This window comes from Cedecea sp. VD22, from assembly GCF_037150195.1.
In the GTDB taxonomy this organism is placed as follows: Bacteria; Pseudomonadota; Gammaproteobacteria; order Enterobacterales; family Enterobacteriaceae; genus Cedecea.
Map to the genome: position 1 here is coordinate 1 of NZ_JBBCPX010000019.1, position 57671 is coordinate 57671.

Here is a 57671-nt window from a genome sequence, read left to right on the forward strand (position 1 = left end):
AATTAAAACTGTTTATAAAATCAGTAGTCACTCTTCAAGACTTGATATTTGTTTGCATCCTAAGATGCTGAGATATCAATCCTGCGAGTGCCCACACAGATTGTCTGATAAATTGTTAAAGAGCAGTGAGTTAGGCGCTTTCGCTTGCTAACTCGAGGTGGCGTATAATACGCTTTCCTCTTTCAGAGTCAAGCGTTTATTTTTGCTTTCGTCTGACTGACTACTGGGTTGTGAAGCCGCTTTCGAAGCCGCTTCGCCGTGTCAGTGGAGGCGCATTATAGGGAGTTCTCAGAGCCTGACAACCCCTAATTTGAAAAAATTTTCTGACCGCTCACTTTCCAGGCAAAAAGGATAAAGCCCAGCCAGCAATGGCTGTTTTACAAACAAAAACGAGCCCAAATGGGCTCGTTTTTTACGTTGAGTGACTTACTGCACAGCCACAATGCGGTCGTCGTTGACTTCCAGCTTGATTGTTTTTCCAGGAATCAGCTCACCGGAAAGGATTTGCTGAGCCAATGGGTTTTCAATTTGCTGCTGAATAGCCCGTTTCAACGGACGAGCACCGTAGACCGGGTCGTAACCGTTCTCGCTGATGAGCTTCAATGCGTCGTCAGAGATACTTACGCCATAGCCACGCTCTTCCAGCCGGTTGTACAGACGCTGCAGCTGAATCTGAGCAATAGAAGCAATGTGGCGCTCCCCAAGAGGATGGAAGACAACAACCTCATCAATACGGTTAATGAACTCCGGACGGAAGCTTTGACTAACAACGCCCAGCACCAGATCCTTCATATGGCCGTAATCCAGTTCACCGAAACGCTCCTGAATTAAGTCTGAACCAAGGTTAGAGGTCATAATGACAACCGTATTACGGAAATCAACAGTACGGCCCTGCCCATCGGTAAGACGGCCGTCGTCCAGAACCTGCAACAGAATGTTAAACACATCCGGATGCGCTTTCTCTACCTCATCCAGCAGAATAACGGAATAAGGACGGCGACGAACGGCTTCCGTCAAATAGCCACCTTCTTCATAACCGACATAACCCGGAGGCGCACCCACTAGCCGCGATACGGAGTGTTTCTCCATAAACTCGGACATGTCGATACGCACCATCGCATCGTCACTGTCGAACATAAAGTTCGCTAACGCTTTGCACAACTCAGTCTTACCTACCCCGGTTGGCCCCAGGAACAGGAACGAACCTATTGGGCGATTAGGATCGGACAATCCAGCACGGCTACGACGAATCGCGTTAGAGACAGCTTCGACGGCTTCATCCTGGCCAATCACACGCTGATGAAGCTCTTTTTCCATACGTAATAGCTTGTCGCGCTCACCTTCCAGCATTCTGGCTACCGGGATCCCGGTCCAGCGAGCCAGGACTTCGGCGATTTCTGCATCCGTCACTTTATTACGCAGCAGACGCATGGTTTTCCCTTCGCTTTGGGTTGCCGCGGCCAGCTGTTTTTCCAGCTCTGGAATTTTGCCGTACTGCAATTCAGACATCCGCCCAAGGTCACCCACGCGGCGAGCCTGCTCGATTGCTATTTTCGCCTGTTCAAGCTCAGCCTTAATGGTCTGCGTACCTGACAGCGAGGCTTTCTCCGCCTTCCACTCTTCTTCGAGCTCCGAATACTGACGCTCTTTATCTTCCAGCTCTTCATTCAACATGCTGAGGCGTTTCTGACTGGCTTCATCAGATTCTTTCTTCAACGCCTGTTGTTCCAGCTTGAGCTGAATAATACGGCGGTCAAGACGATCAAGCTCTTCCGGCTTGGAGTCTATCTGCATACGAATGCTGGATGCGGCCTCGTCGATGAGGTCGATGGCTTTATCCGGCAGCTGACGATCGGCAATATAGCGGTGGGACAGCGTAGCTGCCGCGACAATCGCCGGGTCAGTAATTTGTACATGGTGATGAAGCTCATAGCGTTCTTTCAGCCCACGCAGAATCGCAATGGTGTCTTCTACAGAAGGCTCTGCTACAAACACTTTTTGGAAACGACGCTCAAGCGCGGCATCTTTCTCTATATATTGACGGTATTCGTCGAGCGTGGTTGCGCCAACGCAGTGCAATTCACCTCGAGCCAGGGCTGGCTTAAGCATATTCCCGGCATCCATTGCGCCGTCGGCTTTACCTGCGCCAACCATGGTATGTAGCTCATCAATAAACAGAATGACGTTGCCTTCCTGCTTAGCGAGATCGCTGAGCACACCTTTCAGACGCTCTTCAAACTCACCGCGATATTTGGCACCGGCCACCAGCGCGCCCATATCCAGCGCAAGCACGCGTCGGCCTTTCAAACCTTCAGGTACTTCGCCATTAATGATCCGTTGTGCAAGCCCTTCGACGATGGCTGTTTTACCCACGCCCGGCTCACCAATCAGTACCGGGTTATTTTTGGTACGGCGCTGCAATACCTGGATAGTACGCCGAATTTCTTCATCACGGCCGATTACCGGGTCCAGCTTGCCTTGTTCAGCTCGCTCAGTTAAATCAACGGTGTATTTCTTCAATGCCTGACGTTGATCCTCGGCACCTTGATCGTTCACGTTCTCCCCTCCACGCATTTGCTCAATCGCGGCGGTTACGTTGGCTGGCGTTGCGCCTGCCGCTTTCAGCAGGTCGGTCAGAGTGCCGCGTGAGTCAAGTACCGCCAGAACAAACAGTTCTGACGAAATAAAGTTGTCGTTTCTTTTTTGTGCAAGTTTGTCGCACAGGTTCAGTACACGCACTAAATCCTGAGAAGGCTGGACGTCACCGCCGGTGCCTTCTACCTGTGGCAGGCGGCTTAATGCCTGCTCGATGTCGGTACGTAATTTGCCCGCGTTGACTCCCGCAGAGGTCAGTAACGGACGCACAGAGCCCCCTTCCTGATTGAGCAGAGCGCTCATCAGATGCAGAGGTTCGATGAATTGATTGTCGTGCCCAAGAGCAAGAGATTGGGCATCGGCGAGAGCAAGCTGGAATTTATTGGTAAGACGATCCAGACGCATAACTCCTCCCATAAACAGGTCAAATTTGCTACTGGAGATTAAATGAGGTCATCCCTCAATTATTCAAGGTTAATGACCTGAAATATATGAAGCACGAGCGACACGCACTGGATCGTCTTGATTCGATAGGTTATATCAGCCAGATGAAACTTGCCATACGACCCGTTGTTCTGTCGCGACGGTATGAGAAGAAATCGCCACTTTCGGTCCAGGTACAGCGGTCACCGCCGTACACCTGCGTAACACCCACGTTCGCCAGCCGCTGCCTTGCAAGCTGGTAGATATCAGCATAGTACTTTTCGCCCGCTGCGCTAAAAGCGTTTGCCGCTTTTTCGTCCTTCGCCATAAAGGCTTCGCGAACTTCCGGCCCCACTTCGAACGCCTGCGGACCAATAGCCGGCCCTAGCCAGGCGCGAATATTCTGTGGACGATCCTGGAAACAGGCTACCGTCTCTTCGAGCACGCCTTCACATAAACCGCGCCAGCCAGCATGCGCTGCCGCAACTTCAGTTCCGGCCTCATTACAAAACAGCACCGGCAGACAATCCGCCGTCATCACCGCGCAAACCGTCCCCGGCGTATTGCTATAAGAAGCATCTGCTCGCTTTGAGGCATATGGCTCGCCCGTTAGCTTCAACACAGTTTTCCCGTGAACCTGCTCAAGCCAGACCGGCTTCGAAGGCAAGCCTGCGGCTGCATAAAATAGCCGACGATTCTCTTCAACATCAGCCAGATCGTCGCCGCAATGGGCACCCAGATTCATCGAGTCATACGGTGCGACGCTAACGCCACCCACGCGGGTTGAGCTACAGGCAGCAACGCCTTCAGGAAGAGGCCAGTGCGGGACGATCGTTTTGGTCATAGCCAGTCCAGTTGGTCTTTATGGGTTTCGGTATCAGCGCGTAAAGCTTCGATCAGTTCAACCATATCCTGTGGGATTGGCGCGCTCCACTCCATCAGAATACCACTGATAGGATGGTACAGGCGCAGCATGGTTGCGTGTAAGGCCTGGCGATCAAACTTGCGCAGTACGCTGACGAACTCTTCCGATGCGCCTTTCGGCGGACGAGGACGCCCACCGTAAAGCTGATCGCCCACCAGCGGATGGCTGATATGCGCCATGTGCACGCGGATCTGGTGAGTACGGCCGGTTTCCAGACGCAAACGCAGGCGCGTATGCACGCGGAAGTGCTCCATAATGCGATAGTGAGTGACCGCCGGTTTGCCCATTGGATGCACTGACATATGGGTACGTTTAGTTGGATGGCGGCTGATTGGTTCTTCAACCGTACCACCGCCTGTCATATGACCAATTGCAACGGCTTCGTACTCACGGGTAATTTCTCGCAGTTGAAGGGCTTCAACCAGGCGAGTTTGCGCCGGGACAGTTTTTGCCACGACCATCAGGCCGGTGGTGTCTTTATCCAGACGATGAACAATGCCCGCGCGAGGCACATCCGCAATTGGCGGGTAATAGTGCAGCAACGCATTGAGCACAGTACCGTCCGGATTGCCTGCACCGGGGTGCACAACGAGGTCGCGTGGCTTGTTGATCACCAGAATATCTTCATCTTCGTAGACGATATTCAGCGGGATATCCTGAGCCTCCCAGCGGACCTCTTCTTCAATTTCAGCATTGATGGTTACGCTTTCGCCACCCAACACTTTCTCTTTCGGCTTGTCCCAGACAACGCCGTTGACCGTAACTCGCTGGTCAAGAATCCATTCTTTTATGCGCGAACGCGAATAATCCGGGAACAATTCGGCCAATGCCTGATCTAAGCGTTGACCCAGTTGTGAATCGGACACCGTTTCGGTGAGTTGTACTAGTTGTGCCATAGACAGCTTCTTTCGTTAACGTTGGGTTTTACGGCAATGCCGTTTAATATAATGTGCTATTGTAGCTGGTCTTTATCGGGAGCCGGAACACGAACTCTCCCGGAAATAACATTACTTAGGAAAGTCAAACGTCATGACGCGCATGAAATATCTGGTGGCAGCGGCCACGTTGAGCCTGGCTTTGGCTGGTTGCTCCAGTTCCAAGGATGAGGTTCCTGATAATCCGCCTTCTGAGATCTACGCGACTGCCCAGCAAAAGCTGCAGGACGGTAACTTTAAAGCGGCGATAACGCAACTGGAAGCGCTGGATAACCGCTATCCATTCGGCCCGTACTCTCAGCAAGTGCAGCTCGACCTGATCTACGCCTACTACAAAAATGCGGACTTACCGCTGGCTCAGGCGGCGATCGATCGCTTTATGCGCCTCAATCCTACGCATCCAAACATCGACTACGTACTTTACATGCGTGGCCTGACGGACATGGCGTTGGATGACAGTGCGCTGCAGGGTTTCTTCGGCGTTGACCGTTCCGACCGGGATCCACAGCACGCACGCGATGCCTTTAACGACTTCTCGAAGCTGGTGCGCGGCTACCCGAACAGCCAGTACGTTACCGATGCGACTAAACGTCTCGTGTTCCTGAAAGATCGCCTGGCGAAGTATGAGCTTTCCGTGGCGCAATATTACACGAAACGCGGCGCGTGGGTGGCAGTAGTTAATCGCGTAGAAGGTATGCTGCGTGATTATCCTGACACTCAGGCCACCCGCGATGGCCTGAAGCTGATGGAAAATGCCTACCGCGAGCTGCAGATGCCGGGTCAGGCAGAGAAAGTCGCGAAGATCATTGCCGCCAACAGCAGCAACACCTGATCGACAATATAACAAGAAAAACGGCAGCCTCGGCTGCCGTTTTTTTATCTGCCGACGCGAAAACTGAAACGGTTTAGCGTCAGGTCATCCCATCCAATATGGACGTGATTTCTGATAACCACAAGCCTTAAAAGCACATATCCTGTCCTGCCTCACAAAAAGGTCTCCTTGACAAAAAGTGACAAAATAACGTGATTTACATCACACATTTTGACATTAAGAACGGTATGCTGGAGTTACCAAGACGGCAAAGACAAGAGGTAAATTTATGACAATGAACATTACCAGCAAGCAAATGGAAATCACCCCAGCTATTCGCCAGCATGTCGCCGACCGTCTCAGCAAACTGGACAAGTGGCAAACTCATCTCATTAATCCACATATTATCTTGTCCAAAGAGCCTCAAGGTTTTGTGGCTGATGCCACGATTAACACACCGAATGGGCACCTCGTAGCCAGTGCCAGACATGAAGATATGTATACGGCTATCAACGATTTGATCAACAAACTGGAGCGGCAGTTAAATAAAGTGCAACACAAAGGTGAAGCACGTCGCGCAGCAGGTTCAGTGAAAGACGTGTCCTTCGCAGAAGCAGAAGCTGACGAAGAGTAATACATCACTCTCCTTCCACTCACCGCAACGCGCCTCCGGGCGCGTTTTTTATTGACAGAACGAAAACAGAGCAGGTACTTTACCTCTCAGATTCCTCAGGAAACCTGGCATGAAACTTTTCCCGTTCTTCTTCGCATTCTTTTTTACCTTCCCCTGACTGGGAGGCAATTCGTCGTGTGATAAAGAATGCGAAGACGAACAAACAAGCCTCCCAACCGGGAGGCTTTTTTTATGGACACCGAAAAGGTAGCGTTATGACCGAAATTAATCCGTTGCTGGCCCTGCGCGATAAAATCAGCGCGCTGGATGAAAAGCTGTTAGCCCTGCTGGCAGAGCGCCGCCTGCTAGCGGTTGAAGTTGGCAAAGCCAAACTCGCTTCTCACCGCCCGGTACGCGATATCGATCGTGAAAGAGATTTACTGGAACGCCTGATTACTCTCGGTAAAGATCACCATCTCGATGCCCACTACATCACGCGCCTGTTCCAGCTCATTATTGAAGATTCTGTTCTGACCCAGCAAACTCTGCTGCAGCAGCACCTGAACAAAACGAACCCTCACTCTGCCCGCGTCGCTTTCCTCGGCCCCAAAGGTTCTTATTCTCATCTTGCTGCGCGCCAGTATGCCGCGCGCCACTTTGAGCAGTTCATCGAAAGCGGCTGTGCCAAATTCCACGACATCTTCAATCAGGTGGAAACCGGCCAGGCCGATTACGCTGTCGTGCCAATCGAGAACACAAGTTCGGGGGCCATTAATGACGTCTACGATCTACTGCAGCACACCAGCCTGTCGATTGTTGCCGAAATGACCGTGCCGATTGACCACTGCGTACTGGTTTCCGGTTCCACCGATCTCGAGGAAATCCAAACGGTTTATAGTCATCCTCAACCTTTCCAGCAGTGCAGCCAGTTCATTAATCGTTATCCACACTGGAAAATTGAATACACCGAAAGTACCTCTGCCGCGATGGAAAAAGTCGCTCAGGCCAACTCTCCTCGCGTTGCCGCTTTGGGCAGCGAAGCCGGCGGCGCACTTTATGGCCTGCAGGTGCTGGAGCGTAACCTCGCGAACCAGACCCAGAACATCACTCGCTTCATCGTTCTGGCCCGTAAGGCCGTCGAAGTGTCCGATCAGGTACCAGCGAAAACTACATTGCTTATGGCGACTGGCCAGCAGGCCGGTGCCCTTGTAGAAGCACTTCTGGTATTACGCAACCACAGTCTGATCATGACTAAGCTGGAATCGCGCCCAATCAACGGCAACCCGTGGGAAGAGATGTTCTATCTGGATATTCAGGCAAACCTGAAAGATGAGAGTATGCGTAAGGCGCTGCGCGAGTTGGGGGAAATTACTCGCTCTCTGAAAGTGCTCGGCAGCTACCCAAGCGAAAACGTGGTACCGGTCGACCCGGCCTGATCACAATGCCAGCCCGGCTAAAACCGGGCTGCACAAATCACACTTCCCGAAACTTCAGTTTTTCCATTCCGGCCACCGCAACGCGGAGGGTGAAAAGCGCCCCGGAAAGCGGTAATCGGGCCACTTCATCTTCATCCATGTTTTCTCTGGTGGTGGTAATAAACAGCGTTTTCATATCCTCGCCGCCAAAACAGACCATTGTCGGGCAACGCACGGGCAAGCGATGCTCTTCCACAATCTCACCCTGAGGAGAAATGCGCACAATGCGGTAGCCATCAAACAACGCCGTCCAGTAATAGCCTTCGCAATCCATCGCCGCGCCATCAGGAATGCCCTCACCTTCGGCAAACCGCCTGAAGGCTTCACGTCGGCCTGGCTCGCCTTGCTCATCCAGCGGCGTGCGGTAAATCACGGCATTGGGCGTGTCAGAGGTATACATCCATTTGCCGTCCGGGCTAAATGCAAGCCCGTTTGCGCCATGAATATCATGCTGAACTACATGCGGCGTCAGATCGTTATCCACCCGGCAAAGTAGCGCGCCGTTGTAATCCCCTGGCCCCCAGAACGTGCCGGCATAAAAACGCCCCTGCCTGTCGGTGCCGCCATCGTTGAAACGCGCCAAATCCGGGTTGCTCGGGTTATCACAGACTTTGCCCACGATCAGCCCAGTATTATTGGTTAGCCAGATACCGCTTCTCATCGCCACGATAAATCCGCCGGACTCACGCAAGGCAAAACAGCCTACTTCTTCAGAAAACTGAATAACGTCATGTTTGCCGCTGGCCAGATGGTAGCGGTGGATTTCATTCTCCAGAATATCCGTCCAGTAGAGGCTGCCTTCTTCTGCACTCCACGTAGGGCATTCGGGTAAGTGACCGGTATAGTCGAACAGCAACTGCGGCTCAGCCATTTCAGGGATCCTTTTGACAAACAAAAAAGCCAGCGGGCAAACTCCCACTGGCTTTTGATTATAAGACCTTTTGGCACTTACTGACGGTTATCATTTGCCTGCCGTAACAGAACGCGGCTCTCATTCTGGAAACGCTGCGCGTAATCCCCGAACCAGTGCTCCACTTTCCGGAAGCTGTCGATAAACGCCTGCTTGTCGCCATGTTCCAGCAGGCCGATCGCCTCGCCGAACCGTTTATAATAACGTTTGATCAGCGCCAGGTTACTTTCCGACGACATGATGATGTCGGCATAGAGCTGTGGATCCTGGGCAAACAGTCGGCCCACCATCGCCAGCTCCAGGCGGTAAATCGGCGAAGACAGCGCCAGCAGCTGTTCAAGCTGCACATTTTCTTCCGCCAGATGCAGGCCATAGGCGAAGGTCGCGAAGTGGCGCAACGCCTGAATAAACGCCATGTTCTGGTCATGCTCAACCGCGCTGGAGCGGTGCAAGCGCGCACCCCAGACCTGAATCTGTTCCAACAGCCACTGATAGGCTTCAGGCTGACGACCATCACAGTAGACCACAACCTGTTTTGCCAGGCTGCCGCTATCCGGGCCAAACATCGGGTGCAGGCCAAGAACCGGGCCCGAATGTACGGCAAGCATCGCCTGCAGCGGGCCATTCTTCACCGACGCTAAATCCACCAGGATGCAGTCCGCCGGCAGCGGAGGCAGCTTAGCGATAACCTGCTCGGTGATATGAATCGGTACGCTGACAATCACCATGCCCGCATCGGCCAGCAGCGCCGGTGCTTTGTCCCAGTCTTCTTTTTCAAGAATACGAACCTGGTAGCCGGAAAGCGTCAGCATTTTTTCAAACAGACGGCCCATCTGGCCACCGCCGCCAACAATCACCACCGGACGCAAAGCAGGATGCAGGGTTTTAAAGCCCTTGTCGTTCTCGCTGGAGTACGACTCGCGCATCACGCGGCGCAGCACGTCCTCAATTAAATCCGGCGGAACGCCCAGAGCTTCAGCCTCTTTGCGGCGAGACGCCAGCATGGAGGTTTCTCGCTCCGGCACATAAATCGGCAAGCCGAAGCGGCTTTTTACTTCCCCCACTTCCGCTACCAGTTCCAGCCGCTTAGCCAGCAAATCCAGTAGTGCTTTATCTACTTCGTCGATTTGATCGCGCAGTGCGGTCAATTCAGCCACCATAGTAAACCTCTTATGCCTGACGAGCCGCCAGCACGCCGCTCAGATCTTTGTGGATCTCACGCAGCAGGCTGTCCGTAGTTTCCCAGTCGATGCATGCATCGGTAACGGACACGCCGTATTTCATTTCGCTACGCGGCTGCTCTGATGATTGATTCCCTTCATGGATATTACTTTCAATCATCAGGCCAATAATAGAGCGGTTACCATCTTTAATCTGGGCAATGGCGGATTCGGCCACGCCCGGCTGGCGACGGAAGTCTTTATTTGAGTTGCCGTGGCTGCAATCGATCATCAAGGACGGACGCAGGCCTGCTTTCTGCATTTCGACTTCACACTGGGCAACATCCGCCGGGCTGTAGTTAGGTGCTTTACCGCCGCGCAGAATCACGTGCCCATCTGGGTTACCCTGAGTCTGCAGCAGGCAAACCTGCCCTGCCTGGTTAATGCCCACGAAGCGGTGCGGCATTGCCGCGGCGCGCATCGCGTTAATCGCCGTGCCCAGACTGCCATCAGTCCCATTTTTAAAACCAACCGGCATAGAAAGACCGGAAGCCATTTCGCGGTGAGTCTGGGATTCAGTGGTACGGGCACCAATTGCAGACCAGCTAAACAGGTCACCCAGGTATTGCGGGCTATTGGGATCCAGCGCCTCGGTTGCCAGCGGCAGCCCCAGGCTTACCAACTCAACCAGCAGGCGACGCGCAATTTTCAGCCCTGCTTCCACATCAAACGAGCCATCCATGTGCGGGTCGTTGATAAGCCCTTTCCAACCCACGGTCGTACGAGGCTTTTCAAAATAGACGCGCATCACGAGGTACAGACTATCGCTAACTTGTTCAGACAGAGCTTTAAAACGACGAGCGTATTCAATCGCAGCTTCCGGATCGTGGATCGAGCAAGGTCCACAAACAACCAGCAGGCGCGGATCGCGGCCAGCAATAATATTGGAGATCGTCTGGCGGGACTGCTCAATTTGCGCTTCCTGAGCCGCAGTGAGTGGAAATTCCGCTTTAAGCTGATCCGGCGTGATGAGTATCTGTTCGTCAGAGATATGAACGTTGTTAAGCGCGTCTTTTTGCATGATGTCTGCCCTGTATTTAGCTCGTTTGCGATAGTCGTTTCCTCGTAGAGGAGGCCTTACTGTAACCGCCGACAGTAAAGATTGCAATCCATTATGCGTAAATTAATCGTTACACAACCAATTAAATGCCGCATACAATCGCCAAATTCGTAAATAAAAGATTACACAAAACATAAAAATGCACATTTTACGGTCAAACCTGCATGACTAAACAAAAGCGCGCGTAAAAATTCATTCCACCTTCTATGCTGATATTATCCCCCACGTGTGCGTTTTTCGTGGGGAAACCGATAACGATTTACAGCATCATTCCAGGGTTATTCTCGTTATTATTTTGGATAATCAGGAATATCATCACACCTGGGAATGAATGACGGAAATACGTGGGAGTGATATGCTCAAAGGCAACATCATAAATAATAAAGACTGGCTTCACCGGCCAGGATGCTTTTGGGCTGGTGGCACGTGAAAACCACGTCTCAACTCCGCGGGCTGACGTTATTTTTAACATTTATCGTCCTCGCGCTAACGATATTCAGGATGCAGGCTGCACAGGCAACAAGCCCCGTGCTGCCCGACAAAGTCCGTACTACAGTGGCCGGGATTGTCAGCTACACCCGCTGGCCTCAGCTACAGGGGCTTCCAAAGCTCTGCATATTTTCAACGGCAGCCTATGCCACGACGCTAAGCACAAAAAATAGCGATATTTCATATCAACCCCTCCTCGTTCAGTCATCAGACGAGGCATTGCGAGCGAACTGCGACGGGATATATTTTGGTAACGAGTCACCACAACAGCAGTTGCAATTAATAGAACGTTATCAATCCCGGCCTTTATTGTTAATTGCCGAGCAGAACCCACAATGCATAATTGGCAGTGCTTTCTGCCTGAATATTCATAATGACGCAGTTTCTTTTTCGGTAAACCTTGATGCCCTCAGCCGCAGCGGCGTCAGGGTTAGTCCGGATGTATTACTGCTGGCTCGGCCAGGGAATAATAGTCATGAATAAGGATTTGACTACGCCGTCACGTCCAACGTTTAAAGGAACGTTACGTAGAATCAGCATAATCAGCGTGGTTATTGCCATGCTGGCTGTCTGGCTGCTGCTTTCCGTCGCTTCGATGCTGACGCTAAAACAGTATGCGCAAAAAAACCTCGAATTGCTGGCGGTGACTGTAAGTCATAGCCTGGAAGCCGCCGTTGTTTTCCGTGATGGCACCGCGGCCAATGAAACCCTGGCCGTGCTGGGCAAGCAAGGGCAATTCACCGCCGCAAAGGTGGTAGATGTTAATGGTCAGGAGCTCACGCACTGGCAGGCAGATAAGCCGTCTCAGCATGACATGGTGAGTGGCCTGGTGACCCGATGGCTATATCCTCATCCGATCAGGCAGCCTATCTGGCATAACGGGAAAATCATCGGGGAAATGCGGCTGATAGGCACGGATGCTACCGTGACTTTGTTTGTCTGGCTCTCATTAGGCGTGCTGACGGCCTGTATTTTACTCGCGTCAGTTATCGCCTTAGGCATTTCACGCCATTTACATCGCGATATTGATGCCGCGCTGCAGAATATTACTGACGTTGTCCACGACGTTCGCAGCAACCGTAACTTTTCTCGCCGCGTATCACCGGAAAAAATTGAGGAGTTTCACCTCTTTGCCCAAGACTTCAACAGCCTGCTGGATGAGATGGAAGAATGGCAAAAACAGCTTCAGCTGAAAAATGCTTCGCTGCAGAAAACGGCCCTGCAGGACTCATTGACAGGCCTGGCAAACCGAGCAGCCTTCCGAACCGCGCTGGATAAACTGATTGCAGATCCCGAAATACTCCAGAACAGCGCCTTGCTGTTTATGGACGGCGACAACTTCAAATTTGTTAACGATACCTGGGGACATGCGGCCGGGGATGCTGTGCTTATTGAAGTCGCAAAACGGTTACAGGTGTATGCCAATACGCGCCACCTCGCCTTCCGTCTCGGCGGGGACGAATTTGCCATGCTGCTTCATTCTGTGAACAGCGAAGAACAAGCCGCTTCCGTGCTGGAACAGTTAAAAGAAATGGTCGAGCAGCCGATCCTTTTACCAGGCGAGCACTGGGTCACCATGACCCTAAGCATCGGCGTTGCGCTCGCGAAAGATATCACCTCAGCGGAAAGCCTGATGGAAACTGCTGATCGCAATATGTACATAGAAAAACACAAGCAACGTGAGTTGCTAATAAAACCGCCCCAAAGGGATACATTATGAAAGCTTCACGCTTATTTGCACCGGCAATCCTCTTCTCGTTTCTGTTAACTGGCTGTCAGGCACCGCCATCGACGTTCTCTCCTGAACAGGTTGCCGCGATGCGCTCGTACGGATTCTCTGAGTCAAACGACGGCTGGTCACTTGGACTGTCAGACAAGATCCTGTTTGGTAAAAACCAGTACAAGCTGCAGCCTGAAAGCTACCAGACCATCCAGAGTATGGCCGCTAAACTCTCTGCGACCGGCCTGAAACACGCCCGCATGGATGGTCACACGGATAACTACGGTGAAGACGGCTACAACGAACAGCTCTCCCTCAAGCGCGCTAATATCGTGGCAGATGCCTGGGCCGAAGGTGCTCACATCCCACGCAGCAACCTCACAACCCAAGGTTTGGGTAAGAAATACCCGGTGGCCAGCAACAACACCGGCGAAGGCCGAGCGGAAAACCGCCGCGTCGCGGTCGTCATCACCGCCCCATAATCAAGGCCGATTTAGAGCATAAAAAAGGGCTGCCAGATGGCAGCCCTTTCCGTCCGGTGACAAACAGCCGAAAAACGTGGTTTCCGACTGTTTGGGGCAAACAACAAAACACAATTCACATGTTTTTCAGCCAGAGTGATGACCTTTACAAGCGCACGATGCTTTCTTTTTCCCATAAAAAAGGGCTGCCAGATGGCAGCCCTTTTATTTGGATGTCGCCTAAGCGAATCTTAGTTAAGACGCTCTTTGATACGAGCAGACTTACCAGTACGCTCACGCAGGTAGTACAGTTTAGCTTTACGAACGGCACCACGACGTTTAACAGTAATGCTGTCGATTACTGGGGAGTGAGTCTGGAATACACGCTCAACACCTTCGCCGTTAGAAATTTTACGAACAGTGAATGCAGAGTGCAGACCGCGGTTACGGATAGCGATAACCACGCCCTCAAATGCCTGCAGACGTTTTTTAGAACCTTCAACGACCCATACTTTCACTTCCACGGAGTCGCCCGGACGGAAGGAAGGTACATCCTGTTTCATCTGTTCTTGTTCAAGTTGCTTAATAATATTGCTCATAATTTATCTCTTATCCTGGGTAAACTGATATTTCCCCGTCATATTTGAAGCTGCATCTGCGCTGGCTGCTCTCCTTCACCCAAATCACTTACTGAAGTAAGCTCATCGGGATTCACTCGCTTGCCATCTTGCTGCAACTCCAACTATTTTGGGGTTAAGGGGGCTTACGCCTGCCCATCATGTTTATGTTGCTGTTGCGTATGCTCTTTTTTGAACTCCGCCAGCAACCTTGCTTGCTCTTCAGTCAGAGCCAGGTTTTCCAAAAGTTCAGGTCTTCTAAGCCAGGTGCGGCCCAGCGACTGTTTCAGGCGCCAACGGCGAATCTCCGCATGGTTCCCCGACAATAACACTGCCGGTACTTCCATGCCATCCAACACTTCAGGACGGGTGTAGTGAGGGCAATCCAGCAACCCTTCAGCAAACGAATCTTCGGTTGCCGATGCTTCATGCCCCAGAACGCCCGGAATAAACCGGGATACTGAGTCAATCAGCGTCATCGCTGGTAGCTCACCGCCGCTGAGAACGTAATCGCCGATTGACCATTCTTCGTCAATTTCGGTTTGGATCACGCGCTCATCGATCCCTTCGTAACGGCCACAAACCAGAATTAACTTCTCATTTGCTGCCAGTTCACTGACGCCCGCTTGATCAAGCTTGCGCCCCTGAGGTGAAAGATAGATAACCTTAGCACCTTCCCCTGCCGCTGCTTTCGCTGCGTGGATAGCTTCCCGCAAAGGGTTAACCATCATCAACATTCCCGGTCCGCCACCGTAAGGACGATCGTCCACGGTACGGTGCCGGTCATAGGTGAAGTCGCGTGGACTCCAGCTTTGAATGCTCAGCAGGCCATTTTTTACTGCCCGGCCAGTTACCCCGTAATCGGTAATTGCGCGGAACATCTCAGGAAACAGGCTAACTACACCAATAAACACAAGCCAATCCCCACTATGCTAGCGACTACCGTATGATTTCGGAGTTTTAAAAACCAGGATCCCAGTCTACTTCAATGGTTTGAGTAGCGAGATCGACTTTCTTGATAACCTGCCCATCGAGGAACGGAACCAGCCGCTCCTTGATGCCAAATGCATCCTTCAGGTTTGCCTTGATGACGAGAACGTCATTCGAGCCGGTTTCCATCATGTCGATGACTTTACCGAGCTGGTAGCCCTGAGTGGTCACTACCTGGCAGCCCATAAGGTCTTTCCAGTAGTAGTCACCCGCTTCAAGAGCCGGCAGCTGCGTTGAATCCACGACAATTTCGCAATTGGTCAGAAGATTCGCGGCACCCCGATCGTCAACGCCTTGCAGCTTGATGATCAGATCCTGATTGTGGTGCTTCCAGCTTTCCAGCTGTACTTGCTGCCACTGACCGCCGCGCTGGATAAACCAGGGCTGGTAGTCAAAAATGCTTTCGGCGTCTTCGGTGGAGGAAAACACTCTGAGCCAACCACGAATACCGTAGGAGGAGCCCATCTTGCCCAACACAATTGGGTTAACAGGAACCTGTGCGGCGAGTTGCTTGCTCATCATGACCACCGTGACAGATTAAGCTGCTTTCTTAGCTTCTTTGATCAGCGCAGCAACGCGATCAGAAACGGTTGCGCCCTGGCCAACCCAATGTGCTACGCGATCCAGATCCAGGCGAACGCCTTCTTCTTTCTCATTAGCGATAGGGTTGAAGAAACCAACGCGCTCAATGAAGCGACCGTTACGTGCATTACGGCTATCAGTAACGACAACCTGGTAGAACGGACGCTTTTTAGCGCCGTGACGTGCTAAACGAATAGTTACCATAACATCCTCTTTAGTGAATAAAACGCCGGGCCCCATCGAGGGATGGAGCCCGGTGTCATATTAAAAGCCCGAAAATTTTACTCATTTCGGCGTAAAAAGCAATCGAAAAGAGCTTAGCGGCCAGGGAAACCTGGTGGCATCATCCCTTTCATACCGCGCATCATTTTGGCCATGCCACCTTTCTTCATTTTCTTCATCATGCGCTGCATGTCGTCAAACTGCTTCAGTAAGCGGTTAACGTCCTGCACCTGCATGCCGGAACCCTGCGCGATACGGCGCTTGCGGGAGCCTTTGATGATGTCCGGCTGCGCGCGTTCTTTCAGCGTCATCGAGCTGATAATCGCCTCCATACGCACCAGCACTTTGTCGTCCATCTGGGATTTAACGTTATCCGGCAACTGGCCCATGCCCGGCAGCTTGCTCATCATGCTCGCCATGCCGCCCATGTTCTTCATCTGCTTGAGTTGTTCAAGGAAGTCGGTCAGGTCAAAGCCATCGCCTTTTTTCAGCTTGCTGGCGAGCTTCTCAGCCTGCGCGCGGTCAACCTTGCTTTCGATATCTTCAATCAGCGACAGCACGTCGCCCATGCCGAGGATACGGGAGGCAATACGGTCCGGGTGGAACGGCTCCAGCGCTTCGGTTTTCTCCCCCACGCCGAGGAACTTGATTGGTTTGCCGGTAATATGGCGAATAGACAGTGCCGCACCGCCGCGGGCGTCGCCGTCCACTTTAGTCAGCACAACGCCGGTCAGCGGCAGCGCTTCGTTGAAGGCCTTCGCGGTATTCGCCGCATCCTGACCGGTCATGGCATCGACCACAAACAGCGTTTCTACCGGCTTAATCGCGGCATGAACCTGTTTGATTTCGTCCATCATTGCTTCGTCGACGTGCAGACGACCAGCGGTATCCACCAGCAGCACGTCGTAGAACTTCAGCTTCGCTTCTTTCAGCGCGGCATTAACGATATCGACAGGTTTTTGCTGCGCATCAGACGGGAAGAAGTCCACCTCAACCTGTTGGGCCAGAGTTTCCAGCTGTTTAATCGCCGCAGGGCGATAAACGTCCGCTGAAACCACCAACACTTTTTTCTTCTGCTTCTCGCGCAGGAATTTACCTAACTTACCGACGCTGGTGGTTTTACCTGCGCCCTGCAGGCCAGCCATCAGCACAACTGCCGGTGGCTGAGCCGCGAGGTTCAGGCTGCTGTTCTCTTCGCCCATCGCGGAAACCAGTTCAGCGCGAACGATTTTGACGAACTCCTGGCCCGGGGTCAGGCTTTTATTGACTTCATGCCCCACCGCTTTTTCTTTAACGCGGCTGATAAAATCACGCACTACCGGCAGCGCAACGTCCGCCTCCAGCAGCGCCATGCGCACTTCGCGCAGTGTCTCTTTAACGTTTTCTTCGGTTAGCCGCCCACGGCCGCTAATATTGCGCAGGGTACGCGACAGACGGTCTGTTAAATTATCAAACATGGTATTTTGCCTAACGTGGTAACTGGGGCCGCTGCTCGCGACACAAAACTGAATTTGGCGGATTATATCATGAAGCCGCCTCGGGTGTGATCCAACGGTTGGAGCAGGCGACAGGTAACGTTATACTGGCTTTTTTGTTCTCTGGCCAATTTGACCGACACATTAATATGCCCGTTTTCGCCATTCTTGCGCTTGTAGCCTACTCCGTCAGCCTGGCGCTGATCATTCCCGGTCTTCTGCGGAAGAACAGCGGATGGCGACGCTTTGCCATTTTGTCCGCCGCTATTGCCCTGGTCAGCCATGCGCTGGCGCTGGAAGCGCGCTTCTTTACCGTCGATGGCGGGCAAAACCTGAGCCTGCTGAACGTAGGGTCCCTCGTCAGCCTGATGATTTGTACGGTAATGACCATTGTCGCCTCTCGTAATCGGGGCTGGCTGCTGTTACCGATTGTTTACGCCTTTGCGCTGATAAATCTGGCGCTGGCGACCTTTATGCCCAACGAATTTATCACCCATCTCGAAGCCACACCGGGAATGATGGTGCATATCGGCCTGTCGCTCTTTGCCTATGCGACGCTGATCATTGCCGCGCTATACGCTTTGCAGCTGGCGTGGATTGACTACCAGTTAAAGAACAAAAAGCTGGCCTTCAGCGCAGAAATGCCGCCGCTGATGGTGATCGAGCGTAAAATGTTTCATATCACCCAGGTGGGCGTTGTCCTGCTGACGTTGACGCTGTGCACCGGCCTGTTTTACATGAAGAACCTGTTCAGCATGGAAAACGTCGATAAAGCCGTGCTGTCGATTTTCGCCTGGTTTGTCTACGTCGTTCTGCTGTGGGGGCACTATCATGAAGGATGGCGCGGCCGCCGCGTAGTCTGGTTCAACGTTGCCGGCGCGGGCATTTTAACCCTCGCTTATTTTGGCAGCCGTGTCCTGCAGCAGTTCGTTAGCTAATCTCTTAAAGGAAATCACTTTTGGAACACATCTCAACCACCACGCTGATCGTCACCCTGATCATCATGGTGGTGGTGTCCGCGTACTTCTCCGGGTCAGAAACCGGCATGATGACGCTAAACCGCTACCGCCTGCGCCACCGCGCCAAACAGGGCAACCGGGCAGCGAAGCGCGTTGAAAAACTCCTGCGCAAGCCAGACCGCCTGATCAGCCTGGTGTTAATCGGGAACAACCTGGTCAATATTCTGGCTTCTGCATTAGCGACTATCGTCGGCATCCGCCTTTACGGTAACGCAGGCGTGGCAATAGCAACCGGTGTTTTAACCTTTGTTGTGCTGGTGTTTGCCGAAGTCCTGCCTAAAACCATCGCCGCGCTGTATCCCGAAAAAGTCGCCTATCCAAGCAGCTGGCTGCTCGGCCCGCTGCAGTTCCTGATGATGCCGCTGGTCTGGCTGCTGAATACTATTACCCGTCTGCTGATGCGCATGGTTGGCATCAAGGTTGACAACATTATTAGCACCGCCCTCAGCAAAGACGAGCTGCGAACCATCGTGCATGAATCCCGCTCGCAAATTTCGCGGCGCAACCAGGATATGCTGCTGTCGGTCCTGGATCTGGAAAAGGTCAGCGTCGACGACATCATGGTGCCGCGGAACGAAATCGTCGGTATCAATATTAATGACGACTGGAAGTCCATCGTCCGCCAGTTAACACACTCCCCGCACGGCCGCATAGTGCTGTACCGCGACAGTCTGGATGATGCCATCGGCATGCTGCGCGTCCGCGAAGCCTACCGCCTGATGACTGAGAAAAAAGAGTTTACCAAAGAGGTGATGCTGCGCTCGGCCGATGAGATTTACTTTGTGCCGGAAGGCACCCCGCTCAGCGTGCAGCTGGTGAAATTCCAGCGCAATAAAAAGAAAGTTGGCCTGGTGGTAGATGAATACGGCGATATCCAGGGCCTGGTGACCGTAGAGGATATTCTGGAAGAGATCGTCGGTGACTTCACCACGTCCATGTCCCCTACGCTTGCGGAAGAAGTGACGCCGCAAAACGACGGCTCGGTCATTATCGAAGGCAGCGCCAACGTGCGAGAACTCAATAAAGCCTTTAACTGGACGCTGCCGGAAGACGACGCCCGCACGGTAAACGGGATGATTCTGGAAGAAATTCAGGAAATCCCGGCGGCTGGAACCCGCATCCGGCTCAGTCAGTACGACATCGATATTCTAGACGTACAGGACAACATGATTAAGCAGGTGCGCGTCACGCCGGTAAAGCCTTTGCGGCAAAGCGTTGAGCAATAGACGTAAAAAGCCAGCCTCCGGGCTGGCTTTTTACTTTCGGCAATAAATCAGGCTTTGGCTACGGAAACCATCGCGGCACGAATAGTACGGCCGTTCAGGGTGTAACCTTTCTGCATCACCATCAGCACGTTATTTGGTGCAACGTCGGCAGATTCAACCATCGCAATCGCCTGGTGCACGTCCGGGTTAAACGGCACGTTAGTTTCGCCCACCACTTCCACGCCGAACTTGCGAACCACATCCAGCATCGACTTCTGGGTCAGCTCAATGCCTTCGATCATTGGGGCTAAATCCGGGTTGGACTTGTCGGCCACTTCCAGCGCACGATCCAGGCTGTCGATAACCGGCAGCAGTTCGTTCACGAACTTTTCCAGGGCGAACTTGTGCGCTTTCTCGATATCCTGTTCGGTACGGCGACGCAGGTTAGCTAAATCAGCCTGGTGGCGCGGCTCAATTTCACGCTCGCGCTGCTTCATTTCTGCCAGTTGAGCCTGCAGATTTGCAATCTCTTCGTCGCGCGGATCCACGACATCGGCACCTTCTACGGCCTCGACTTCTTCGTGCTGATCCATGACGATATCTTCCGGGGCTTGCTCGTTAGGTGTTTTCTGTTCTTTACTACTCATGAAATTCTCCGCGTTTTTAGCATTCATCTCGCTGCTTCGCTTATTATGGGGATCAGTTTCAGGGTTTCAAGGGAACCTGTCATATTGTCGCAGGAACGTCTGCGAATAAGGACCACCAGGATAATGAACAAACATTTCAACTGCATCGGTATTGTCGGGCATCCGCGTCACCCCACCGCTCTGACCACGCATGAAATGCTCTATCGCTGGCTGTGCGCCAAAGGCTATGAAGTGATGGTGGAACAGCAAATCGCCCAGGAGCTAAACCTCAAGCAGGTGAAAACCGGCACGCTGGCGGAGATAGGCCAGCAGGCTGATTTGGCCGTGGTCGTCGGCGGGGATGGCAATATGCTGGGCGCCGCTCGGGTGCTTGCTCGCTATGACATAAAAGTCATTGGCATCAACCGTGGCAACCTGGGTTTCCTGACCGACCTTGACCCGGACAATGCCCAGCAGCAGTTGGCGGACGTTCTTGAAGGGCATTACATCACCGAAAGCCGCTTCCTGCTCGAAGCCCAGGTCTGTCAGCATGATACGCCTACGCGCCTCAGTACCGCGATAAACGAAGTGGTGCTTCACCCCGGTAAAGTCGCGCATATGATTGAGTTCGAAGTCTATATCGACGAAATCTTTGCGTTTTCACAGCGCTCTGACGGGCTGATTATCTCCACGCCGACCGGCTCGACCGCCTACTCGCTTTCCGCTGGTGGCCCGATTCTTACGCCTTCGCTGGATGCTATTACGCTGGTGCCGATGTTCCCGCATACGCTGTCTGCGCGCCCGCTGGTGATCAACAGCAGCAGCACCATTCGCCTGCGTTTTTCCCATATGCGAAGTGACCTTGAAATCAGCTGCGACAGCCAGATTGCTTTGCCTATTCAGGAAGGTGAAGATGTACTCATTCGCCGCTGCGACTACCACCTCAATCTGATTCACCCGAAAGACTACAGCTATTTCAACACATTAAGTTCGAAACTCGGCTGGTCAAAAAAATTGTTCTAAAAAACCACCTGGCCACTTTACTGTATATAAAACCAGTTTATACTGTATGAAAACACAGTTATGATTTTTCATACAGGAGAGTGGTCATGCTCGCTCAACTCACCATCAGCAATTTCGCTATCGTTCGTGAACTTGAAATAGACTTTCATCACGGGATGACGGCCATTACCGGGGAAACCGGTGCCGGTAAATCTATTGCCATAGATGCGCTGGGCCTGTGCCTGGGCGGTCGCGCGGAAGCGGACATGGTGCGTTCAGGTGCAAATCGCGCGGATCTCTGCGCCCGCTTTTCCCTGAAAGACACCCCGGCTGCGCTACGCTGGCTGGAAGAAAACCAGCTGGAAGACGGCAGAGAATGCCTGCTTCGCCGCGTGATCAGCAGCGATGGCCGCTCCCGGGGCTTTATCAACGGTACCTCCGTGCCCCTTTCCCAACTGCGCGATCTCGGTCAGTTGCTTATCCAGATTCATGGCCAGCACGCCCACCAGCTGTTGCTCAAGCCCGAGCATCAAAAAACGCTTCTGGACGGCTATGCCGGCGAGCAGGCGCTGATTCAACAAATGGCAGAACGCTACCGCGAATGGCACCAAAGCTGCCGTACTCTGGCGCAGCATCAGCAACTGGCTCAGGAGCGTTCAGCCAAAGCCGAACTGCTTCACTACCAGCTCAAAGAGCTGAATGAGTTTTCTCCCGTTGCCGGTGAATTCGAACTGATTGATGAAGAGTACAAGCGCCTCGCCAACAGCGGCCAGCTGCTCTCCACCAGCCAGCAGGCGCTGGACGTGCTGGCCGACGGGGAAGAAAGCAATCTACAAAGTCAGCTGTATACCGTGCGCCACCTCATGGGTGAACTGGTGGGCATGGATAACAAGCTCTCTGGCGTACTGGATATGCTGGAAGAAGCCGCCATTCAGATTTCCGAAGCCAGCGACGAACTACGCCATTACTGCGATCGTCTGGATTTGGATCCAAACCGTCTTTATGAACTGGAACAGCGTATTTCTCGTCAGATCTCTCTGGCACGTAAGCACCACATCACGCCTGAAGAGCTACCCGATTTCCACCAGAAGTTGCTGGATGAACAGCAGTTACTGGATGAGCAAACCGGGTCGCTGGAAGCGTTGCTGCAGGCCGTTGCCCAACATCATCAGCAGGCGCTTGCCGTGGCGCAGGCGCTTCACCAAAGCCGGGCCAAACATGCCAATGAACTGTGCCAGTTGATTACGGAAAGCATGCATTCGCTCTCCATGCCGCACGGAAAGCTCGCCATTGACGTCGAATTTAACGAAAACCACCTCACCGCCGAAGGCGCTGACCGCATTGATTTCCGCGTCAGCACCAACCCAGGGCAGCCGCTGCAGCCGCTGGCAAAAGTGGCCTCAGGCGGCGAGCTTTCTCGCATCGCGCTGGCGATTCAGGTGATCACCGCCCGAAAAATGGAAACACCGGCGCTGATCTTCGATGAAGTCGACGTGGGGATCAGCGGCCCGACCGCCGCGGTGGTGGGTAAACTGTTGCGTCAGCTAGGCGAATCTACTCAGGTGATGTGCGTCACTCACCTGCCGCAGGTTGCCGGCTGCGGTCACCACCACTTCTTCGTCAGCAAAGAAACCGACGGGGAAATGACCGAAACGCATATGCAGCCGCTGGACAAACGTTCTCGCCTACAGGAGCTTGCTCGTCTTCTCGGCGGCAGTGAAGTGACACGCAACACGCTGGCCAATGCCAAAGAGCTGCTGGCCGCCTGAGGCTTTACAATGCACGGTGTATCCAGCGCCGTGCATTGTGCAAAAAACACCCGCCCCACTCGCTAATCCGACTTTCTGCCACCTTTTCAACCAACTTTTTTATGCTCCCACTGTCAGAGTTGAGCGCCTTGAGGTTTTAAACTGCTTAAAGGTCTATTATCATCGGCATAATACGAATGAGCCACGCACTACTCCGGCCCGAAAAGGAATCAAATCACTATGCGTTGTAAAATGCTGACTGCTGCCGCAGCGGTTCTTCTGATGTTGACCGCAGGCTGTTCCACTCTGGAGCGAGTGGTTTACCGCCCAGACATCAACCAGGGTAACTATCTGGCACCTAATGATGTGTCCAAACTCCGCGTGGGCATGACCCAACAACAGGTGGCCTACACCCTAGGGACGCCAATGATGTCCGATCCGTTCGGCACCAATACCTGGTTCTATGTCTTCCGCCAGCAGCCGGGCCACGAGAACGTGACTCAGCAGACGCTGACCCTGACCTTTAACAGCAGCGGCGTACTAACTAACATCGACAACAAACCAGCCCTGACCAAAGCGGAATAAGGCTGGATCGATGCATAAAAAAAGGTGCCTGAGGCACCTTTTTTTTGTCACTGTCATACAGAGTTATTTCTGGGCAGAACGTTCAGCACGCTGGAGACGTAATTCTTTCGGGTCGGCAATCAGCGGCCGGTAAATCTCAACCCGATCGCCGTCATTCACTTTATCCCCCAGCTTTACCGGGCGGCTGTACACACCGACTTTGTTTTTCGTCAGATCGATATCGTCACGAAGTTCAAGGAGGCCAGAGGCGACAATCGCCTGCTCAACCGTGCTGCCTTCCTCAAGCTTCACCTGGCGCAGGTACTGTTTTTGCGGCAGAGCGTACACCACCTCAACCTGAATCTCACGCGGCACGGTAAACCTCTTTGGCGCGGGTAGTGAATGCCTGAACCATGCTGCCGGCAAGCTCTTTAAAGATACGGCCAAAGGCCAGCTCAATCAGCTTATTGGTAAATTCGAAATCAAGCTGGAACTCAATCCGGCAGGCATCTTCACTGAGCGGCGTGAACTTCCAGCCACCCATCAGCTTTTTGAAGGGGCCATCCACCAGATGCATCAGGATACTCTGATTGTCGGTCAGGGTATTTCGGGTAGTAAAGGTTTTGCTGATCCCGGCTTTTGAAACGTCGACCGCCGCCGTCATCTGATTAGCCGATGCGTCAATCACCCGGCTACCGGTGCAGCCAGGTAAAAATTCCGGGTACGAATTCACGTCGTTCACTAACTGGTACATCTGCTCGGCGCTGTAGGGCACCAAAGCAGTACGGCTAATCTGCGGCATAACAATTCCTGGGAGTCATAAATCGGACAAATAATAACATTTATCACCGCGCAAACAAAAACTCTCTGCCGCTCATGCTAAGATAAGCGCTTCCTCCTCGCGCAGGCCGCGGGGTGTCTTTGAACTCCTGGATTACATATACTGAGCAGCACTATGACTAAGAAAAAAGCACACAAACCAGGCTCAGCCACCATTGCGCTAAACAAGCGTGCCCGCCACGAATACTTTATCGAAGATGAGATTGAAGCGGGTCTCGCGCTGCAAGGCTGGGAAGTAAAATCATTACGTGCCGGGAAGGCAAACATCGGCGACAGCTACGTTATCTTTAAAGATGGCGAGGCTTATCTGTTTGGCGCCAACTTCACGCCGCTGACCGTCGCCTCCAGCCACGTCGTCTGCGATCCTACCCGTACCCGCAAACTGCTGCTTAACCAGCGCGAGCTGAACAACCTGTTCGGTAGCGTCAGCCGCGACGGTTATACCATCGTCGCCCTGTCCCTCTACTGGAAGAACGCCTGGTGCAAAGTGAAAATAGGCGTAGCGAAAGGTAAGAAGCAGCATGATAAGCGTTCCGATGCGAAAGATCGCGAATGGGCTGTAGATAAAGCCCGCATCATGAAAAACGCCGGCCGTTAAGGCAATTCTTTCAGCTCCGCACTCCACTGGCTCTTCTTCTGAAGAGCCAGTATAAAAAAACACACGCACTTTTAGTTATCAGCTATTATTGCGCAGTCAAATATTGGAGCATCTGAATGAGTTAAGCGACACTAAATAATATATACTATTTTCCTTCAAAATTATCTTCCCCACTGAAAACTACAAATTCATAGATATATAATATTTCCTGCCTCAGCGACCATCTTTATACGCTTCACAAAATAGATAACTTCTTCCATATTTTTCTTCTTTACAAAACAAAATACCCCACCAAAAAAGGCACTATATCCCTTTCAGACTCAGGGATTTTTATGCCTGAAGTCTCAATTCATCCGGGATAATACAAAAGCGCGGCTAAAACTTATCTTAAATCTTTCAATGCAATAAGCACAACGGCACCTGAGATACACCATGGGAACTAGCTTCAGCCATTTGAGTGTTCCCGCTACGTTCATTGGTACTTTAGAGTGACTTACATAGTGTTAAATATGGCTTAATTTGCGCTTTCATTTTTTCCTGTCTATATCATCAATAGTCTCTATTTAATAAACGACGAGCCTATGACCCTGAGAATTAACTAATTTCGATTCCGCACCGGAAACGCCCTGTTTATTAACAATCACTGTCATCAATTTTTTGATACAGGCCTTTTTTCGCCAATACATCGCGAAGGGCCTTTTACACCTAAAAATTTTGCTTTCGGTAATCAACACATTACGCCGGGCAACTGACTACCACCACGTTCATCGCGAATGGAGTGATAACAATGCGTTCAATTTTAATTATCTCTAAATTAACCGGCGTTAAAAACAACGTCGAAGCCTCTGAAATCACCTTAAAAGGCCCTTCAATTGTCGAGCTAAAAATTGAGCGTGAAGAGGTCGCCAGCTACACGCGTTCAGGCCAGGATCTGGTGATCAAACTCCATTCCGGCGAAACCATTACCATCAAAAACTATTACGCCTTTGCCGATCAGGGTGGCAACCAGCTAGTATTGGAAGGCCATGACGGCGTGCTTTGGTGGGTTCAGGATCCAGAAACCACAGCTCACTATGAGCAAATTGCCAATATTGACGCGATCATGACCGCCACCGGCGCACATGCCGAAGGCGGCGCCCTCTGGCCGTGGGTGCTGGGCGGGCTGGCCGTTGCCGCGGGTGGTGCCATTGCTGCAGCCTCAAGCGGTGGCGGCGGGCACTCTGACAGCGGAACCAACCCAGGCAATCCTGGCAGACCAGACGTTACTCCACCGCCGGCACCTACCGGCCTTGCCGTCTCCGCAGACGGCAGAACCGTTACAGGTAATGCCGAAGCGGGCTCCACGGTCACGGTAAAAGATGCCAGTGGCAACGTTATTGGCACCGGTACTGCTGGTACCGACGGCAGTTTCACCATCACCCTCACCTCGCCACAGATAACAGGCGAAACGCTGACCGTCACGGCAACAGATCCTTCTGGCAACACTGGTCCCGGCGCCACTATTACCTCACCGACTATTCCGCTGCCTGACGAACCTGGCATTACAGGTATCACGAACGATCATCCGAATGCGCCTAACGGCGGCAACGTAGGCAATAACTCACCAACCAATGACAACACGCCAACGCTGAACGGCACCGGTCAGGCCGGTACCACGGTGCATATTTACGACAACGGCGTGCAGATTGGCACCGTTGTGGTCGGCGCCAATGGGACCTGGAGCTTCACGCCAGGCACTGCTTTGGCTGACGGCACCCACTCTTTCACCGTCACGGCGACAAATGAAAGGGGCGAAAGCGCAACTTCTCCGGCCTATACCATCACCATTGACACCGTGCCACCTGCGGCTGCAACCGATCTGGCCGTTAGCCCAGACGGTGATACCCTGACCGGCCATGCTGAAGCAGGATCCACAGTTACGGTAAAAGATGCCAATGGCAACGTGATAGGCACTGGCACGGCGGGCACCGATGGCAGCTTCACTATTACTTTGACCACCCCGCAGATAACCGGCGAAATACTGACCGTCACGGCGACCGATCCCTCAGGTAATAGCAGTCCTGGTGCCACCATTACCGCACCGAATATCCCGCTGCCGGATGAGCCAGCTATCACCGGCGTAATTAACGATAACCCGGGGGCGCCTAACGGCGGCAACGTAGGCAATAACTCCCCAACCAACGACAATACTCCCACGCTGAACGGCACCGGCCAGGCTGGCACGACCATTCACATCTACGATAACGGGGTACAGATTGGGACGGTCGTGGTAGGCGCCGGCGGAACCTGGAGCTTTACCCCGGGTAGCGCGCTGGCCGACGGCTCCCATGTGTTTACTGCCACGGCGAGTAACGAAAGGGGCGAAACCGCCCCATCCCCGGCGTATACCGTCACCATTGACACCGCTCCTCCGGGGCCGGCAACCGGTCTCGCCGTTAGCCCGGATGGGGAAATCGTTACCGGTCATGCAGAAGCGGGCAGCACCATAACCATCAAAGACCCGAACGGCGTAGTCGTCGGGTCAGGTACTGCCGATAACAATGGCAACATCAGCATCACCCTGACCACGCCGCAGGTAGACGGTGAGACACTGACCGTGGTTGTCACCGATCCGGCGGGCAACAACAGTCCTCCGGCCAACGTGACCGCGCCGGACGTACTCCCGCCGGTATTGCCGGTGATTACCGGCGTTCTTGACGACGTCGCGCCAGTCACCGGTAACGTAGGGAACGGGCAGTCAACCAACGACAACACGCCAACCCTGCAGGGGAGTGGACAAGCCGGGGACACCATTCATATCTATGCCAACGGGAGTGAGATCGGTACCACTAAGGTCGGCCTGGACGGCACCTGGAGCTTTACGCCAACCACACCGCTGGTGGATAACGCCTACATTTTCACCGCTATGGCATCTAACGTTCGGGGAGACAGCGGCACGTCAGTCAGCTATACCGTGACTGTAGATACCGCCGCGCCTGCCGAACCGACCGGCCTGCTTGTCAGCGCTAATGGCGACATAGTGACGGGGATTGCCGAGGCAGGCAGCACCGTCACCATCAAAGATGCGAACGGGAACGTGATTGGTACCGGCACCGCTGCGCCTATTACTGGCGTATTCAGCATCACCCTGACCACGCCGCAGCTTGACGGCAGTCACCTCCAGGTCACGGCTACCGATGCAGCAGGCAACGTCAGCCCGCCGGGAGAAGCCACCGCGCCGTTCTTCCCGCTGCCGACCATCCCTGTGATTACCACCATCATTGATGACGTCCCGCCGATCGTTGGCACCGTACCCAACAATCAGCCAACCAACGATCAGACCCCAACCCTGCAGGGGACAGGCGTCGTCGGCGAGACGATTCATATCTTTGATAATGGCGTAGAGATCGGCACCACCATCGTGCTCGTGGGGGGGATCTGGACCTTTACCCCCGTCGCCAATCTGCCCGACGGCCCGCATAGCTTCACCGCCACGGCCTCGAATATTCGCGGCGATAGCGGAAGCTCCACGTCCTACACCGTCATTGTCGATACCGTAGTGAATCCGCCGGTACTCGATCAGATCCTCGACACGGTCGGCTCTATCACCGGTCCTATCGGCAACAACGGTATTACCGATGATAATAAACCTGCCTTCAGCGGCACCGGTGAAGCGGGCAGTACCCTGACTATCTTTGATAATGGCCTGCCCATTGGGCAGGTTACCGTGGGTAGCGACGGCAAATGGAGCTTTACGCCTTCTATCGCCCTGGCTGATGGCCCGCACGCGATTACGCTGCAGCAGACCGACCTCGCGGGCAACATCAGTAGCGTGACCGTCGGCCCAACCTTCACCGTGGACACCCTTCCACCGGTGGCGGTCACCATTGACACCGTGAGCCAGGACGGCACAACCGTTACCGGGACAGGTGAGGCCGGTGATACCGTGAAAGTTGTCGGTCCAAACGGCGTGGTACTGGGTACGGCACAAATTGACCAAACCGGGCACTTCACCCTGACCCTCACCCCGGCCCAAACGCATGGCGGCACGCTGACTGCCCAGGTGCAGGATGCGGCGGGTAACATGGGGCCGGATACCACCTTCCCGGCGTCAAACTCCGGCTTCCCGACCATTCCGGTTCTGGTTTCGGTCACTGACGATGTCGGCCCGATCCAGGGGCCGCTGACGAACGGTCAACCAACGGATGACAACCGCCCAACGCTGAGCGGCACCGCAGAGGTGGGCTCCACCGTTACTGTCTTTGATAACGGCCTGCCTATCGGCATCGCAACAACTGACTCCAGCGGCACGTGGACGTTTACACCGCTGCTCCCGCTGATTGATGGCCCGCACAACTTCACCTTTACTGCCACCAACGGCAGCGGCACCAGCGGAACATCCTCAGGCTTTAGCGTCGTCGTGGATACCACGCCTCCGATACTGCCCACCGGGCTGGCCGTCTCTAACGACGGGACAACGCTCACCGGGACAGCAGAAGCCAACAGCAAGGTCACCATCACAAACGCCAGCGGCACCGTGCTCGGTACGGCCACGGCGGACGGTACCGGCCACTTCAGCGTGACGCTGAACCCACCTCAGCTTAACGGAGAGATCTTAACCGCCAAAGCGACCGACGCGGCGGGTAATACCGGACCAGGTGCCGCTATTCCTGCCCCGGATCACACGCCACCGAATGCCCCAACCGGGCTGGCCGTGAGCGCTGATGGCCTGCATGTGACCGGTACCGCCGAACCGAACAGTACCGTCACCGTCTGGGACGGTAACGGCAATGTGATTGGCGTTGGTATCGCCAGCGGCACGGGCACATTTGATATTTCCCCGCTCACGCCACCGCAGCTAAACGGCCAGACGCTGATGGTCACTGCGACGGACGCCGCGAACAACGTCAGTACGCCTGCCGCCGTCATTGCCCAGGATCATACGCCGCCTGCGCTGCCGACCAACCTCACCTTCAATGAAGACGGCTCGGTACTGACCGGTAAAGCCGAGGCTGGCAGCACGGTGAAAGTGACCGACGCGCTGGGCAATCCGTTGGGCCAGGCCGTTGCCGGACCGGATGGCAGCTTTAGCATCACCCTGACAACCCCGCAGGCGAACGGCCAGCTGGTGGAAGTGAACGCCACGGATGCCGCCGGGAATATCGGCCCGAACGCCCCGGTCACCGCCCCGGATATCACCCCACCGAATATGCCGATCATCGGTTCCGTGGTCGACAATGTGCCTGAGCATACCGGTAACCTGAATAACGGCGACCTGACTAACGACGATAAACCGACGATCTCCGGCACGGCTGAAGCTAACTCAACCGTGAAGATCTACGACAACGGGACGCTGATCGGCACGGTCAGCGCCAACGGCAGCGGAGCCTGGACCTTTACGCCGACCACCTCTATTGGCCAGGGCCTGCATAGCCTGACGGTGACCGCCACCGATGCCGCAGGCAACGTCAGCCAGCCGAGCGCCGCCTTTAACATCAACGTAGACTCCATCGCCCCTACCGCCCCAACGATTACCCAGGTGTATGACGATGTGGGCACCGTGACCGGGCCGGTCAGCAATAACGGCGCCACCAACGACCCAACGCCAACCCTAAGCGGCAGCGGGGAACCGGGCTCCACCATCACGGTTTACGACGGACTGGACGTCCTGGGCACCACCACCGTTAATGGCAACGGCACCTGGACATTTACGCCAACCACGCCGCTGCTGGACGGGCCACATTCCTTTACGGTCACGGCTTCGGATGCCGCAGGTAACGTCACCGCACATTCCCCGGCGTGGGACATCAATCTGATTACTACGCTGCCAGCCACGCCGGTGATTGGCGAAATTCTGGATACCGTCGGGAGCGTCACCGGGCCAGTCCTGCCGGGCACCTCTACCGACGATACCAAACCGGTTATCAGCGGCACCGCCGGGGCTAACGCAGTCGTGAATATTTACGATGGCAACACGCTGATCGGCACCGTGACGGCAAACGGCAGCGGCGCATGGACGTTTACGCCAACCCAGCCGCTAAGCGAAGGTTCGCACACCATCAATGTGTACGTGACCGATGCCGCCGGGAATACCAGTAATGCCGCAACCCAGATTGTTATTATCGACACGACTCCGCCGGGAGCGCCTTCCATCGACGGGGCGCTGGGTAACGTCGCAAACACGCAGACTCCGCTGATTAACGGCGGCAGTACCCAAAGTACGGAACCCGTGTTCTCAGGCAAAGGCGAAATTGGGGCCACTATTACCCTGTACGTCGACGGGGGGACAACGCCAATTGGCACGGCCACCGTAGACGCGACCGGGAGCTGGACAATCACCCCAACCTCACCGCTGGGCAGCGGGACGCACGTGTTCACTACCGTGGCAACGGATCCGGCGGGCAACACGGGGATGCCTTCTTCTGGCTTCACGCTCTCGGTTTACGCGACGCCTCCGGCTCAGCCAGCGGCACCAGTCGTGACCGATAATGTGCCTCCGGTGGTCGGTCCCGTCGCTCCGGGCGGCAGTACCAATGACACCACGCCAACCTTTAGCGGGACCGGCATCGCGGGCTCAACCATCAACGTCTACAACAACGGGAACGACCTGATTGGCACCGCCACCGTGCGCTCCGACGGGACCTGGAGCGTGACCCCGTCAACGCCGTTTACCGAAACGACCTATAACATTACCGTCCAGGTGACCGATCCGGCGGGCAACATCAGCCTGCCGTCAGCCCCGATCGCGATCACCGTAGACACAACGCCGCCGGCGGCACCGACTATCGGTACCGTAGATGACGGCGTGGGTCCGGTGACCGGGCCAATTACCAACGGCATTACCGATGACACGAAGCCGGTGTTCCACGGCACGGGTGAAATCGGCGCGACCGTCACGCTTTACAACGGCAGCACGGCGATAGGCTCTGCGGTAGTGGATGGCTCGGGTAACTGGACTATTACGCCGAATACCGCGCTCAACAACGGCGTGAATACCATCACCGCCGAACAAACCGATAAAGCCGGGAACGTCAGCGGGCCATCCACCGATTATGTACTGACCGTCGATACCGTGCCGCTTACCGCGCCGGTCGTCGTGGAAATCATTGATAACGTTGGCCCGATCCAGACCCCGCTGGTCAACGGCAGCTTCACCGATGACACCACGCCAACCTTTACCGGTACCGGCAAAGTCGGCAGTACAATTACGCTGTACGACACCAATGGCACCACGATTCTGGGTACCGGTGTCGTGGCCGCCAATGGCACATGGAGTATCACCACTTCCGTGCTGCCGGAAGGTGCACACAGCATTACCATCAAAGCGGTGGATGACGTAGGCAACAGCGTGGGGCCTTCTGCGCCGATTGTGATTAACGTCGATACCACTCCGCCACCAAACCCTGTGGTGCTGCCGATCACCGACCCTACCGGTACGCTTGTAGCCGGTACCGCTGAACCGGGGGCAACGGTTATCATCAAAGACTCCAGCGGCAACGTGCTGGGCACCGGCGTGGCTGACCCGATTTTGGGTACCTGGACCGTTACGATGTCCCCGGCTCAAACCACCGGCGCAACCCTGACGGCTATTGCTCAGGATCCAGCGGGTAACCAAAGCGCGGGCATTAACTTCACCGCAACCAACTCCATCCTGCCGCATCCGCCAACCATCGATCTGGTAGACGATAACGTGGGCGCCATAACCGGTAACGTCGGCAACGGGAAATCGACCGATGATACTTTACCTACCCTGAGTGGTTCTGGTGCCTCCACGGGCGGGGTCGTGCATGTTTACATTGATGGCGTGCTGTTCACTTCTGTGCCCGTCGGCGCCGGCGGCACATGGACGTATCAGCTCACCACCCCGCTGACTCAAGGCCCGCATACCTTTGCCGTCAGCCAGACCGTCGGTCTTGAGACGAGCGGCCTGTCTCCGCTCTACACCATCATTGTCGACACCACGCCACCAGCCCAGCCGGTGATTGTCTCCGTGGTAGACGATGTAGTAGGCGGCGTAGTCGGGCCGTTGACCAATGGCCAGGCCACGAACGACCCAACGCCAACCCTGAGCGGCACGGCGGAAGCTGGCAGCACGGTGAACATTCTCGATAACGGCACCATCATCGGTACCGTCACCGCGAATGCCCTCGGCATCTGGACCTTTACGCCAGGCACTAACCTTGGCGAGGGTTCTCACACCCTGACCGTCACGGCGACAGACGCCGCCGGGAACGTCAGCCTGCCGTCTACCGGCTTTGTGGTGAACGTCGATACGCTGGCCCCGGCCGCCCCGCTGGTCGTCTCCGTCACCAACGACATCACTTCCCAGCCGATAACGTCCGGCCAGCCGACTAACGACAATACGCCAACCTTCAGCGGTACAGCCGAGGCCGGGACCACGCTGACCTTCAAGGACGGAAACGTGGTGATCGGCACCGTAACGGTACCGGTGGGTGGGAACTGGAGCTTTACCCCAACGGTTCCGCTACTGGATGGCAGCCATAACATCACCGTGACCGCCACGGATGCGGCAGGCAACGTCAGCGGCCCAAGCACAGGGTTCAACGTGGTGGTCGATACCGTGCCGCCTGTAGTGCCAGTCATTCTTTCGGTCATCGACGACCAGACTCAGCCGGGCACTAACCTGCCGCTGATCAACGGCCAGTTGACGAAGGACACTCAGCCAACCCTGAGCGGTACGGCGGAAGCCAACGCCACCATCACGGTGAAAGATGGCAATAATGTGCTGGGAACCACCCAGGCGGATGCGCTGGGCGTCTGGACATTCACCCCGTCCGCACCGCTGGGCCAGGGGACACATACCCTGAACGTTACGGCGACGGATGCCGCTGGCAACGTGAGTAATGCGGCTTCGTTTGGCGTGAATATTGACTCTGTCGCCCCGAATCCGCCGGTTATCGTCACCGTGCTGGACAACACCGCGCCGGTGCTGGGGCCAATCACCAACGGCCAGGCCACCAACGAAACCCGCCCTTCTCTGAGCGGGACGGCGGAAGCCGGTGCCACCATTAAGGTTTACAGCGACGGCAACCTGATCGGCACCACTATTGCCAACGGGTCTGGCGCGTGGACGCTGACCCCTGTGGCCGCGCTAGGCAACGGGGCGCATACCTTAACCGTGACCGCGACCGATGCGGCTGGCAACGTCAGTAATCCGTCGAACGGCTTCTCGTTGACCGTCGACACCATTGCGCCGAACGCGCCGGTTATCAGTAACGTGGCGGATGCCGTCGGCCCAATCGTCGGCAACTTGTCTAACGGCCAGGTCACCGACGACACCCGTCCGGTGCTGACCGGTACCGCTGAGGGCAATGCTACCGTCAGCGTGTACGACAACGGCGTTCTGCTTGGCACCGTCCAGGCTGATGCGGGCGGAGCCTGGACCTTCAGGCCATCCACGCCGTTGATTAACGGTGGCCATGCGCTGACCGTGACCGCGACAGACGCTGCGGGCAACGTCAGCCTGCCGTCAACACCGTTTAACGTGGTGGTGGATACCATTGCGCCGACTCAGCCGATTGTGGTTCAGGCCTTCGATGACGTTGGTCCGGTTCAGGGGCCATTGGTGAGCGGACAGACAACGGACGACACTCAGCCAGCCCTCAGCGGGACAGCGGAAGCTAACTCCACCATTAATATTTACGATAATGGCAACCTGATTGGCACCGTAACGACCAGTGCCCTGGGAGCATGGACCTTCACGCCTGGGACCGCGCTGCCTCTCGGCCAGCACGTATTCACCGTCACCGCGACCGATGCGGCAGGCAACACCAGCGTACCTTCGGCTGGCTTTACCCTGACCATCGCCAGCGGCGTGTCGAATACGCCGGTGCTGACCTCTGTGGTGGACGACGTCGCCGGTGGCACGGTCGGGCCATTAACCAGCGGCCAGGCCACTAACGATGCACGCCCAACCCTGAACGGAACGGCAGATGCCAACAGCACCATCAAGATTTACGATGGCGGCAACCTGATTGGCACCGTGTCGGCTAACGCCCTGGGCGTTTGGGTCTTTACCCCGCCGACCGCACTGGCAAACGGCTCGCATACCTTTACTATCACCGCGACCAACGGTGCGGGCGTAGTCAGTAGCCCAACGGCAGGCTTCACCATCGTGGTGGATACCGTGGCGCCTAACCAGCCTGCGATAACCTCTGTGGTAGATGATGTCGGCCCGATCACTGGCCCGGTAGGCAACAACCAGCCAACGGACGATACGCGCCCAACCCTGAACGGGACCGCCGAAGCCAACGCCACGGTCAATATCTTTGATAACGGCGTGCTGCTGGGTACCACAACGGCAAACGGCAGCGGCGTCTGGACGTTCACGCCAACGCTGCCTCTGCTTCAGGGCAACCACTCGTTCACCGTCACCGCAACGGATGCGGCGGGTAACGTCAGCGTTCCGTCCGTACCAGCCGGTATTATTGTCGATACCGTCCCGCCGCTGGCGCCAACAGGTCTGACGGTCAACGCCACTGGTACAGTTGTTACCGGCGTTGCGGAAGCCAACAGCAAAGTAACCGTTACCTCGGCGACGGGCACCGTTCTGGGTACGGCTCAGGCTGACGGCAACGGGAACTTCAGCATTACGCTCTCCCCTGCGCAAACCAGCGCCCAGCCGCTGCTGGCCTTCGCTCAGGATGCCGCCGGGAACATCGGCGTTTCCGCCAGCTTCACCGCACCGTTTACCGGTGTGCCAGGGCTGCCGGTGATCACCAGCATCGTGGACGATGTTCTGCCGAAAACCGGCGTGGTGGGCAACGGGCAGAGCACCAATGACACCCAGCCGACGATCAACGGCACCGCCGAAGCCAACGCCACCGTCAAGATATACGACAACGGGGCGCTGCTGGGGACGGTTACTGCCAACGCAAGCGGCATCTGGACGTTCACCCCAACCGGTGCGTTGGGGGATGGCGTACATGCCTTTACCGCCACGGCAACCAACGCCAACGGGACAGGCGGGGCCTCTCTGCCAACCTCGGTGATTGTCGATACCATCCCGCCATTGATCCCTACCGGGGTTATCAGCGCCGACGGGTCAACGATCACCGGCGTGGCGGAAGCGAACAGCACCGTGACAGTGACGCTGCCGGGCGGGATCACCGTCACCGGCACGGCGAATGCTTCCGGCGCGTTCAGCATCACCCTGCCAACTCGCCAGATTGAAGGGCAGTCGCTGTCAATATCTGCCGCGGATGCGGCCGGGAACGTCTCACCGTCGCTCTCGATCACCGCGCCGATTCTGCCACTTTCGGCCAGCAGCAACGTGGTCGATTTGGCACTCACCACCGATGCCACTATCACCACCGAGCACTACAGCGGCTACGGTAACCTGCTGATTGGCGCCTTGGGCAACGTGGCTTCGGTGTTGGGCAGCAATACCGCCCAGGTCGGCTTCACCATTGGCAGCGGGGCGACAGGGAATATCACCATTAACGCCGCCGCCACCGGGGTAGTACTGTCCCTGCTGAACACGCTGGAAATCGCGATCCAGAAATATAACCCAGGCACCAACTCGTGGACGACGGTTGTCGACTCATCCTTGCCGCAGTTCCTGAACCTGCTGACGTTGGGAGCCACGGGCGTGACGCTGAACCTCGAAGGTCTGGGTGAAGGGCAATACCGCGTCCTGGGCTATAACACCAGCCTGCTGGCAACGGGGGCGGCTACTAACCTCGCGGTCACCGTCGAGCAAACCAGCGCAGGCGTGGTCAGCGGTACCACCAGCTCTAGCGGGAACGTTATTACCGATCCAGGTCCTGGCGGGGCAGTCGATAACGCCCCTACCGGCACGGTGGTCACGGCGATCACCGACGGCCAGGGCGTGACGCACACCGTGGGCGCAGGCGGACTGGATGTTCAGGGCAAATACGGCACCCTGCATATCAACCAGGACGGCAGCTATACCTACACCTTAACCAACACCGCGGCTTCAGTACTGGGCAGCACGGAAAACTTCACCTACACCATTACTCAAAACGGCATCAGCGACTCTGCACAGCTGATTGTCACCCTGGGCAACGGCGCACCGGCCAGCACGGTCACCGCCACGGATAACACCGGTTCGCTGACCTTCGGCACCGATGTTGTCGCCGTTGACCACGGGGCTTCACAGCAAACGGGTCTGTCGGTGCTGAGCGTCGGTCTGGGGAATGTGGTCAACCTCAACCTGCTGGCTAACATGAGTAACCCGATCCTGTTTGATGTCGCGGACGGATCGACCCGCACCATGACGCTGCAGGCGAGCGTCGGCGGGGTAGCGCTGCTCTCCACCTTTGACCTGTACATCTACAAGTTCAACGCGGCGACTCAGCAGTACGAGCAGTTCCAGGTGCAGAAAACCTGGCTGACGGCTCCGCTGTTGGGCGGCACCTCGGGCCAGTTGACCGTGACGTTGGGCGGCGGGGACTACCTGTTCCTGCTGATGAACGCGAGTGGCGTATCGCTGCTGACCAGCTACACGCTGAATATCCTGCAGGATCACACCTACGCGGTCGACAGTCTGGCGGCATCAACCACCGGGAACGTGATGCAGGATGATATCGCCCCGGCAGGCAGTCTGCTGACGGCGGTGAACGGCGTGTCTGTCTCGGCGACCGGCACCACCACTATCGTCGGCAAGTTCGGGACGTTGACTATTGATGCCCACGGCAACTACACCTATACGCTGAACAGCGGCCAGGGTGCCGACAGCATCAATACGCCAGACAGCTTCGTGTACACCGTCACCGCGCCAAACGGTGATACCGGTACCGCGTCGCTGAACATCACCTCCACGCCGCATATCGTGGATGCCGTGAACGACGTCAGCTCGATTATGGCCATCACGTCGACGCAGAACACCGCGGCTTACGCGAGCGCTACGGTCGGTCAAACCTCCTGGAACACGGCGCTGCTGGCCTCTACCCACGGCAACGGCAGCGGTACCTTCACCATTGCGGATAACACCGTGCTTAGCGGGGCCAATATTGTGTTCAAAGTGGCTTCCGGTCTGGTATTGGGTGGACTGTCAGTCAGCTGGACGCTGAGCGACGGGCTGGGTCACACCTATACCGGCACCTTTAGCGGCAGCGCCCTGCTGGGCGGCACGGCAACCATTCCAGTCACCGATCTGCATTCAGGCACCTGGACGCTGAGCTACGTCGGGAACATGGGGCCACTGGGACTGGGTACCATCACCATCACGCCGAACATCACCGGGACCTCGAACCTGCTGGATAGCTTCACGGCGCAAAGTACCGTCGTACACGGCAACCTGTACGACGGCACCGACTCCGCCGGCGCGGCTGACCAGCTCGGCAGCGTGCATACGCTGATGACAATTACCGGCGCCAACGGCAGCTCGGCCACGCTGAACCCGATGGCCAACAGCGACGCGGTGGCAACGATTCAGGGCCAGTACGGCACCCTGACTATCGATGTCGGTGGGAACTACACCTACACCCTGAACGCGGGTGTAGCACCGGGCTCCATCACCAATAAAGAGGTCTTTACCTACATCCTGAACGATCAGAACGGGCATTCAGACTCCGCCACGTTGACCATCAACATGAACCCGCAGTTCGTCAGTACTGCCTACGGGGACATCATCAACGGTTCTTCGGCCTACGCCGATACGCTGGTGTACCACGTCCTTGCCGGTGGGGCGAACGACGGCACCGGCGGCAATGGATCGGACGTCTGGAACAACTTCTCGCTCGCGCAGGGGGACCAGATCAACATTCACGACCTGCTGGTCGGCTGGAACGGGCAGACCTCAACGTTGGGTAACTACCTGAGCGTGGCTACCGTCGGCAACAACACGGTCATCTCCATCGACCGTGACGGCACCGCCGGCGCATTCCACTCAACCACTCTTGTCACTTTGGAGAACGTGCACACCACACTCGATGAGCTGATCCAGAACAACCACATTGTTGCCTGATAGTTGTAGCGAAAAATCCCCGGGCGCACAGACGCCCGGGGAATAAGACAAAAACGCAGTGCCATTTATTAGGGAAAAAATATGGGAAAATTACAGCCTGTTGCGTTATGGCTGGCTTGCGGTCTGTTTTCACTCCAGGCCTCGGCCGACGACACGCCTGTTTCTATTACGACTCAGGGTCTGGCTCAACAACAAGAGCTGCCCTCACTCGACGGCCCAACCGCCCTCCCGCTCAATGCCCCTGCGCCCGGAATCTTAACGCTTAACGACGCGGTCAACCGCTCTGTGACCTGGCACCCCAGTATTCGTGAAGCTATAGGCAAACTTTACGGCCAGTCCGAACAGATCAACGTCGCCAAATCTAAGTACTACCCGCAGATCAGCGCCGGGATGAACAACGGCTACACCAATACTTACACCAACAGCGGCTACAGCCCGTCGCTGGTGCTTTCTCTGTCCCAGATGCTCTATGACTTCGGCAAAGTCGCAAGCCAGGTCCGTGCGGAAACCGCAGGGGAAGCCCAGGCCCAGGCCAACGTGCTGGTGAGCATTGACACCGTCGGGCACGACACCGCCTCGGCGATGGTGCAGGTGCAGCTCTGGCAGCAAATGGTCGACATCGCCAAAGAACAGCTGGACGCGCTGACCGCCATTGGCCGCCTGACTCAGGAGCGGAACGACCAGGGCGCAACCTCGATGTCCGACGTGGTACAAACCGACGCGCGTATCGAATCCGCCCGCTCGCAGCTGATCCAGTACGAATCCAACCTCGACAGCACCCAGGCGACGCTGATGAGTCAGCTTGGCTGGACCAGCCTCAACAAAGTCAGCCCTGATTTTCCGCAGAAGCTGAATAACAGCTGTAACGTGGCGAAGCCGGACGACCGCCTGGTGCCCGCTGTCCTTGCCGCCTGGGCGCAGGCCAACGTGGCGCAGGCTAACCTCGACTACGCCAACTCGCAGATGACGCCGACCATCTCGCTGGAGCCGTCCGTGCAGCACTACCTGAACAACAACTATTCCGGCAGCGAAGTACTGAACCGCACGCAATACTCGGCGTATATCCGCGTCGAAATGCCGATTTACCAGGGCGGTGGCCTGACGGCACGCCGCAACGCCGCCAGCCATGCGCTGGAAGCGGCGCAGTCCGGTATCGACCGGGTTCGCCTGGACGTGCGCCAGAAGCTGCTGGAATCCCGCAGCCAGGCCATTAGCCTCGCCACCGCGCTCCAGGTGCTGCAGCGTCAGGAACAGCTGAGCGCCCGCACCCGCGAGCTGTACCAACAGCAGTATCTCGACCTGGGCTCCCGCCCGCTGCTGGACGTGCTCAACGCCGAGCAGGAAGTCTTCCAGGCGCGCTTCGCCCAACAACAAACGCTGAGCCAGCTCCATCAACTGCAGCTTAACTGCCTGTATAACACCGGCAAATTACGCACCGCATTTGGTCTGGAACACCGCAACATCCAGTCCCTGGAGATTCAGCCATGAGCCAGACAGCCTCTCCCAATGAGGAGTTTTTAAGCGAACAGGCCCTGACCCAATGGGCCCACGCCATCAGTCACGTCGCCGGGCACTACCGCGTGGTTTGCTCCCCCGGCACCATTCAGGCCAACGCCCCGTGGTTCAAGGACAAAACTAAAGTCGCCGCGCTAACCCAGCTTTCGCGCCAGGCCGGGCTGTCCTTCCATATGCTCGGCAACACCGAAAAAGCGATATCCCAGTGGCGGCTGCCGGTGGTGGTGGACTTAGCCAACGGCCAGATCGCGGTGATCGAGCAGTTTGACGGCGAAGACACCGTGGATATTTGCTACTTCGACGACGAACGCCACACCAACCGCCAGTCGCTCAGCAAGCTGCTGCCGGAGATCCGCTTTGTGGCCGCCCTGCGCCCGCTCTCGGCGCTGAAAGACAGCCGAGTCGACGCCTATATCTCACGCTTCAGCCCGGACTGGATGAAAGAGCTGATCATGCTGGACATTCGCCCTTACGGCCCGGTAATGCTGGCGGCCTTCTGGGTGAACGTGCTGTCGCTGGCCGGGATCCTGTTCTCGATGCAGGTGTACGACCGGGTGATCCCGGCTCAGTCATACCCGACGCTCTACGTGCTGGCAACCGGGGTGCTGATCGCCGTGGTGTTCGGCTTCATTCTGAAAGTCACACGCAGCAACATCATGGACGTGCTGGGCAAGCGGGCCGATATGCGTATTTCGGATCGCGTCTTTAGCCACGCCCTGAGGCTGCGCAACAGCGCCGTGCCCCGCTCCACCGGCAGCTTTATTTCTCAGCTGCGCGAGCTGGAGCAAATCCGCGAGATGATCACTTCCTCGACCATCTCGACGATCGTCGATCTGCCGTTCTTTATCTTGTTTGTTGGGGTGCTGGCGATCATCGCCCCGCAGCTGGCGTGGATCGCCCCGGTCGCCGCCATCGTGATGGTGCTGCCCGGCCTGCTGCTGCAGAAAAAGCTCGCCACGCTGGCCAACCAGGCCGCCCACGAATCCACCCTGCGCAACGCCGTGCTGGTGGAAAGCGTGCAGGGGCTGGAGGACATCAAGCTGATGCAGGCGGAAAACCGCTTCCTCCAGCAGTGGAACAGCTACATCCGCATTACCGCCGAGTCCGGCCTGAAAACCCGTGAACTGACCCAGGGCTTAATCAGCTGGGGGATCACCATTCAGAGCCTGGTGTTTGTGGTGGTGGTGCTGTTCGGTGCCCCGCTGGTGATTGAAGGTGAAATGACCACCGGGGCGATGGTCGCCGCCTCCATGCTGGCCTCAAGGATGATTGCGCCCATGGCCAACCTGTGCGGCGTGCTCGCCCGCTGGCAGCAGGTCAAAGCCGCCAAACAGGGGCTGGACAGCATCATGCAGCTGCCGGTGGAAACCCAGCGCGATGAAAACCTCATTCACAAAGACATCCTCCACGGCCACTACCTGTTTGAAAGTGCCCAGTTCAAATACCACAGCGAAGATCCGCGCATTCCGCTGCGTATTGCCCGCCTGGAGATCCAGCGCGGCGAGCGCATTGCCGTGCTCGGGCGCAACGGCGCGGGGAAATCCACGCTGCTGCAGGCGCTTGCGGGCGGGGTCGATCTCGCCAGCGGCGAAGCCCGGCTCGACGATCTCGCGATGTCGCAAATCGACATGGCGGATCTGCGCCGCAACATCGGCTTCCTGAGCCAGAACGCGCGACTGTTCTACGGCACGCTGCGGGAAAACCTTACCCTCGGTGCGCCGCACGCCAGCGACGAAGCGATCTTCGAGGCGCTGGACGTGAGCGGCGCGAGCAACTTTGTGAAGCACCTGCCCAAAGGCCTGGATCACCCGATCATGGAAGGCGGTAGCGGGCTTTCTGGCGGGCAGCGTCAGTCGATCCTGCTGGCGCGGATGCTGTTGCGCTCGCCCAACATCGTGCTGCTCGATGAGCCCACCGCCTCACTGGACGACCATACCGAACGGGAATTTATTCAGCGGCTGAATCAGTGGCTCGGCCACCGCACGCTGGTCGTCGCCACCCACCGCGTGCCGGTGCTCGAACTGGTCGAACGCGTGCTGGTGCTGAAAGACGGCCAGCTGGTAATGGATGCACCGAAGGCGCAGGCGCTCGGCGCCGCAAGACCGGCACAGGCTCAGGCCCCGGCCGCCGCCCAGACACCACCGCGGGAGTGGAACAATGAAAACCAGTCAGCATGACGTCACCATGGATGACCCGGACATCCAGCGCGAAAGCGAGTTTTCCGGGGCGAGCCGCATTATCCTGCTCATCACGCTGCTGTTTGCTCTGTTCGGCGTCTGGGCGTGGTTCGGCACGCTGGACGAAGTCTCCACCGGCACCGGGAAAGTAGTGCCGAGTTCCCGCGAGCAGATTTTGCAGTCGCTGGACGGCGGGATAGTCACCGAGCTGCTGGTGCACGAGGGCGATAAAGTGCAGGCCGGGCAAATCGTCGCCCGCCTCGACCCGACCCGCTCCGAGTCTAACGTCGGCGAAAGCACGGCTCGTTACCGCGCCTCTCTGGCCTCCAGCGCAAGGCTTTACGCCGAAGTGAACGATCAGCCGCTGAAATTCCCGGACTCGCTCAAAGCCTTCCCGGACCTGATCGCCTCCGAAACCCGGCTGTATAAAACCCGCCGGGCGCAGCTGAACGACTCCGAAGCCGAGCTGCGGGACGCGCTGACGTCGGTCAACAAAGAGCTGGATATCACCCAGCGACTGGTGAAAAGTGGCGCGGCGAGCCATGTGGAAGTGCTGCGCCTGCAGCGGCAGAAAAGCGACCTGGGCCTGAGAATTACCGACCTGCGCTCGCAGTATTACGTGCAGGCGCGCGAGGCGTTATCGAAGGCCAATGCCGAAGTGGATATGCTGGACGCCATCATCAAAGGCCGTGAAGATTCGGTCACCCGCATGACTGTGCGCTCCCCGGTGCGCGGCATCGTGAAGAACATCCAGGTGACCACCATCGGCGGCGTTATTCCGCCGAACGGCGAAATGATGGAAATTGTGCCGGTGGACGATCACCTGCTGATTGAGGCGCGGCTCTCCCCGCGCGACATTGCCTTTATTCATCCAGGCCAGCGCGCGCTGGTGAAAATCACCGCCTACGATTACGCCATTTATGGCGGGCTGGAAGGCACCGTGGAAACCATCTCCCCGGACACCATTCAGGACAAAGTGAAGCCGGAAATCGTCTACTACCGGGTGTTTATCCGCACCAACCAGGACTACCTGGTGAACAAAGTGGGCCACCATTTCTCTATCTCACCGGGGATGGTGGCGACCGTGGATATTAAAACCGGGCAGAAAACCATTGTTGAGTACCTGATTAAGCCGTTCAACCGCGCCCGCGAGGCGCTGCGCGAACGTTAATTGACCGCCTATCCCGCTGGTGCTGAAGGAATTTTGTACGAATGGCACTCGGCGGGATTTCTCTTTAGACGGCTGGTCACGCACGTAATAAATCTGTTATACTCGCCGGTACACATTGGGGCTGATTCTGGATTCGACGGGATTTGCGAAACCCAAGGTGCATGCCGAGGGGCGGTTGGCCTCGTAAAAAGCCGCAAAAAAATAGTCGCAAACGACGAAAACTACGCTTTAGCAGCTTAATAACCTGCTCTGAGCCCTCTCTCCCTAGCTTCCGCTCTTAAGACGGGGATCAAAGAGAGGTCAAACCCAAAAGAGATCGTGTGGATGCCTTGCCTGGGGTTGAAGCATTAAAACTAATCAGGATAGTCTGGTAATGGCGTGTCTGTCCGCAGTTGCCCGGCGAATGTAAAGACTGACTAAGCATGTAGTACCGAGGATGTAGAAATTTCGGACGCGGGTTCAACTCCCGCCAGCTCCACCAAAATTCTCCATCGGTGATTACCAGAGTCATCCGATGAAGTCCTAAGAGCCCGCACGGCGCAAGCCCTGCGGGCTTTTTTGTATCTGCAATTTGTCCCGCGAAGTCCGAAGAGAACTAATTAAATCCGAACCTTTTAGGCCCATTGATAGGCCCAACGAAAAGCTCTATTGTTTCATTGGGCCTAAACGCATGGAGACTCCCCATGGCAAGAAAAACCAAGCCGTTAACCGATACGGAAATCAAAGCCGCCAAACCTAAAGATGCCGATTACCAGCTGTATGATGGTGACGGGCTTACTCTGTTAATCAAGTCCAGTGGTAGTAAGCTCTGGCAGTTCCGTTACTATCGACCTCTGACAAAGCAGCGAACCAAGCAGAGCTTCGGTGCCTACCCTGCCGTCTCACTTTCTGATGCGCGTAAACTCAGAGCCGAATCTCGAGTTTTATTGGCAAAAGATATTGATCCTCAGGAACATCAGAAAGAGCAGGTTAGAAATTCTCAAGAGGCCAAAACCAACACCTTCTTGTTAGTTGCCGAGCGTTGGTGGAATGTGAAGAAAGCCAGCGTGACAGAGGACTATGCCGACGATATCTGGCGCTCGCTTGAGAGAGATGTTTTTCCAGCAATCGGTGATATCAGTGTCACTGAGATTAAGGCTCATACTCTGGTTAAAGCAGTGCAGCCGGTTCAGGCCAGAGGTGCATTAGAGACTGTTCGCCGTCTTTGTCAGCGTATTAACGAAGTCATGATTTATGCTCAGAACACAGGCCTAATTGATGCTGTTCCCAGCGTTAACATCGGGAAAGCATTCGAGAAACCGCAGAAGAAAAACATGCCTAGTATCCGCCCGGATCAACTTCCACAATTAATGCAGACTATGCGTACGGCAAGTATCAGTGTGTCCACACGGTGTCTGTTCATGTGGCAGCTTCTCACCATCACCCGCCCTGCCGAAGCCGCTGAAGCTCGATGGGATGAGATCGATTTTGATGCTAGCGAATGGAAAATTCCTGCTGCTCGAATGAAGATGAACCGGGACCATACGGTTCCATTATCTGATGGAGCTCTCGCTATTCTGGAAATGATGAAGTCTCTCAGTGGTGGTCGAGAATTTATCTTTCCCAGTCGCATCAAACCAACCCAGCCGATGAACAGCCAAACAGTTAACGCATCGCTAAAACGCGCAGGTTTTAGTGGAATGCTCGTTTCGCATGGGCTGAGATCAATTGCCAGTACGGCTCTTAATGAACAAGGCTTTCCGCCTGATGTTATTGAGGCAGCACTTGCCCATGTGGACAAGAATGAGGTACGTCGAGCATATAACCGCAGCGATTATCTTGAGCAGCGACGTCCTATTATGCAGTGGTGGGCTGATTTTGTTAAAGCAGCAGATAGCGGCAGCATCGTGAATAGTGGGGTTAGGGGAATTCGTCTTGTAGGATGAATCCTTTATCAGCACCCATAATGGGTGCTGATAACTCACCTATAGGTAATACGGAATTTTATCCTTTGGTTTTCTTTTTTCTAGTAACCGTATTATCTAAAGCCAATTTGATACTCTCAATATTTCTTGACCAGTTTTTTATAATGGTATCTGCCAACGCATCAGGGCTCATTGTTGATATCCGGTATTTTTTACTTTGATTATTAATTTCAAAATTTGACTCTTCGACAAATTTCCATAAGGGGTCAATGAGATCATTTACCGCAGCTACTTTACTTTTCCACCCACCTTCAGGTACGGAGTTATTGATCAAATAAACAAGCTTATCCTGAATTATTCGATACACTTCTGATTTACTGTTCCCACCTTCTTTTCCGGCCTTAGCTCTAACATGTGATAATTTTTTTTGGGTACATACAGAAACATGAAACCATGACATACCAATACATCTATCAAATAGTTCAGCTGACTTGATGAACGCTTTAATAGCAACACATTCATTCTCCGACATAACTGATTTTCCCCATTGATAAGACATTGAGGCAAAAAATAGATGTGATTTAAACACATCATTAATTAAAAAAGGATCCTGAATAAGATGACAAAATGTTTCCCTGAAAATACGTGATTTTAACTGTTTCCAGCATTCCTGAGCTGGATCATATAATTCTGTATATTCCTCTTTTAATTGTTCCGCTCCGTCAACAGTACGATATTTATACTCCTTACGGGATGGATCACTGTACAAAATCACACGAGTTCCTACCTTATCAGAATTCCAGAATTGATCTCGCATCTCGCTTAGTTCCTTTCGTATCACGGGATAACTTTCGCTGAGCACATCAACGTATATGTCCCAATCACATTCGACCATCTGCCCAGAAAGCCAAACCGATTTTTGACTAATTTCTTCGCAAAACTCAATCGCTGTTAACATAAAAACACCAAATATCAATTAGTTAAGTTTTGTAAAAAATGTATTTTTGGTACGCGGATTTTTTGCATTAGTACTTGCCGCTAATCTTTCTACAACTAAAATGAACTAATGAGAGGCAATGAAGCATGAACAATCCATCAACCGTTAGGATACTCCGCTTACCTGCGGTTATCCAAAAAACTGGTATGGCAAGGGCAACAATCTACGACTGGTTGAACCCCAAATCACCGCGTTACGACTCAACTTTTCCCAAAAAGCGAATACTTGGGGCCAAATCGGTTGGATGGGTTGAATCAGAAATTGATGAATGGCTATCGCAACGCAGCAAACTTATTTGAAGGTGTTACCTGAACATACATTCAAAATGTTGTAATCAGTGTTATTTCATCCTGCTATTTCTGCTATTAATAGCGGAATAGCAACTTACGCAGAATTTTTTAACGTGAATTGTACTAGAGGTATTGTATGTTTAACGGTCATCCTTTTCCTGTAAATGCGTTTCCTCAGATTATCAGAAATGCAATTTATGAAGTGGAACAGCATACGCAGGCCCCACAAGGTTTAATTGCTGCTTCTGCTCTTGGGGTAATTTCTCTTGCCTGTCAGAACAGGATTGATGTCTGTCGATTGACTAATCTACGTAGCCCAGTATCACTTTTCTTACTGACACTTGCAGAATCTGGTGAACGGAAAAGCACGGTTGATAAAATGCTTATGAAGCCACTATATCAACTGGAGGAAAAATTATTTGATAAGTACGCACATGCTCTTAATACCTGGCGAAGTGATGAAGAAATTTTTATTTTTGAAAGAAAAGCACTAATGTCAAAACTCAAATCAGATATTCGCCGTAACAAAGATCATTTGGCGACAAATGAACAACTTAAAGCGCTGTTGGCGTCGCACCAGCAAGCACCGATCAGGTTCAAGCAGATATTTAATGATGCCACTCCTGCGGCTATTAAAGATTACCTCTGTGGTTACTGGCGATCTGTCGGCATTATGTCTGATGAGGCTGGCACTATTTTTAACGGTTACACGCTGAACGAACTGCCCTTCATCAACAAAATGTGGGATGGCGCAACATTTTCAGTGGAAAGGAAAAGTGAGCCAGAGAAACTAATCAGAGATGCCAGACTGACGCTAGCACTTATGGTACAGCCTGATGTGTTTAAAGGTTATCTGCAACGTAAAGGCGATACAGCCAAAGGGATAGGTTTTTTCGCTCGATGTCTCATATGCCAGCCTGATTCAAAGCAAGGTTCAAGAAGAATCTCCAACCCCGTTTTTTCAAGCGAACATTTACCGATATTCCATCAACGACTGATGGAGATAGTTAACGAAAGTATTGCCAGAGATAATCAAAATGATCGTCTTTGCCTGCGATTCACTGTAGAAGCAGAAAATCGCTGGATCGAATTTTATAACAAGGTAGAGTCAGATATGGGATTACTCGGCACCTTATCAGATTTTAGAGACTATGCATCTAAGGTCGCAGAAAATATGGCCAGAGTGGCCTCTCTGCTGCATTATTTTAATGGCAATGATGGAGATATACCTCTTTCTGCAGTCGAAGATGCTGTGAAGATAACTACCTGGTATGTTAATGAGTACATCCACATATTTTCTAAACCTAAGGAATTAACGCCCGCAATCTCGGAGGCAGATGAACTTTATTGGCGGATAAAAAATCATTGTAATCGCCTTGTTGTTCCTTACATTACTAAAAATACTGTACTCCAATATGGCCCTAATAAATTTAGAAATCGTAGTAAAGCAAATGAATTACTCGGCATGCTGTATTCTCAAAATAGAATACTTGTGGCGAAGAAAGGCAAAACTACATTGATAGCCATAGCTGGTTTAAATCCCGTTATCTGAAGATAATAAATTATTTTAATTCAGGAGTAAAAACAAACGCTGAACCCAGCCCGGCTAATAGTTTGTTATCATGATAGGTAATATACGTTAAATCCATTACTTACTCCAATATCATCAAACAGGATACTATATGACATACAATAGTGAGTTCGGATCACATGTATCTTTATATCGGGATAGAATCAAACAGGTTATTGATGATTCACTCAATGAACATCCTAATACAATGATTCTACGTGTTGATCTACATGACCCAATAGATACAGAAAATCTGGATAACCCATTCTTTCAACCCAGAGTAGATTCTGGTGCTATATCTCGTTTTACCTGTGCGTTAAAAGCAAAGCTTGGGCACGATAAGCATATTAAAACACGAAGGAAAGACTGGCCTGAAAACCGACATTCAGCCCTACGTTACGCATGGGTCAGAGAGTATACCCAAAATGAAAAGCGGCATTACCATTTGATACTGTGCTTCAATCAGGATGCGTATTATCATCTGGGGGATTACGACTTAAACCGAAATACGTTACGCACAATGATAACAACAGCCTGGTACAGTGCGCTTGGTATCCCGATAGATGGTTCTGGGAAGTTAGTTAACTACCCGTCTAATGGGAAATATCTCCTCAATCGTAAAAGGGACAGCTTCGAGCAAACTTATAACGACTTGATGAATAGAGTGGATTACATGACAAAAGTAAAAACTAAAATATTAGGTGATGGAGACCGTAACTTCGGATGTAGTCGAGGATAATATTTAAACAGCATCCTTTCTTATGGATTACATTGAGCATTACAGCCGGGTAGATAATCATATGCTCGGAAAGTTTGCACATCTACATTGTCATTTACTGTTGTTACAGGTAAGGTAAACAATCATGATTGATAACAAACTCGCTAATATTAATGTAAGCCTAATTTCCTAGAAACACATTTAAATTGATAAAATAACCGGCCTTCTGCGGGATATGCGGCCGGTTAATATAATCATGAAAATTTTAATCTAATGTTTTCGAAGTTGTTTTTTAGCAAACTGTCAGCTAATATCTCCAACATACCAAGCAGTTCAACAGTATTACCTTCATAGGTTCGGTGGCTTTTACCATATTTCAGCTCAACTCTTTACCTGAAATTTTCAAGCTCCATTCATATTCATTTTTTATAGAGTTCCAATGCCAGACATAGATTACACCGTGTAACCCCTCCTGATAAAGTGAGCCAAGACGAACAACAAAAGATGCCTGAGCCGAGATAAATAGATGTACTTCATCAGCTTTTTTATTCAATTCTGATATTATAAAACTTACTTCTTTAGTGATGTTTTCTTGCTCTTCCTCAGAAGGAAGGTTATCAAATCTGAATCCTGTATCAAGCTGGATATGTAGCGTATGATCGCTAAGGTCTACGGGAAGGTCCGATGGCTGTATATTCATCGTAAATGAAATAGCTAGCCCTATTTGGTTGTTAACATTCGAGCTAACAATAGAACTATTTTCTGTTATCTCTCCACCAAATTTCCTAATTAATTTGGAACCGATTGGAGGGGCATCAAGAAGGTGGAAGCAATTTTTATTACGATCAAAATCGGATAGTCTTAAAGGCAAGTGCCCATCACGCATTGAGCTACCAATCATATACAAATAAGGAATACTCCCTAGAGCTGCAACATAGGCGACAGTGGCTTCAGAGTGTTGTATTCTATCCTTTATCATCCTTCTGATAAATGTAGATTCTTCAATTACTTTACTTTTATCCCTAGAATCAAATGCTTTTAAATCTACGGGGAGAGTTTTGACTTTTTCTCTGGATGAAAGCATTTTTTCTGCTGCATGTGGGTCAATATTTTCAAACCCATATGCACGAATAAAAGCAATATCACGTTTTTGGACATCACGAACCGCCAAGAAGATGCAATACATCAGCACTAACAGTCCTAAAATGGCTGCAAAGATCCCAATGTATAGAACCGCTTCAGAACATTTTTGATAGCTAATGGAGATGCCATCAAAAATATTTACATATTTTTTAAGCACTTGCTCTGAAAAAACTAAGTTCATGCCCCACCCACCGGCTGAGGCCGCTCCCCCTCCACTGAACAGGCCGAATCCAATACGAGTGAGTATATCCTTAGGTCTGAAAATTAATTTCAGTATATATAAAATAATTGTTTTATTCATAATCATCCATCAAAATTCATGCCGTAGAAGATTTTCACCTACAAAATAATAAAGAGCCTTTTTCTCTGTACCAATGATTATAAAGAAAAGTTGCTTGTCTTGATTTCTTTCCTTACATTTCTTCCAGTCTCTGATATCAACATTTGAAGCACAAGGAATACCTTCGGGATGCGTGTGCCATGTACCGCGATAAACTAATTCACCCCCGGAATCGCGATAATGGCTATCAACTATACGTTGGTGTGCGGGATCCATCAGAGTAAAACTCATTCTTGAACAGCGATCCCCCTGTTGTGGGACTGTTACATTAACGATTTTATAATGTTCTGTTACAAGGTCTTTACTGCCAATCAGTACACCAAAAGCTTCTGGCATATTTGTATTTATTTGTCGATATTCAAACCAAATATCATTAACATTTTTTAAAATATTGATGCTAAAATTTTCTGTATTTATTTTGAGATGTTCTGAATTATCCATTGCATATATCACATTCAGGATTGTACAAAGGTAATATTTCCAATGAGCGATTGAACGCGTGATACCTTTCGCTCAGTACAAAACCATACTCAATCGCATCTTCTGAGCTCCCCTTCCAACTAACTCTCGATGAGACGTTTACTCTATGACTGAGATATTTTACGGCCAGGTCCACTGTAATAAGTGCTGTCAGAGTTGATGATGTATAGGAGTAAGGAAGAAAGGCGTCTCCACATCCTGCATGGTTTCTTGTCAAATCTTGGTTTGTGGCAAGAAAGTTAAGATTAGATGATAGCCCACGAGAAAAATTGTCGGAATCAACGTATGCACATCGCAAGCAGCCTGGTGTTCCTAGTATATCAAGAACAGCATGCCCTCCAACTCCATAGCCTTCAACCCATGTATTGATGACGGGAACTTTGATTTTTTCTTTAATCAGATAATCATGAAACATGCGTTCTTGTGTGGGAGACCCTATCGCGATAATGATAAGGTCGAATGAAGAAAGAGTCTTGCGATCTCTTAGAGCAAGTAGCTTTGTCATGTCGCCTGTAATCTCTAACCAAGGATATTTACTGTTTAGATTTAACCATAACGCGACTGTTTTTGGGCATGACACAAATGCTGGAGGCAGTATATGCCGATAAAGATTGTTGAGCGATAGTGAATCAGGATCACACAAATGGATGTGACCAACACCTGATGCAGCCAGCTTATCTGCAACTTCTCCTCCAACTGATCCGCAACCTACGAGCATGACTTTCTTGCCCAGCAAGGACTGGTTAGCCCCGCTTCTAGGCATCAATCGCTCTTTATTGAATGTTAAAACAGGTAGCGCTTTTAGAATCCACTCCTCAATGTGGCTTGCTTTAAAGGGAAGATGCTTTTTACCCTGAACTGCATTTTTTAACGCAAAATGGATCCCAAACCATGTTTTTCCAGAAGGGGTTTGGGCATTAAAAATAAGCCAAAATTCGCGAGCTCGTTGCTGACCGAAGCGTTGTGTCAGCATGGTAAATAAATCCTGTGGCAAATTCTGTAGTAATTCTAAATACCACTGAGCCAATTCTTCCTTCTGCCAAGGGGCGGGCATAGTTGCTTTAAGTGGTATGACAAATCCATTTCCTTTAGTTTCTTCGCGCTCTTTCAAGATCTGGCTTAAAGGCGAAAAGAGGGCATCAGGATTCCAACCTTCTCTATAGCCTAAAAAATATGTATTAAGTCCAGCTTTGGCGTTTTTACGAGGCTTAAAAACAGAAAGAGACTCAGCCTCCCCCTCATCTGATAAGCAAAGAAATGGTGTCGTTTCCGGCTCAATGATACTTCCCCATCTCGCTTCAAACTCTCTCAGCAGTTCCTGGGTATTCCAATCTCGGTCCGTTAAGGCACGTGTAAGTAATGTAATATGTCGTTTAAGTGACTCCTCAAACGCCAGTTCAGGGCACTCGTAGTTAACTGAAACCGCATCAGGGACATTTACACATATAGTAGCAAAGCCGATCTCTTCATAGACTGTCGTATGTGCCAATCTAGGCAAAGCTGAAGGGTTTACAAGGAGAAATATGGGCAAACCGGTAATTTCTTTGACAGGGTAATGGATTAACGTGACCGGAAAATCCCCTATCTCCAGTTCAATTCTGAAAAATTCAATCTGGCCAGTTTCAGCAGGGTACGCGGATACCTTGTATCCGCGTTTGGCTAAGTAATCCGTGATAGCTGAATAGTTCATGCGCCTTGTGATGTCCCTACAGCTCCTGAGGAAGCATAGACTGTATTGGCGCCAGCACTTGCCGCTACGGATGCAGTAGATGTCGAAGCATGCTCAGGGAAATCTTCGCCAAAAACCTTTCTAAGCAATTCACACTGCTTAGATTCGCTATCTTCATCCGCAACCTTGTCGAGAGTTTTTAACAGAGCGGCAAGTTGATTACGGAATTGAGTGCCGGTTGTGATGCTACTGTTATCAAAAATATCCCTTGTGTGACTTACAGGGATATCTACTTTAACTTTGTATTTTTCAGCCTCTATTAAGCTGAAATAACCCCCATCATTCAAAATATGATGAATAGTTGCGCGTAAGGCTGACAGGTCATCTGGGAAACCTTCATCATTGATTGAAGCGACCAATGATTCTTTAACCATCACAGTGATTCCAATCGAATAAATTTTGCGACGAACATTTTCACTAAAAGTGAAATTTCTCCATCGTTTGAGGTATCGAACGATGCGGCGATACTGATCGTGTTTTTTAGATGCATACACAGCACTATCATCGTAGGCAGTCACCCAATCAATCAGCTCACGCGGAGCTGAAGGAGACCATTGACGATTTTCTTCATCAGAATGTGCTTTACCTACCGCGAGTTCGTACTGTCCATTTTCATATCGGCGGTATATAGGAATATCAATATGAAGATCTTCAGTCTTGTAATCAGCCGTAACGCAAGGTTTTTTGATTTTTGCATTCTTAAATCCACGGTCTTCAAGTACTTCCAGGACCGCCTTTTTGGGGGTGATTGGGTTTTCTGGCGCAAGTGACGCTTCAATAACTATTGCGCGATCGATATCAAAATCTTGACCCTTCTCACGGATCCCCGTATCGGTTGCCATCGAGCCCTGAATGAAATCATCGATGACTGGAAACCCATCCTCTTTGAAGCGAGCCTTGATCTCCTTGAGGATACTATCGTCCTTAAGGCGGGCAGTATTGTAGGCCACGTCCTTTATGCCTAAAAGTATGGCATCATGAAACTTGACGAATTTATTCTGAAGACTCATAAAAAACCCCGCATTTGTTGTGAACACAATTTAATCTGGGGCCGCTTCGCTTGTTTTCAAGTTACATTCAAAAAAATTAATCTTTTTCTGATTTACAGAGACATAGGCATGAGGGTGTAGCCATAAGCATGTACATGAAAGTGAACTACTTCGGCAATTGTGGAGACAAAACTCTTTGAGGGAGAGCTAAACCAGATGTCTTAAAATGTTCGTTTTTCAACCATAATCAGCCAGAACTCTGTTCGTATGATAGCGGGCCGATTTTCTACAGACATAATGTTTACACCTTGCAAGATGGGTTTTTAGCAACATAATAAATTTAAGATATATATCATTCTCCTGAACACATCCCATTAACGGCAGAACCTCACGGTTCTGCCGTTTTTGTTTTCTTATTCAGAGGAACATTTATGAGTCATTCTGAAGGTCTACAGCCACTGCAGAACTCCCTTTCCGGTCTACCGCAATGGGTGTCTGAACGTATATTGCAGCAGATAAATCAGTTAACCCACTACGAACCAGCGATCGGCATTCTGGGAAAAACCGGGGCGGGGAAATCGTCACTCTGTAATGCGTTGTTTGCCAGTGAAGTATCACCGGTCAGCGATGTGGTGGCCTGTACTCGTGCCCCCCTGCGCTTTCACCTTCAGGTTGGCGAACGGTTTATGACACTGGTGGACCTGCCCGGTGTAGGCGAAAGTGGTGCACGTGATAACGAGTATGCTGCGCTGTACCGCAAACAACTTCCCCGGCTCGACCTGGTGCTGTGGCTGATTAAAGCTGATGACCGGGCACTGGCGACTGATGAGCATTTTTACCGCCAGGTGATTGGTGAAGCATACCGGCATAAGGTGCTGTTTGTTATCAGCCAGTCAGACAAAGCTGAACCCACCAGCGGTGGAGAGCGATTATCCACAGAGCAGAAGCAAAACATCAGCCGCAAAATCTGCCTGCTGCATGAGCTGTTCCAGCCCGTACATCCGGTGTGTACCGTGTCGGTCCGGCTTCAATGGGGATTACGGGTGATGGCAGAGCAGATGATTAAGTGTCTGCCGCGTGAGGCCAGCAGTCCGGTGGTATCGCAACTGCAGCATCCCTTTCGCACAACGGTAGTCCGGGAGCAGGCCCGTGACGATTTCGGTGAAACCGTAGGTGCCGTACTTGATACAGTCAGTGCTTTTCCCCTGATACCCGGCCCGGTGCGGGCCGTCATTCAGGCCGTGCGCAGTACAGTAGTCTCAGTGGCCCGCGCCGTCTGGGATTTCTTCTTCTGAGCGTTTAATTCTTACCTGTTACTCCCTGAGCCCTGTCGCTTGTGCGACGGGGCTTTCTTTTATTGTTTCCCGTTATGAGGAGTCTGCTTATGACCCGTCTGGCTTCGCGCTTTGGCGCAGCAAACCTTATCCGTCGTGACCGCCCGTTAACCCGCGAGGAGTTGTTTCGTGTGGTGCCCAGTGTGTTCAGCGAGGATAAACACGAGTCCCGCAGTGAACGTTATACCTATATTCCAACCATTTCCCTGCTGGACAGCCTGCAGCGGGAATGCTTCCAGCCATTCTTTGCCTGTCAGACCCGGGTACGTGACCCGAATCGTCGGGAACACACAAAGCACATGTTGCGCCTGCGGCGGGAGGGACAGATCACCGGTAAACAGGTCCCAGAAATCATTCTGCTCAACTCACATGACGGCACAAGTTCGTATCAGATGCTGCCGGGCTTATTCCGTGCGGTTTGTCAGAACGGCCTTGTCTGCGGTGAGAGGTTTGGCGAGGTGCGGGTGCCACACAAAGGAGATGTGGTGAGTCAGGTGATTGAGGGAGCGTATGAAGTACTGGGGATTTTTGACCGGGTGGAGGAGAAGCGGGATGCCATGCAATCGCTGCAGTTACCACCGCCTGCTCAGCAGGCACTGGCAAAAGCCGCGCTCACGTATCGCTTTGGTGAGGACCACCAGCCTGTCAGTGAATCGCAGATACTCTCCCCACGCCGCTGGCAGGATGAGAGCAATGACCTGTGGACCACTTATCAGCGCGTGCAGGAAAACCTGATTAAGGGCGGACTCAGTGGCCGTAATGTTAAAGGCGGGCGGACGCATACCCGTGCTGTGCGTGGCATTGACGGGGATGTGAAACTCAACCGGGCACTGTGGGTGATGGCAGAAACACTACTCGCTCAACTACAGTAGTCAGCTTCTTTGTTGCCATGTTGTTAATATCGGACACCACCTGTCCGCGTTACTACATGTTCGCGGGCCTCACTCCCCGAGGAGTGGCCTGTAACCCTCGCCACATCTGGCTTTCGCAGAAATGAAAAATAGTTTCTGCGGTGTCCATACCCTGTCCGCGCCCCTCTTTAAAGTATTCACATCAATTTCAGTCAGTTAACTTTCACGGAGAACCACTCATGACACAGGCAGAACGCCGCCATGACCGGCTGGCTGTCAGGCTGTCACTGATAATCAGCCGTCTGGTGGCGGGGGAAACGCTGAGCGTGCGCAAACTGGCCGCTGAGTTTGGCGTGTCGGTACGCACGCTGCGGCGCGATTTTCGTGAGCGGCTGATGTATCTGGACCTGGAGTATCAGTCCGGATACTGCCGCTTACGCACAGCGGGCAGTGAGACGCAGATGGTGCCCGACGTGCTTATCTTTGCCCACCGCAGCGGACTGGCCGGACTTTTTCCTGACCTTGACCGACGTCTGGTGAACGCATTGCTGATGTGTGACGAGTCTCCCTGCGTGATAGCACCCGCAAATCCGGTTCCTTCGCCGTCAGGAGCATTGTCTTTCTGGCGACTGATTCAGGCCATTACCGGGCGCAGGCGGGTAACGCTGATTGCAGAAGGGCGGCGCTGTGAGCGACTGGCTCCCTGCCGGTTGCTCATCCACCAGCAGGCCTGGTACCTGGTTGCTGAACATGGTGGACATATCGCCGTATTCACCCTAGATGAAATCCATCTGGTTCAGCCCCTGCAGGAGACTTTCCGCCGCAATGACAGTCTGTGCCGCCTGGTCGAGGACCCGGTTTTCATTCAGGCCTTACCCCATTTTCGCTTTATCCAGCAGTCACTGCTTGCGTTTGTTCCGGCTGACAGCCCACCGGAATAGCACAGGCGTTGTTATCAATCCGGCAGCAGGGAGGAGCCCGATGCCCGTTATTGCCATTATCGCCATTGTTGTCATCGTCATCATTCTGAACAAAACCGGGGGGTCCGACAGTCTCATAGCCCTGACGCTTGCCACCTTTGCCGCCCTGCTGACGGGCGGCGGTGCTGCCGGTGCTGCCAGTGTTGCACTGACGCCGTTCGTCGGTGTGCCGGTGGGTATTTTTGTGGGGATTTATGTTTTTGCCAAAGTGGTTCGTCTGATTTCAGGAAAGAAAAAATGAAACGTAAAACACTATCTCTGCTGACGGTACTTACCGCCAGCCTGTTTCTGGCCGCCTGCGATGACCGGGGTGATGACCTGAAGGCCATCAGCAAGTTCAAGGACCTCACACCTCCACGCTTCAGTGAAGTGGTCAGCCGTCAGGATGATGTCAGGGAGGAGTGGTCGCAGATTGCTCTTTCAGGCCC

46 protein-coding genes, 1 other RNA gene and 1 other annotated feature (1 of these 48 running past the window's edge) are annotated in these 57671 nt (G+C 53.3%); of the genes, 27 read left to right on the forward strand and 20 right to left on the reverse strand.

Annotated features, from left to right (window positions below; all coding sequences use genetic code 11):
- Positions 1-426 precede the first annotated feature (426 nt).
- The 3 genes from clpB to rluD form a co-directional block, all read right to left on the reverse strand.
- A complete protein-coding gene (gene clpB / locus WFK85_RS21215; protein ID WP_336709302.1) occupies positions 427-3000 on the reverse strand; it encodes an ATP-dependent chaperone ClpB in 2574 nt (857 codons plus the stop codon).
- Between the two features lie 130 nt (positions 3001-3130).
- On the reverse strand, positions 3131-3862 hold the full coding sequence (gene yfiH, locus WFK85_RS21220; protein ID WP_166995732.1) for a purine nucleoside phosphorylase YfiH: 732 nt from the start codon (positions 3860-3862) through the stop codon (positions 3131-3133).
- Entirely contained in the window at positions 3859-4839 is a 981-nt protein-coding gene (rluD, locus tag WFK85_RS21225) for a 23S rRNA pseudouridine(1911/1915/1917) synthase RluD (RefSeq protein WP_008458156.1), read from the reverse strand. The genes yfiH and rluD overlap by 4 nt, the downstream gene beginning before the upstream one ends.
- Before the next feature lie 133 nt (positions 4840-4972).
- Here rluD and bamD point away from each other — a divergent pair, with 133 nt between their 5' ends.
- The 4 genes from bamD to pheA all read left to right on the forward strand — a co-directional run bounded on the left by bamD (position 4973) and on the right by pheA (position 7738).
- The gene (gene bamD, locus WFK85_RS21230; protein WP_008458157.1) at positions 4973-5710 is read left to right on the forward strand and encodes an outer membrane protein assembly factor BamD; all 738 of its coding nucleotides are present in this window, start codon (positions 4973-4975) and stop codon (positions 5708-5710) included.
- 268 nt (positions 5711-5978) lie between these two features.
- A complete protein-coding gene (gene raiA / locus WFK85_RS21235; RefSeq protein ID WP_008458158.1) occupies positions 5979-6323 on the forward strand; it encodes a ribosome-associated translation inhibitor RaiA in 345 nt (114 codons plus the stop codon).
- 108 nt (positions 6324-6431) lie between these two features.
- Positions 6432-6556: a sequence feature (Phe leader region), on the forward strand.
- Positions 6433-6480 (forward strand): pheA operon leader peptide PheL, encoded by a 48-nt coding sequence (gene pheL, locus WFK85_RS21240; RefSeq protein WP_193216298.1) that lies wholly within the window; start codon positions 6433-6435, stop codon positions 6478-6480. It overlaps the preceding feature by 48 nt.
- Before the next feature lie 21 nt (positions 6557-6577).
- Positions 6578-7738 (forward strand): bifunctional chorismate mutase/prephenate dehydratase, encoded by a 1161-nt coding sequence (pheA, locus tag WFK85_RS21245; RefSeq protein WP_166995730.1) that lies wholly within the window; start codon positions 6578-6580, stop codon positions 7736-7738.
- Between the two features lie 37 nt (positions 7739-7775).
- Here pheA and WFK85_RS21250 read toward each other — a convergent pair whose 3' ends face one another.
- From WFK85_RS21250 to WFK85_RS21265, 4 genes are all read right to left on the reverse strand, one after another.
- Positions 7776-8648, reverse strand: a complete 873-nt coding sequence (locus WFK85_RS21250; RefSeq protein ID WP_166995728.1) for an SMP-30/gluconolactonase/LRE family protein — start codon at positions 8646-8648, stop codon at positions 7776-7778.
- 77 nt (positions 8649-8725) lie between these two features.
- The gene (gene tyrA / locus WFK85_RS21255; RefSeq protein ID WP_008458161.1) at positions 8726-9847 is read right to left on the reverse strand and encodes a bifunctional chorismate mutase/prephenate dehydrogenase; all 1122 of its coding nucleotides are present in this window, start codon (positions 9845-9847) and stop codon (positions 8726-8728) included.
- 10 nt (positions 9848-9857) lie between these two features.
- Positions 9858-10928 (reverse strand): 3-deoxy-7-phosphoheptulonate synthase AroF, encoded by a 1071-nt coding sequence (gene aroF / locus WFK85_RS21260; RefSeq protein WP_008458162.1) that lies wholly within the window; start codon positions 10926-10928, stop codon positions 9858-9860.
- 298 nt (positions 10929-11226) lie between these two features.
- Entirely contained in the window at positions 11227-11439 is a 213-nt protein-coding gene (locus tag WFK85_RS21265; RefSeq protein WP_336709306.1) for a hypothetical protein, read from the reverse strand.
- A 29-nt stretch (positions 11440-11468) separates the two neighbouring features.
- On the opposite strand from WFK85_RS21265, the gene WFK85_RS21270 reads away from it, so the two are divergent.
- Genes WFK85_RS21270 through WFK85_RS21280 form a run of 3 tightly spaced genes read left to right on the forward strand, consistent with a single transcriptional unit; the run spans position 11469 to position 13658 of the window.
- Positions 11469-11939: a YfiR family protein gene (locus WFK85_RS21270; protein WP_157141415.1), complete on the forward strand. Its 471-nt coding sequence runs from the start codon at positions 11469-11471 to the stop codon at positions 11937-11939.
- Positions 11932-13176, forward strand: a complete 1245-nt coding sequence (dgcN, locus tag WFK85_RS21275; RefSeq protein ID WP_008458165.1) for a diguanylate cyclase DgcN — start codon at positions 11932-11934, stop codon at positions 13174-13176. The genes WFK85_RS21270 and dgcN overlap by 8 nt, the downstream gene beginning before the upstream one ends.
- Positions 13173-13658: an OmpA family protein gene (locus tag WFK85_RS21280; protein ID WP_008458166.1), complete on the forward strand. Its 486-nt coding sequence runs from the start codon at positions 13173-13175 to the stop codon at positions 13656-13658. The genes dgcN and WFK85_RS21280 overlap by 4 nt, the downstream gene beginning before the upstream one ends.
- 230 nt (positions 13659-13888) lie before the next feature.
- Here WFK85_RS21280 and rplS read toward each other — a convergent pair whose 3' ends face one another.
- From rplS to ffh, 5 genes are all read right to left on the reverse strand, one after another.
- Complete coding sequence (gene rplS, locus WFK85_RS21285) at positions 13889-14236, reverse strand: 50S ribosomal protein L19 (RefSeq protein WP_008458168.1); 348 nt, start codon at positions 14234-14236, stop codon at positions 13889-13891.
- Positions 14237-14400: 164 nt separating this feature from the next.
- A complete protein-coding gene (gene trmD, locus WFK85_RS21290; RefSeq protein WP_008458169.1) occupies positions 14401-15168 on the reverse strand; it encodes a tRNA (guanosine(37)-N1)-methyltransferase TrmD in 768 nt (255 codons plus the stop codon).
- Between the two features lie 46 nt (positions 15169-15214).
- Positions 15215-15763 carry a ribosome maturation factor RimM gene (rimM, locus tag WFK85_RS21295; RefSeq protein WP_336709308.1) on the reverse strand — a complete coding sequence of 183 codons (549 nt, stop codon included), beginning with the start codon at positions 15761-15763 and terminating at the stop codon, positions 15215-15217.
- A gap of 18 nt (positions 15764-15781) precedes the next feature.
- Positions 15782-16030, reverse strand: coding sequence for a 30S ribosomal protein S16 (gene rpsP, locus WFK85_RS21300; protein ID WP_038479704.1), 249 nt, complete (start codon positions 16028-16030; stop codon positions 15782-15784).
- Between the two features lie 113 nt (positions 16031-16143).
- On the reverse strand, positions 16144-17505 hold the full coding sequence (gene ffh / locus WFK85_RS21305; protein ID WP_008458172.1) for a signal recognition particle protein: 1362 nt from the start codon (positions 17503-17505) through the stop codon (positions 16144-16146).
- 167 nt (positions 17506-17672) lie between these two features.
- On the opposite strand from ffh, the gene WFK85_RS21310 reads away from it, so the two are divergent.
- Complete coding sequence (locus WFK85_RS21310) at positions 17673-18461, forward strand: cytochrome C assembly family protein (RefSeq protein WP_336709311.1); 789 nt, start codon at positions 17673-17675, stop codon at positions 18459-18461.
- Positions 18462-18481: 20 nt separating this feature from the next.
- Positions 18482-19768 (forward strand): HlyC/CorC family transporter, encoded by a 1287-nt coding sequence (locus tag WFK85_RS21315; protein ID WP_039286882.1) that lies wholly within the window; start codon positions 18482-18484, stop codon positions 19766-19768.
- Between the two features lie 47 nt (positions 19769-19815).
- Here WFK85_RS21315 and grpE read toward each other — a convergent pair whose 3' ends face one another.
- Positions 19816-20394, reverse strand: coding sequence for a nucleotide exchange factor GrpE (gene grpE / locus WFK85_RS21320; RefSeq protein WP_008458175.1), 579 nt, complete (start codon positions 20392-20394; stop codon positions 19816-19818).
- Between the two features lie 123 nt (positions 20395-20517).
- Between grpE and nadK the strand changes: the two genes are divergently transcribed.
- From nadK to bamE, 3 genes are all read left to right on the forward strand, one after another.
- The gene (gene nadK, locus WFK85_RS21325; protein WP_166995720.1) at positions 20518-21396 is read left to right on the forward strand and encodes an NAD(+) kinase; all 879 of its coding nucleotides are present in this window, start codon (positions 20518-20520) and stop codon (positions 21394-21396) included.
- An 86-nt stretch (positions 21397-21482) separates the two neighbouring features.
- Positions 21483-23144, forward strand: coding sequence for a DNA repair protein RecN (gene recN / locus WFK85_RS21330; RefSeq protein WP_336709314.1), 1662 nt, complete (start codon positions 21483-21485; stop codon positions 23142-23144).
- Positions 23145-23363: 219 nt separating this feature from the next.
- Complete coding sequence (gene bamE / locus WFK85_RS21335) at positions 23364-23708, forward strand: outer membrane protein assembly factor BamE (RefSeq protein WP_166995716.1); 345 nt, start codon at positions 23364-23366, stop codon at positions 23706-23708.
- Between the two features lie 63 nt (positions 23709-23771).
- On the opposite strand, the gene WFK85_RS21340 is transcribed toward bamE, so the two are convergent.
- Together WFK85_RS21340 and WFK85_RS21345 are read right to left on the reverse strand one after the other, a co-directional pair.
- Positions 23772-24062 (reverse strand): RnfH family protein, encoded by a 291-nt coding sequence (locus WFK85_RS21340; RefSeq protein WP_336709316.1) that lies wholly within the window; start codon positions 24060-24062, stop codon positions 23772-23774.
- Positions 24052-24489, reverse strand: a complete 438-nt coding sequence (locus tag WFK85_RS21345) for a type II toxin-antitoxin system RatA family toxin (protein ID WP_008458184.1) — start codon at positions 24487-24489, stop codon at positions 24052-24054. The genes WFK85_RS21340 and WFK85_RS21345 overlap by 11 nt, the downstream gene beginning before the upstream one ends.
- Positions 24490-24642: 153 nt before the next feature.
- Between WFK85_RS21345 and smpB the strand changes: the two genes are divergently transcribed.
- The 7 genes from smpB (at position 24643) to WFK85_RS21380 (ending at position 45843) form a co-directional block, all read left to right on the forward strand.
- Positions 24643-25125 carry an SsrA-binding protein SmpB gene (gene smpB / locus WFK85_RS21350; protein ID WP_336709319.1) on the forward strand — a complete coding sequence of 161 codons (483 nt, stop codon included), beginning with the start codon at positions 24643-24645 and terminating at the stop codon, positions 25123-25125.
- 787 nt (positions 25126-25912) lie between these two features.
- On the forward strand, positions 25913-39055 hold the full coding sequence (locus tag WFK85_RS21355) for a BapA/Bap/LapF family large adhesin (protein ID WP_336710393.1): 13143 nt from the start codon (positions 25913-25915) through the stop codon (positions 39053-39055).
- A gap of 81 nt (positions 39056-39136) precedes the next feature.
- Positions 39137-40543: a TolC family outer membrane protein gene (locus WFK85_RS21360; RefSeq protein WP_336709323.1), complete on the forward strand. Its 1407-nt coding sequence runs from the start codon at positions 39137-39139 to the stop codon at positions 40541-40543.
- A complete protein-coding gene (locus tag WFK85_RS21365; protein ID WP_166995709.1) occupies positions 40540-42747 on the forward strand; it encodes a type I secretion system permease/ATPase in 2208 nt (735 codons plus the stop codon). Before WFK85_RS21360 ends, WFK85_RS21365 begins: the two co-directional genes overlap by 4 nt.
- A 7-nt stretch (positions 42748-42754) precedes the next feature.
- Positions 42755-43918: an HlyD family type I secretion periplasmic adaptor subunit gene (locus tag WFK85_RS21370; RefSeq protein ID WP_156107057.1), complete on the forward strand. Its 1164-nt coding sequence runs from the start codon at positions 42755-42757 to the stop codon at positions 43916-43918.
- A 117-nt stretch (positions 43919-44035) separates the two neighbouring features.
- Positions 44036-44399, forward strand: a transfer-messenger RNA (tmRNA) gene (ssrA, locus tag WFK85_RS21375).
- Between the two features lie 202 nt (positions 44400-44601).
- Positions 44602-45843 (forward strand): integrase, encoded by a 1242-nt coding sequence (locus WFK85_RS21380; RefSeq protein ID WP_336709324.1) that lies wholly within the window; start codon positions 44602-44604, stop codon positions 45841-45843.
- 58 nt (positions 45844-45901) lie between these two features.
- On the opposite strand, the gene WFK85_RS21385 is transcribed toward WFK85_RS21380, so the two are convergent.
- On the reverse strand, positions 45902-46780 hold the full coding sequence (locus tag WFK85_RS21385; protein ID WP_336709325.1) for a hypothetical protein: 879 nt from the start codon (positions 46778-46780) through the stop codon (positions 45902-45904).
- 125 nt (positions 46781-46905) lie between these two features.
- Here WFK85_RS21385 and WFK85_RS21390 point away from each other — a divergent pair, with 125 nt between their 5' ends.
- The 3 genes from WFK85_RS21390 to WFK85_RS21400 all read left to right on the forward strand — a co-directional run bounded on the left by WFK85_RS21390 (position 46906) and on the right by WFK85_RS21400 (position 49418).
- Positions 46906-47118 (forward strand): AlpA family transcriptional regulator, encoded by a 213-nt coding sequence (locus WFK85_RS21390; protein WP_199995236.1) that lies wholly within the window; start codon positions 46906-46908, stop codon positions 47116-47118.
- Between the two features lie 127 nt (positions 47119-47245).
- Positions 47246-48661 carry a YfjI family protein gene (locus WFK85_RS21395; protein ID WP_336709329.1) on the forward strand — a complete coding sequence of 472 codons (1416 nt, stop codon included), beginning with the start codon at positions 47246-47248 and terminating at the stop codon, positions 48659-48661.
- A gap of 130 nt (positions 48662-48791) precedes the next feature.
- Positions 48792-49418: an inovirus Gp2 family protein gene (locus tag WFK85_RS21400; RefSeq protein ID WP_336709330.1), complete on the forward strand. Its 627-nt coding sequence runs from the start codon at positions 48792-48794 to the stop codon at positions 49416-49418.
- 355 nt (positions 49419-49773) lie between these two features.
- On the opposite strand, the gene WFK85_RS21405 is transcribed toward WFK85_RS21400, so the two are convergent.
- The 4 genes from WFK85_RS21405 to WFK85_RS21420 are packed head-to-tail and all read right to left on the reverse strand — an operon-like array spanning position 49774 to position 54099.
- Positions 49774-50847: an SAVED domain-containing protein gene (locus tag WFK85_RS21405; RefSeq protein WP_336709331.1), complete on the reverse strand. Its 1074-nt coding sequence runs from the start codon at positions 50845-50847 to the stop codon at positions 49774-49776.
- Between the two features lie 3 nt (positions 50848-50850).
- A complete protein-coding gene (locus tag WFK85_RS21410; protein WP_336709333.1) occupies positions 50851-51321 on the reverse strand; it encodes a Mov34/MPN/PAD-1 family protein in 471 nt (156 codons plus the stop codon).
- The gene (locus WFK85_RS21415; RefSeq protein ID WP_336709335.1) at positions 51314-53050 is read right to left on the reverse strand and encodes a ThiF family adenylyltransferase; all 1737 of its coding nucleotides are present in this window, start codon (positions 53048-53050) and stop codon (positions 51314-51316) included. Before WFK85_RS21415 ends, WFK85_RS21410 begins: the two co-directional genes overlap by 8 nt.
- Positions 53047-54099, reverse strand: a complete 1053-nt coding sequence (locus WFK85_RS21420) for a nucleotidyltransferase (RefSeq protein ID WP_336709337.1) — start codon at positions 54097-54099, stop codon at positions 53047-53049. The genes WFK85_RS21415 and WFK85_RS21420 overlap by 4 nt, the downstream gene beginning before the upstream one ends.
- 410 nt (positions 54100-54509) lie before the next feature.
- Here WFK85_RS21420 and WFK85_RS21425 point away from each other — a divergent pair, with 410 nt between their 5' ends.
- The 5 genes from WFK85_RS21425 to WFK85_RS21445 all read left to right on the forward strand — a co-directional run.
- Complete coding sequence (locus tag WFK85_RS21425; RefSeq protein ID WP_336709339.1) at positions 54510-55373, forward strand: GTPase family protein; 864 nt, start codon at positions 54510-54512, stop codon at positions 55371-55373.
- A gap of 89 nt (positions 55374-55462) precedes the next feature.
- A complete protein-coding gene (locus WFK85_RS21430) occupies positions 55463-56284 on the forward strand; it encodes a DUF932 domain-containing protein (RefSeq protein WP_336709342.1) in 822 nt (273 codons plus the stop codon).
- A gap of 218 nt (positions 56285-56502) precedes the next feature.
- A complete protein-coding gene (locus WFK85_RS21435; RefSeq protein ID WP_199995227.1) occupies positions 56503-57204 on the forward strand; it encodes a DeoR family transcriptional regulator in 702 nt (233 codons plus the stop codon).
- A 40-nt stretch (positions 57205-57244) separates the two neighbouring features.
- Positions 57245-57484 (forward strand): hypothetical protein, encoded by a 240-nt coding sequence (locus tag WFK85_RS21440; RefSeq protein WP_336709345.1) that lies wholly within the window; start codon positions 57245-57247, stop codon positions 57482-57484.
- On the forward strand, positions 57481-57671 hold the 5' portion of the coding sequence (locus WFK85_RS21445; RefSeq protein WP_199995225.1) for a YfjS/YafY family lipoprotein. The gene runs 250 nt beyond the window's last position; the window shows 191 of its 441 coding nt (coding positions 1-191); it begins with the start codon at positions 57481-57483; its stop codon lies beyond the right edge, outside the window. The genes WFK85_RS21440 and WFK85_RS21445 overlap by 4 nt, the downstream gene beginning before the upstream one ends.

Coding starts and splice junctions, on each gene's coding strand:
- clpB (WP_336709302.1), bottom strand. CDS start 3,000: ATGCGTCTGGATCGTCTTACCAATAAATTCCAGCTTGCTCTCGCCGAT.
- yfiH (WP_166995732.1), bottom strand. CDS start 3,862: ATGACCAAAACGATCGTCCCGCACTGGCCTCTTCCTGAAGGCGTTGCT.
- rluD (WP_008458156.1), bottom strand. CDS start 4,839: ATGGCACAACTAGTACAACTCACCGAAACGGTGTCCGATTCACAACTG.
- bamD (WP_008458157.1), top strand. CDS start 4,973: ATGACGCGCATGAAATATCTGGTGGCAGCGGCCACGTTGAGCCTGGCT.
- raiA (WP_008458158.1), top strand. CDS start 5,979: ATGACAATGAACATTACCAGCAAGCAAATGGAAATCACCCCAGCTATT.
- pheA (WP_166995730.1), top strand. CDS start 6,578: ATGACCGAAATTAATCCGTTGCTGGCCCTGCGCGATAAAATCAGCGCG.
- WFK85_RS21250 (WP_166995728.1), bottom strand. CDS start 8,648: ATGGCTGAGCCGCAGTTGCTGTTCGACTATACCGGTCACTTACCCGAA.
- tyrA (WP_008458161.1), bottom strand. CDS start 9,847: ATGGTGGCTGAATTGACCGCACTGCGCGATCAAATCGACGAAGTAGAT.
- aroF (WP_008458162.1), bottom strand. CDS start 10,928: ATGCAAAAAGACGCGCTTAACAACGTTCATATCTCTGACGAACAGATA.
- WFK85_RS21265 (WP_336709306.1), bottom strand. CDS start 11,439: ATGTTAAAAATAACGTCAGCCCGCGGAGTTGAGACGTGGTTTTCACGT.
- WFK85_RS21270 (WP_157141415.1), top strand. CDS start 11,469: ATGCAGGCTGCACAGGCAACAAGCCCCGTGCTGCCCGACAAAGTCCGT.
- dgcN (WP_008458165.1), top strand. CDS start 11,932: ATGAATAAGGATTTGACTACGCCGTCACGTCCAACGTTTAAAGGAACG.
- WFK85_RS21280 (WP_008458166.1), top strand. CDS start 13,173: ATGAAAGCTTCACGCTTATTTGCACCGGCAATCCTCTTCTCGTTTCTG.
- rplS (WP_008458168.1), bottom strand. CDS start 14,236: ATGAGCAATATTATTAAGCAACTTGAACAAGAACAGATGAAACAGGAT.
- rimM (WP_336709308.1), bottom strand. CDS start 15,763: ATGAGCAAGCAACTCGCCGCACAGGTTCCTGTTAACCCAATTGTGTTG.
- rpsP (WP_038479704.1), bottom strand. CDS start 16,030: ATGGTAACTATTCGTTTAGCACGTCACGGCGCTAAAAAGCGTCCGTTC.
- ffh (WP_008458172.1), bottom strand. CDS start 17,505: ATGTTTGATAATTTAACAGACCGTCTGTCGCGTACCCTGCGCAATATT.
- WFK85_RS21310 (WP_336709311.1), top strand. CDS start 17,673: ATGCCCGTTTTCGCCATTCTTGCGCTTGTAGCCTACTCCGTCAGCCTG.
- grpE (WP_008458175.1), bottom strand. CDS start 20,394: ATGAGTAGTAAAGAACAGAAAACACCTAACGAGCAAGCCCCGGAAGAT.
- nadK (WP_166995720.1), top strand. CDS start 20,518: ATGAACAAACATTTCAACTGCATCGGTATTGTCGGGCATCCGCGTCAC.
- recN (WP_336709314.1), top strand. CDS start 21,483: ATGCTCGCTCAACTCACCATCAGCAATTTCGCTATCGTTCGTGAACTT.
- bamE (WP_166995716.1), top strand. CDS start 23,364: ATGCGTTGTAAAATGCTGACTGCTGCCGCAGCGGTTCTTCTGATGTTG.
- WFK85_RS21345 (WP_008458184.1), bottom strand. CDS start 24,489: ATGCCGCAGATTAGCCGTACTGCTTTGGTGCCCTACAGCGCCGAGCAG.
- smpB (WP_336709319.1), top strand. CDS start 24,643: ATGACTAAGAAAAAAGCACACAAACCAGGCTCAGCCACCATTGCGCTA.
- WFK85_RS21355 (WP_336710393.1), top strand. CDS start 25,913: ATGCGTTCAATTTTAATTATCTCTAAATTAACCGGCGTTAAAAACAAC.
- WFK85_RS21360 (WP_336709323.1), top strand. CDS start 39,137: ATGGGAAAATTACAGCCTGTTGCGTTATGGCTGGCTTGCGGTCTGTTT.
- WFK85_RS21365 (WP_166995709.1), top strand. CDS start 40,540: ATGAGCCAGACAGCCTCTCCCAATGAGGAGTTTTTAAGCGAACAGGCC.
- WFK85_RS21370 (WP_156107057.1), top strand. CDS start 42,755: ATGGATGACCCGGACATCCAGCGCGAAAGCGAGTTTTCCGGGGCGAGC.
- WFK85_RS21380 (WP_336709324.1), top strand. CDS start 44,602: ATGGCAAGAAAAACCAAGCCGTTAACCGATACGGAAATCAAAGCCGCC.
- WFK85_RS21385 (WP_336709325.1), bottom strand. CDS start 46,780: ATGTTAACAGCGATTGAGTTTTGCGAAGAAATTAGTCAAAAATCGGTT.
- WFK85_RS21390 (WP_199995236.1), top strand. CDS start 46,906: ATGAACAATCCATCAACCGTTAGGATACTCCGCTTACCTGCGGTTATC.
- WFK85_RS21395 (WP_336709329.1), top strand. CDS start 47,246: ATGTTTAACGGTCATCCTTTTCCTGTAAATGCGTTTCCTCAGATTATC.
- WFK85_RS21400 (WP_336709330.1), top strand. CDS start 48,792: ATGACATACAATAGTGAGTTCGGATCACATGTATCTTTATATCGGGAT.
- WFK85_RS21405 (WP_336709331.1), bottom strand. CDS start 50,847: ATGATTATGAATAAAACAATTATTTTATATATACTGAAATTAATTTTC.
- WFK85_RS21410 (WP_336709333.1), bottom strand. CDS start 51,321: ATGGATAATTCAGAACATCTCAAAATAAATACAGAAAATTTTAGCATC.
- WFK85_RS21415 (WP_336709335.1), bottom strand. CDS start 53,050: ATGAACTATTCAGCTATCACGGATTACTTAGCCAAACGCGGATACAAG.
- WFK85_RS21420 (WP_336709337.1), bottom strand. CDS start 54,099: ATGAGTCTTCAGAATAAATTCGTCAAGTTTCATGATGCCATACTTTTA.
- WFK85_RS21425 (WP_336709339.1), top strand. CDS start 54,510: ATGAGTCATTCTGAAGGTCTACAGCCACTGCAGAACTCCCTTTCCGGT.
- WFK85_RS21430 (WP_336709342.1), top strand. CDS start 55,463: ATGACCCGTCTGGCTTCGCGCTTTGGCGCAGCAAACCTTATCCGTCGT.
- WFK85_RS21435 (WP_199995227.1), top strand. CDS start 56,503: ATGACACAGGCAGAACGCCGCCATGACCGGCTGGCTGTCAGGCTGTCA.
- WFK85_RS21440 (WP_336709345.1), top strand. CDS start 57,245: ATGCCCGTTATTGCCATTATCGCCATTGTTGTCATCGTCATCATTCTG.